This window comes from Acinetobacter sp. LMB-5, assembly GCF_001541635.1.
Classification (GTDB): Bacteria; Pseudomonadota; Gammaproteobacteria; order Pseudomonadales; family Moraxellaceae; genus Acinetobacter; species Acinetobacter pittii.
The window spans coordinates 57,672-115,342 of sequence record NZ_LRDR01000003.1; the positions used below are offsets into that span (position 1 = coordinate 57,672).

Genomic DNA, 57,671 nt, shown 5'->3' on the forward strand with positions numbered 1-57,671 from the left:
GGGAATCGAGCAGCTTGGCTCTGCTGAATATAAAGAATCAATTCGTCAAATGAAACATGCAGATAAAATCATTGAACGTATTTTATTTTTAGAAGGACTACCTAACCTTCAACATTTAGGCAAGCTTTATATTGGTCAACACACAGAAGAAGTTCTGCACTGTGACATTCGTAAAGTAAAAGAGAATATAGAAGCAATTCAAAAAGCGGTTGCTCTAGCTGAAACAGAGCAAGATTATGTCACTCGTGACCTTGTTCAAGAAATTTTAGAAAAAGAAGAAGAATACTGGGACTGGTTAGATACCCAAATTGATCTTATTGGCAATGTTGGTATTGAAAATTATATCCAGAGCCAAATGTAATTTCTCATAAAAAATCCCCTTATACTTAAGGGGATTTTTTTATTACTTCTCTTTTAGTAATTCCGATAGCGTTATTTTCTGTCTATAAAGATGTTGTAAAATTAATATCTGCTGTTGTGCTTGCTCCACTTTGCCATTGTAAGCCAACAATTTTGCGTATTTACGTAAGTTGTATGGAGTTGCTTTATTCTTTACTAAATTTCCCCATTCCACTAAATCATTCTCAGATAAGGTAGTTCTAGGATTAAGTTCAATCCATTTTAAACGCTGCTCAAACTGTGTTAAAACAAAAATTTTACCACTTCCCATAAATTCAGCGTTTGGGCGCTTATTATTAAAAAGCAAATTACTATTCAGAACATAGACATTGTAATCACGCAGAATTGTAATAATGAGCAGCAAGCCTACAACCCATGTTAAACGAAGAAGATGTTTACTGAGGACAATTTCTTTAAGCACAGGAATCTGAGCTTGCACTATACCAAGAAGGAATCCACTGGTAAGCAAGAAATAAGCGTAGCGCTGGGGAAACTCAAACATAGCATGAATAAGTACCGCACATACCATCATAATCGCTATAATTGAGATAGTATTTTTAGCCTGTTGATTTAACCAAATAAACCAAAAAACAAAGTAAGTAATGATTACAGCGCCTAATGGGATACCATTCCAGATGATGATATCCAGTAGCACATTATGAGCACTATTAAACCATACATGCACTGTCCCATATTGGATACTATCAACTACAGCAACGCTAGTTTGACTCCATCCATACCCTAACCATGGCTGTTGAGCTATAGCATGTAATATTTGTATCCACATCCCTATACGCTCATGCCCCGACCCCGCACGCGCGACAAACGAACTTGTTTCAGTAATTTCTGTATTTGTAGAGAATTCAATAAATTGAGTAATATAAGGTAAGATTAGCCCCGCAATTAGAAAAAAAGCTAAGCACCATAAGAAGCCTTGAGTAAATCCAAATCTTTTTTGCTTTTTAAATTGCTTAACCACCCAGTAGATGAATAGGAATGGAAAAACGATCCATGAAGTTCGAGACTGACTCAATGCAATGGTAAATAAAATAATCAATGCTGAAGGCAATAATAACCACAATGTTACTTTATTTTTTTCATATAAATATAAACATCCTAACAACCCAATAATTAAGAATGTCGCCATGTTGTTGGGTTGACCAAAATTACCGTAAGGACGATTACCAATTAGATGAAGTGTATAAATTAAATGTGATTCAATATTCAGCCACTGGAAAATTGCTATAAGACTAGTTAATAGCGATGTAATAATTACTAGTAAGCTAAAACCTGAAAAAATTTGATCTCTCTTTTTTTGATCTAAAGATAGGTTATAGCCAGCCAAGACCATAAACCAAAAACCTAATAAGTAAAATGTACTTAATAAAGCCGTACTTAAATCAAAAACTAAACCAAAGCCCCACTGGACAATAGGAATTAAAGTAAATGGCAGCAACAATAGTTGTGCTCTAGGAATTTTAATATTTTGTTGAATTAGAGCCGCCAATACACATAACCCGGCCCCAAAAGTACTGACTTCACTTGAGAACATCACCCAAGGGCTATAATGAAATGGAGACAACCATGCAAAACTCAACAGGATTGCAGCGAGGAATAGGAAGAATACTTGCATAGTAAAAGGTTAAAGGCCAAAACTTGGGAGAATTATACATGGAAGAGGATGATAAGAATTAAGTCCTATTTATATTCCCTCATCCTATGTCTTACTTTTACTTCCAAGGTCTTAGATCAACAATTTTAACAACCTGAGCAGAGCTCTTATTCATCAACACAACCATATCTATAGCATTCGCTTTTAAAGGAACCCAAGCATCGGCTGATGGATATTTTTTTAGAATTTCTTTTACTTGCTGTTTAGAATTAAATTTTTCAAGCTCATTTAAGTTTTGAACTCTATGCTGTATAAGAGGCTTAATTTGTACTAAATCTACATAAAGTTCTGGCCGTTGAGCAGAAGAAATACCACTAAATATTTCATCAAACATACTTTTATTGCGCTCTTCCTTATTTTTTGGCACTTCAACAGCGGCAAAGCTGGGCTTAAACCAAGAAGGATAACGGAATTGTGGCCGAACTGTTTGAAGATTGGTATTAGCAATTTCATTATTACGTACAAGCTCAAAACGATCAACATTATAGATCACCCAAGCAGGTCGACCTTGAACAATGCTATATAAACCATATCCTAAAGCTAAAATTTGAATTAGGATGATTACTGTTAAATCAAATTTAAGTGTTTTCTTTTCTTCTTTATATACAAAGAAGCTTAAGGTAGGGCCTAATATAACATCTATAGCTATTATCATTATAAAGAGGTGAATAGCTCCTACAGCTTTGGCTAAAGGTTCTGGATACCAAACAAGAAAAAAACAAATGAGAATAATTAAAGCTACTATCATCGAAATAGATAGGTGACTTAAAAAGAATTTAAAGCGCTTAGACATCTTAATACTCTTAACTATTCTGTACTTAATAAAAAAGACCGAAAAAACGGTCTTTTTTTATTTATCTAAAAATTAACGGCAAGCAGCTGGAGCAAATTTTGCTTCTAATGTACCAGCACTTAAACCTTGATCTAATTGTGAATCTGTAGCAGCTTTATGTGTAGCAGATGCACACCCCCAATCAATTGCTCCAGTCTGTCCATTTTTTAATGCAACATCTAATTCTATGCCTGGGTTACCTGCAGCCTGAGCACGAACATAAGGTTTAAGGAAGAGTGTGTTTGCGGCTGCACCAACACCAACTGCTGCTCCGTTATAGATGACTTCAATTTCGCCAGTTTCATCATCAATCTGTACAGAAGTAACATATTTAGAGTTTGCACCACTGCCTGCAGCTTGCGCATTCCAAGTAGCAGCTACCGACTTTAAATCGTTTACTGAAGCAGCATCTGATGCAATCATTTGTTTTGCGCTATCCGCTAAATTTAATCCCTCAGAAATACGTGTACGTACGGTATAATCTGAATAAGCAGGAATTGCGATCGCTGCCAAAATACCAATAATGGCAACTACGATCATGAGTTCAATTAATGTAAAACCTTTTTGTGCATTCATAGCCTTTTCCCCAAAGATTGTATGTATGTTTTTATATAAGCTTTTTCAGCTATTAACTATATCGCAACATCCATGCCAACTTTTATTTTAATTAAAAAACAAATACTTATATTACAATCAACTATTCTTAAACATTAAATCGGTGTAAGTAATTGACAAAAAATGTCATATAAATTTTTATAAAAACACTTCACGTATTAAAAAAAATAAATTACACAATTCAAAGTTCATATTTATTTATGTGAACAAAATCTCTTTAAAAATAAATAAGTAGGTGACATTTTTTGTCAGTCACCTTTAAAAGTAAAATTATGAAATTAGCTAATACTGGAATGTTACAAGGCGAGTTAATTAAGAATAATCGGAGCATTCCCCAATTCATTGGATTGATCAGGCATGTTTTCGTCATAAAACCGCGACATCACTTCCCCAATTTGTTGTACGCCAATCACTACAGCTTGTTGATATTGTTGTTGTTTAAGCTTCTGTACTATTGCTTCACAAATCTGTTGCCAGACTTGATCGTTAGTCGCATTTCTAATACCACGATCAAATATAATTTCTACTGTTCGCTCACATAAATTTAGGTATAACAATACACCACTATTTAATGCAGTATCCCAAACACCTAATTCTGCAAATAATTGCTGTGCTCTTAAACGCGTATTTTGTCTGTAGGCTTGTGATACTGGAATATGGCCTTCAATTACAACCTGTATTTCTCCAACATGGCCATGTTCTGCCTGTTGTACAGCATCGGCAATAGCTTGCTTATCTTGTTTTGAAAAATAACGACTACTAGCAGGTAAATAGCATAGATGTTTAAACCAACGTTTTATGCTTGGCTCTACAGATTCCTCAATTTTTGGTTGAGTAATAATTTGTGTTGTCTCTGATGTTGTTACCATGAGCCTGAAGCACCTCCACCGCCAAAACGGCCTCCGCCGCCACCATAGCCTCCGCCACCTCCGCCGAAGCCTCCTCCACGTCCACCGCCACCAGAACCACTCAGAATGGCCTGTAAAATAAATTGGGCAATTGATGTAATGAGTAAAAAGAAAATACCAAAACCAAGTAGTAAGCTAGTGACTAGCCCTGCTCCATTTACGAATCCTGCTACTGCAGCAGCAACACCAGCTGTAGATGCACTAAGCGGACGACCGACAATAAATGAACCCACAATTCCAGCAACAAGAATAAATAAAGCCATTGTCAGCGTTGTCTGCTTGGCTTGCTGTTCTTCTGCAGCTTGATGCTGACGTTCTTTTAAATCTTGAGCAGCTTGCTGTGCTACTTCTGGGTCAAGATTTAAAATTCTTCCGATTTCATCGATACCTGCACTCAAACCTTGTGCATATTGGGCTTGTTTAAAATAAGGTGTAATTTGGTTTCGAATGATCCGACTTGCCACAATATCTGGCAACACACCTTCTAGGCCATAACCAGTTAGTATTTGTATACGGCGGTCATTTACAGCGACTGCAATGAGTAATCCATTATCACGTTTAGATGATCCCAATTGCCACTTTTCACCAACACGTAACGCATAATCAAAGATATCTTCTTGGCCAGTGGTAGGAACAATCACAATACCAATCTGCGCTTTGCCTTGTTGGTATAAACTTAGAATTTTTTGATTAAGTTGCTGCTTCTCAGCCTCGCTTAAGATATTGGCTTGATCAATAACAGGCTGGTTTAAAGTTGGCAAACCACGAATTGATTCCCCATCAGCCATATCATTAGTAAATTGGACTTGAGGAGCAGGACTTGAAGCAGCTTGCCCCTCTATTTTAGTTGCAGCAGCTTGAGTTTGTTGCTTTTGAACAATTTTGCCAGCAACTATTGCGTCTCCCTCATCGGTAGCAGTTGCAATATTAGTTTCACTCCATGCCGTATTCTGAAAAAGAACACCACAACAAAGCAAAATTAAGGTCGAAATAAAGACCTTAATTTGCTTTGATTGAAGCAATAGAGTATTTCTCATACGGCACTCCTTTGATTTGTAAAATTAATCAAAAGAAACTTTTGGAGCCTGTTGTGCAGATGCTTCTGCAGAGAAATTGGCTTTTGGATGCATACCAATTACTTTTGCTGTTACTGCCTGAGGGAACTGACGCACATATGAGTTATAGTCTTGTACTGTTGTAATATAACGATTACGCGCAACAGCAATACGGTTTTCAGTACCTTCAAGCTGAACTTGTAGTTCTTGGAATTGAGTATTGGCTTTCAAATCTGGGTAATTTTCCGAAACAGCAATGAGTCGAGATAACGCCCCTGTTAATTGACTTTGAGCCTGTTGATATTTTTCAAGTAAAGCTGGGTCTTCTAAAACTTCTTTATCAACTTTTAAACCTGCCACATTAGAACGTGCCTGTGTCACTTCAGTTAATACTTGCTCTTCGTGCTTAGCATAGCCTTTAACGACGTTCACAAGATTTGGTACCAAATCTGAACGACGTTGATATTGGTTCTGTACTTCAGACCACGCTGCTGTTACAGCCTCATCTTTTACTTGTAGAGTGTTATAGCCACATCCCGAAAACAGTAAGGTACTGGCAAGTGTTGTTGCGATCGCAAATTGTTTCAACGTTTTCATCGTCACATTATCCTCAAGTTTTTCTTTATATTTTTAACCTCTTTACCTGATTGTATGATGAATTAGGCATTATTGTGTTGCTTTTATTTTATTGATTTTAAAAAACCGGACTTTTAAATCCGGTTATCTATTAGCTCAATCGCTGATCTTTTTCTTGCTCAAAACTTGCCATTTGATATTCTTCTGCTAAAGAACTTTTCCAATAATTAACCATCCTGCCATAATCTTTTTGACTCGGATGAAAGTCTTTTTTGTAATATGCGAAGTATTCAGGCATTAACTGAACAAGCATCTTAATCAGCAAATATAATCCAAATAAATTACCCCCAATTTTAGGTACGCTATTCCATTTATCTTGCCAAAATAAACGAGTTGTCCCATAAAAAGCGAGACTCGCAAATCCAGTAGTGACGCTACGCATGAGTAGGCGACGGATACGATCATCACCATATATATGTTGATAAACATCAAATGCAACCGAACGGTGTTCAATTTCTTCAATCGCATGCCATACCCAAAGTTTTAGCGCATCTTCATCTAGGGTTTTTAATAACTCTGGATGTTGTAAAACATATCCCCCAAGTAAAGCAGTGAAATGTTCAAATGCACAGGTGAGTGCCAATTGCAGCTTAGGTGGAATTGTTCTTAAATATTTATCGCGCTCATTTAGCCAATTTTGAAAACTGTCCAGATTATAATCATCCGTTCGCCAAGCTTCATTAAACTCACTATGAGCTTTGGAATGCATGGCCTCTTGTCCAATGAAAGCCGCAATTTGTGCTTGTAGCTGAGGATCTGAGACTTTATCACGCACATTACGGACGCTATTTACAAAAAACTGCTCTCCTACAGGAAATGTTGCTGAGAGTGCAGTTAAAAAATGCGACATGAGGGGTGAATTTGCAAAATAGTGCCGCTTAATCGCCTTTGGATTAAATTCAAGACGACGCACTGTAATACCCAACGCTTTTCGACGATTTAAATATGATTTTTCTGCCGTCATACCTGCGATGTTCATATTCAACACCTACTGTATTGAAGAAGGAAGTTTCGAGTATGTCGCGAGCTTTAAACGCTAAAAAGGGCAAAAAAGCTTATTATATTTGCCAAAAACATCAAAGTGACTAATGGTAGACAATAAAAAAAGCCTACTTGAAGTAGGCTTTTTTCAGTTATTTAACAAATTAATTTATTAAACACCAAGATAATCCAAAATGCCTTCGGCAGCTTGACGGCCTTCCCAGATCGCAGTAACGACAAGGTCTGAGCCACGTACCATATCACCACCAGCAAAGATTTTCGGATTTGATGTCTGGAATTTGAATTCTTGCTTTTCAGCTGCGACAACACGGCCTGAACCATCAAGATTGATATTCACATTACCAAACCAGTCTGCTGGGCTTGGGCGGAAACCGAAAGCAAGTAAAACTGCATCAGCTGGTAATACTTCTTCAGAACCTGGGATTGGCTCAGGACTACGGCGGCCACGACTATCTGGTTCACCCATTTGTGTCGTTACTACTTTTACGCCTGTCACTTTGCCGTTTTCACCAACAATTTCGACTGGTTGACGATTGAATAGGAATTTCACACCCTCTTCGTAGGCATTTTTTACTTCACGTGCGGAACCCGGCATATTGCTTTCATCACGACGGTATGCACAAGTTACATCGTGAGCACCTTGGCGTAAAGAAGTACGGTTACAGTCCATAGCGGTATCACCACCACCAAGAACAATAACTTTTTTACCATCTAGGCTAATATATTCACTTGGATCTTTTTCCCAACCTTGGCAACGATTCACGTTAGAGATTAAGAAATCAAGTGCATCATAAACACCATCAAGATCTTCACCTGGGAAACCACCTTTCATGTAGGTATAAGTTCCCATACCCATGAACACAGCATCATATTCTGCAAGTAATTCATCAATCGTGATGTCTTTACCAATTTCAGTATTTAAACGGAATTCGATGCCCATACCTGTGAAGATTTCACGACGGCGTTTCATTACGTCCTTTTCCATTTTAAATTCTGGAATACCGAATGTAAGTAAGCCACCAATTTCAGGACGCTTATCGAATACAACTGGTTTAACGCCACCGCGAGCTAGAATATCCGCACAGCCTAAACCAGCAGGACCCGCACCAATAATTGCAACTTTTTTGTCAGTCCATTTTACGCCTGACATATCTGGACGCCAGCCTAAAGCAAAAGCTGTGTCATTGATATATTTCTCAGCATTACCAATGGTTACTGCACCAAAACCATCATTTAAGGTACAAGCACCTTCACACAAACGGTCTTGTGGGCATACGCGACCACATACCTCAGGTAGTGTGTTGGTTTGATGACAAAGCTCAGCAGCTTGGAAAATTTGGCCTTCAGCGATCAGTTTTAACCAGTTTGGAATGTAGTTATGTACAGGACATTTCCATTCGCAATATGGGTTACCACAGCCTAAACAACGGTGAGTCTGATTAGTGACAGTTTCCGATGTAAAAGGCTTATAAATTTCCACAAATTCTGCTTTGCGGACAGTAATATCTTTTTTCTCTGGATCTTGGCGTGGTACATCCAGAAATTGAAAGTCATTATTTAGGCGTTCTGCCATGTCTCTCTCCGTGGGTAGGCGCGGATTTCCTTGTTGCCCGCACCTGCCTATGTCTTTGCAGTCGTGGAATTATTGTGGGTCAGCTTGTGTTGTTTTCAAAAGCGTTTGCAAGTTAGCAGCTTTTGGTTTCACAAGCCAGAATTTACGGCTGTAGAAATCGAACTCATTGCGGATTTTATAAGCCCAAGCACTACCAGTTTCTTTGATATGCTCATCGATAATACGCAACAAGAACTCTTTATGATCTTCCATAGATTCTGTTGAAATACGATTTAAATCGATCAATTCGTGGTTGTAGTAATCTACGAAGTCATTATCGAGGTCAAGTACATAAGCAAAACCACCAGTCATGCCCGCACCAAAGTTATGGCCTACTTTACCAAGTACAGTCACAACACCACCTGTCATATATTCACAACAGTGATCACCCGCACCTTCGATTACAGCAAATGCGCCAGAGTTACGAACTGCAAAACGCTCACCCGCTGTACCTGCTGCAAAAAGCTTACCGCCAGTTGCACCATACAAACAGGTATTACCAATAATTGCTGTGTTTTGTGTTTGGAAAGGTGAACCTTGTGGTGGGAAAATCGAAATACGACCACCCGCCATACCTTTACCTACATAGTCGTTTGCATCACCTTCAAGACGGATGTGTAAACCACCAGCATTCCAAACACCAAGCGACTGACCAGCTGTACCAGTTAAGTTCATTACAACTGGATGTGCTTCCATACCCAAGTTGCCGTAGCGACGAGCGATTTCACCCGAAACACGAGCACCGATCGAACGGTCACAGTTCACGACGTTGAAGTTGAACTGACCACCAGCACTTGACTCAATTGCAGGAAGCATTTCAGCCACCATTCTCTCAGCCAATACACCTTTATCAAATGGTGCATTACCTTCTACTTGACAGTATTGTGCTTTACCTTCAGCAGAAGGATGAGAAGTTAACAGAGCACTTAAATCAAGGTGAGCATGTTTTTCAGTCTCGCCCGGTAATACTTCAAGCAAATCAACACGACCAATCAAGTCTTTCAATGAAGAAACACCTAGTGCAGCCAACCATTCACGAGTTTCTTCCGCAATAAAGTGGAAGAAGTTGATGAGCATTTCTGGCTCGCCAATGTAGTGCTCTTGACGTAAATGATCTTGTTGAGTTGCAACGCCGGTTGCACAGTTATTTAGGTGACAAATACGGAGGTATTTACAACCTAAAGCGATCATTGGTGTTGAACCAAAGCCGAAACTTTCAGCACCTAAAATTGCTGCCTTGATTACATCAAGACCAGTTTTTAAACCACCATCAGTTTGTACACGCACTTTTCCACGCAAGTCGTTTACACGAAGTGCTTGATGCGCCTCACTCAAACCTAACTCCCATGGAGAACCCGCATGGTGAATTGAAGAAAGTGGAGATGCCGCCGTACCACCGTCATAACCAGAAATGGTAATGAAGTCCGCATATGCTTTAGCAACACCTGCTGCAATTGTTCCTACACCCGGCTCAGATACCAATTTCACAGATACCATTGCTTTCGGGTTAACTTGCTTCAAGTCAAAAATTAACTGAGACAAATCTTCAATTGAGTAAATGTCGTGGTGTGGCGGAGGTGAAATTAGCGTTACACCCGGTACTGAGTAACGTAAACGTGCGATTAAGCCATTTACTTTACCACCCGGTAACTGACCACCCTCACCTGGTTTCGCACCCTGAGCAACTTTAATTTGCAATACTTCAGCAGAAGTTAGGTATGCAGGAGTTACACCAAAACGACCAGATGCGATCTGTTTGATTTTCGAGTTACGAATTGTTCCGTAACGAACAGGATCTTCACCGCCTTCACCAGAGTTTGAACGACCACCAATCGTGTTCATCGCGATTGCAATTGCTTCATGTGCTTCTGGAGAAAGAGCGCCTAAAGACATCCCTGCCGAGTCAAAACGAGGCAAGATATCTTCAACTGATTCAACTTGTTCAACTGGAATTGAGTTCGTTGTTTTTAACTTAAATAAGTCACGAATAGTCGCTACTGGACGATTATTCACCAGCTCAGCATATTCTTTAAAGTCTTCGTATTTACCAGAGCGAACGGCTTTGTGTAATGCGTTAATCACATCTGGGTTAAACGCATGGTATTCTTTATCAAATACGAATTTGAGCAAACCACCCTGATCAATTGGCTTACGATTTGACCAAGCTGTCGCTGCTAATTTTTTCTGGTCTTTTTCAAGATCAGCAAATGTTGCACCCTGAATACGACTTGGAACACCTAAGAAACATTGATCTACCACTTCTGATGATAAACCTACTGCTTCAAATAGCTGACCGCCACGATAAGAAGCAACTGTAGAGATACCCATTTTTGAAAGAACTTTTAATAAGCCTTTCTCAATACCTTTACGGAAGTTTGCTTGAGCATGGATTGGGTCACCTAAAAGCTCACCTTTAGCGATCAAGTCATTGATCACGTCATATGCAAGATATGGGTAAACAGCCGTTGCACCAAAACCAAGTAATACTGCAAATTGATGCGGATCACGTGCAAAACCAGTTTCAACCATGATGTTTGCATCAGTACGCAGACCAGTTTTGATGAGGTAATGATGTACCGCACCTGTTGCAAGTGCTGCGTTTGCTGGCAGTAAACCTTGACGGATATTCTTATCTGTTAAAACAATTAAAGTTTTGCCATCACGAACCGCTTGCGCCGCTTCTTCACAAATACGCGTGATCGCAGCTTGCAAGCCTTCTTCTTCAGCATAGTTTAAATTGATATCAACTGCTTCATAACCCGGACGCTCGATGCTACGGATTTGCTGCATTTTTGAATTTGACAATACAGGGCTAGAGATGATGATACGGTCAGCATGCTCAGGGCCTTGCTCAAATACATTCTGCTCACGACCTAGACAGGTTTCAAGCGACATTACAATTGACTCACGTAGCGGGTCAATTGGCGGGTTCGTAACTTGAGCGAACTGTTGACGGAAGTAATCTGTTACGTGGCGTACTTGACGAGACAATACAGCCATTGGCGTATCATCACCCATAGAACCAACAGCTTCTTGTCCACTTTCAGCAATAGGACGCAGCAATTGATCACGCTCTTCAAATGTCACCATAAACATTTTTTGAGCTGCTTTTAAAGCATCACCAGTTAAGCCTTTATCGACTAATTGTTCTTCAAGTTCTGGGTTTGCATTTAAACGAATCGCATGATCACGTAACCACTCACGGTACGGACGCATGTTTTTCAAATGTGTACTAACATCTTTAGTATCAAGTACTTTGCCTGTTAAGGTATCAACTACCAAAATTTGGCCAGGACCTACACGACCTTTAGAAACTACGTCTTCAGGCTCATAACCCCAAACACCGATTTCAGATGCCAAGGTAATGTAATCATTTTTGGTAATTACCCAACGCGCAGGACGCAAACCGTTACGGTCAAGCATACAGATCGCATGACGACCATCTTGAATAACAAGACCAGCTGGGCCATCCCAAGCTTCCATGTGTTTAGAGTTGAACTCATAGAATGCGCGTAAGTCTGCATCTAAAGTTTCTACGTTTTGCCAAGCTGGTGGTACGAGCATACGTAAGGCACGGAATAAATCCATACCACCACCGACTAAGATCTCAAGCATGTTATCTAAGCTTGAAGAGTCCGAACCCGTACGGTTAACGATTGGGTTAAGCTCAGTAAGACCTGGTAATAATGGGTTTTCAAATTTAGGAGTACGCGCCAACGCCCAGTTACGGTTTGCTGTAATTGTGTTGATTTCACCATTATGAGCAAGGTAACGGAATGGTTGAGCCAACGGCCAACGCGGTAATGTATTAGTAGAGAAACGTTGGTGGAATACCACGATATGTGATTTTAAACGCTCATCTGCTAAGTCTGTATAGAACTCAGCAATTGCAGCCGGCATCATCAAGCCTTTATAGCTGATTACTGTCGAACAAAGCGTAGTCACATAGAATAACGGATCATTTTGTAATTGTTGTTCTGCACGACGACGCGCCAAGAATAATTTACGGTTAAATTCAACTTCAGTTACACCCATTGGACAGTTCACAATGACCTGTTCAAAAGCTGGTAAAGATTGAAGCGCAATTTCACCTAATGCATCGTTATTTGTAGGGACAACACGCCAAGCCAGTACACGTAGGCCATCTGACTCGATTTCTTTCGTTAAAATATTTTTAGAATGTTGCGCTAATGCCGGATCAGTATTTAAAAATACAGTACCCACAGCAAAAATTTCACTCAGTGTAATATCACTCAGTTTTTTTGCTTCATCACGGAAAAATTGCTTTGGCATCGCCAATAATAAGCCGCAACCATCTCCCGTCTTGCCATCTGCGGCAATACCACCACGGTGCGTCATGCAACTTAAACTGTGAATCGCGGTTTCAACTAGATGATGACTTGATTCACCCTTCATATGGGCAATCAGTCCAAAACCACAGTTATCCTTAAACTCATCAGGTTGATATAAACCTTGAGCGGGAGCTACAGTATTAGGCGATGGCATGTGCATAGCGTACCCTTCTTTCAATAAGGCTCTTTCGAGCGTCAAACAAACAACTTCTTTTTGCGATAGTGCCTACGGACGACAGTTAGCTCAATGTTTCACAAAAAAAATTTTTGGGCTGATAAGCCAATATACGCTGTTCCATTTTTACGTACACTGGTTTTTGCTAGAAAAATGTTTTGACTTATTTCGCACTCTTTTAAAGCAGTTCGACCCCTCGACTCTGCATAGAATTTACTCTTTAGAGCGCTAAAATAGTTTACAGCACATTAATAAGCACAAGAATAAAGCAAAAACTATGCCAATGTTATTTTTTGCAATTAAGTATTTATAATTATTGAAAATAGATCGATTTTATTCGCGTTATCATTTTAATAAATGACTAAATATGCACCACAGGTGATCAAAAAATATATATACCTATTATTATTGCACCATATTTGTGCGATACATCCTTATAATTAATTACCTCTTGTGCCCTCATTTGTTGCATTTTTTGCTGTAGGGTCTGCTGTATGATTCTGTTGAGCCTTTTTAGCCACATCAACTGCCGAATTAGACTGATGTACATCCACAACATTCCCCTCAGCATCTCGACGAATAATCGTTGTACGAGTTGTAGAGTTTGTTGCTGGAGCCGCTACTTTAGGTTGTGTAGCCACGCCACCCCCTATGAGTAAGGACTCATCAATTTTAGGCAGAGCAGCTGGACGTAACCGCACTTCATAAGTTTGGCTAATGCCACCTTTCATTTCATCCGCACCTAAATCATTAACTAATGGCGCATAAGTCGAAAATTGTTGCGGCTGAGGTTTAATTGATTCAGGTAAATCAAGATTAAGTTGGGTTAACTGCTGAATTGCATCTTCAGAACGTTTAAATACACCATATGTCAAAACATATTGTTCAGATTGCTTATCTCCGCTTAAACGGAAGTAGATAAATTTATTCCGTTCTGGACGATTTTTTAAAAAGTTTTTAATAATATCTTCATCAGACGCACGGAAAAGCTCAAGCGTCCATTGTTTCTTATTTTCATTAATAAATTTTGTACCACGGAACTCTGCCTCATGCTGACCAGAAGCAACTGTACGGGTTGTTAAATCAAGAGGTCTAACTTCATCAGCTAAAGCCCCTAAATTAGCCGTTGTTGCTACCTTCTCTGGCTGAATTTGCACTGGGGCATCTGAATCAGCTGATTTTTCAACTTCAACCAGCTTTTTACTATCGGTCATTACCCAAAAAATAAAAGCGAGCAACAAGCAGACGATACCACCCACCAACCAGATATATTGTTGAACATTCTGCCAAAGTGTACGTGATACAGTCATGTGTTACCTTAATTTATTATCCGTGTTGATTTGCCAAAATAGCTTGTTTCATGAGTTCAACATCAAAGTCTTTAGTAATTACTGCTTGCCCAAGTTGCTTTAACAGCACTAAACGTAATTGACCATTGAGAACTTTTTTATCATGCGCCATATATCCAAGGAATTCATCCAATGGAATTTTTGGACATGATATCGGCAAATTAGCGCGTTGAATAATTTTTTTTGTACGCTCTACATCATCGCTTGAAATCCAACCTAAACGTTGTGATAAATCAGCCGCCATCACCATGCCTGTCGCTACTGCTTCACCATGCAACCAAGTGCCATAGCCAAGATAAGATTCAATCGCATGACCGAAAGTATGACCCAAGTTGAGTAAAGCTCGTTCGCCTTGCTCTTTTTCATCGTTAGCAACAATACGCGCTTTATGAGCACATGAACGATAAACAGCTTCTGCTAAAAGTTCAGCATCTCGCCCAATTAACCCATCCATATTCTGCTCTAACCAAACAAGAAAATCAGCGTCACCTAATAAAGCATATTTAATGACTTCTGATAATCCGGCAGATAACTCTCGATCTGGTAAAGTATCAAGTTGAGCCATATCAGCCAAAACAACTTGAGGTTGCTGAAATGCGCCCAACATGTTCTTACCAAGAGGATGATTAATCCCCGTTTTACCACCCACACTTGAGTCTACTTGTGAAAGAAGTGTAGTCGGAACCTGAACAAAATAAACACCACGTTGGAAACATGCTGACGCAAAACCAGCCATATCCCCAATAACACCACCACCCAAAGCTAAAACCGTACAATCACGATTAAAACCAGCTTCAAGTAAAGCATCAAAAATTAAATTTAGATGTTGAATATCTTTATATTTCTCACCATCTGGCAAAATACAAGTCGCTACAGTTTTACCCAAACTTTTTAAAGCTTCTTGATAATGAGATAAATATAAAGGAGCGACCGTTTCGTTACTCACGATCATGACCTGTTGACCATGAATATAAGGCTCAAGCAACTGCTTAGGATCAAGTTGACTGCCAATAAAAATAGGATAACGGCGTTCGCCTAATTCAACATGTAAAGTTTGCATGAGTTTATAAAACCACAAGTAAGTTTGGCTATTTTAGCGGGTTGGACAAAATAAGTTGCAAAATCTTTTGAGCAAGATCACGAGCAGCACCCTGATTGGTTTCAATCGTGTAATGCGCAACTTCACGATATAAAGGATCACGTATTTTTAACAAATCACGTAATTTTTGTTCAGGGTTTTCAACTTGTAATAGAGGTCTATTTTTATCGCGGTAAGTTCGTTGTAATTGTAGTTCTACAGGAGTGTAAAGATAAACAACAATACCACGTTGCTTTAGAAATTCGCGATTGGGGGCTTGAGTAATTGCACCTCCACCTGTCGCCAACACTAAGGCTTTACGGGAAGTCAACTCATTTAACACTACTGTTTCACGAGTACGAAATCCAAGCTCCCCTTCTTTCTCAAAAATCCAGGGAATAGTGGCACCTGTTTTGCGTTCAATTTCATGATCACTATCTAAAAATTCACGCCCTAATAGTTCGGCTAAATGACGTCCAACGGTTGTTTTTCCTGCCCCCATGGGCCCTACCAAATAAATATTTGGCAGGGTTTCAAACGCTTTGCTTGGCAAGGCGCCACCTATTTCAATTGCTTTCATTAAAAAATATATTAATGATTTCTCACCAAAGTGTCATTAACAATTCGTGGCGTAACGAAAATCAGTAACTCTTGCTTATCATCAGATTTCACATCTTTTCTAAATAAACGCCCAATTACTGGAATGTCTCCAAAGAAAGGAACCTTGGTTTGTGAGTTAGAAGTCGTCTGCTCAAACACCCCTCCTAAAATGACTGTCTCACCATTATGGACGAGTACATTGGTATTAATATTATTTTTATTTAAAATTAATTCACCATTAGGTGCTTCGCCAGCTACAGAATCCTTTGAAATATCCAATTTCATTTGAATTTTACCATCAGGTGTAATGCTCGGAGTAACATCTAAGCTTAGGAGCGCATCTTTAAATGAAGTAGTTGCTGTGGAACCCGCACCAGAAGTAGTCGTCATCAGATAAGGAACTTGCTGGCCAGTAGCGACTTTTGCAGATTGCTTATCTGCGGTCATGACTTTAGGTGTGGAAATAACTTCACCATAGCCATCGGCTTGCAATGCAGAAAGTTCGAGATCAAGCATAAAATCAGACATACTAATCAAGCCAAAGGCAATACTTCCAGCTGGATTAGAAACCCCTAAATCGACATTTAAATTATCTGGACGTTCAATCGTATATTTATAACCACCGGTAGTATCATCTTTTTTGGGCTCGCGTAAATTCCATAAGGTTGTTTCGCTACCACCAACTAATAAATTATTATTGTTGGTAATCCCTTGCGATAATATTCCCCATTTGACGCCAAGCTCTTTGGTAAAAGAAGTAGAGGCTCTTACAATACGCGCCTCAACCATAACCTGCTTCACTTGTACATCAAGTAAATCAATCATTTTACGGATTTTATCAATGTTTTGAGCTGTATCATTAATAATTAAAGTATTAGTCCGTGTATCAGCCACAGCACTACCGCGTGAACTTAGCAAGCTCTCCAACGCAAGAGAATCCGAGTTTGCAGTACGATTCGCAACTGCCCCCTTCCCGTCACGAGAATCCTCGATTAACTTAAGTAAATCGATGGCTTTGGCATAACTCAAATGAATATAATCGGTTTGGATTGGTGCTAACTTAATCGTTTGCGCTAAAGCTTTTGCTTCATCATCTTCGGCTTTAATCAACTCTGCAACTGGAGCAACCCAAATAACATTACCATTTCTACGTTTATCCAGATTTTTAGTTTTTAAAATAATATCAAGTGCCTGATCCCACGGAACATCTTTTAACCGCAAAGTAATATTACCCTGAACACTATCGGCAGCCACCATATTAATACCAGTGAAATCTGCAAGTAACTGTAGAACCCTACGAACTTCAATATCCTGAAAATCAAGAGAAAGCTTATTACCAGAATAATTAGATGGTTTAGATGAAGTGTTTACACTTTTATCTTGAGGACGTTTTAGACTAATTGTTAATTTATTTTCCGCCTGATAAGCCATATATTCATAGCTACCAGTAGATTGAATCGTAATAATACCATTGCCTTTATCATTATATGATTCAATGGTCGAAACAGGCGTTGCAAAATCATTTACATTTAAGCGTTTAGCTAAATGAGTAGGAATTTTAGAACCTAAAGTTCTTACTACAACTTTGCTACCTTGTTGCTGCACATCAACAGGAGTGTTACTTCCCAATAGGTCAATAACGATAAGACCTTCCCCTTGACTACCGCGTTGGAAGCCGATATTTGAAACGCCTTGGGGGTGTGCCGCACTTATTGCTACAGGTTTAGCTACAGCTTGCGCAGAATTAATCTTTAAAATAAAAGTGTTGCCTTCAATACGAGTTGTAAAAGCACCTGCCTCTTTCAAATTTACAGTTAAACGTGAACGCTGATCATCAGAGCTTATATCGACCGAACTCGCTTCATTCGTTCCAATCGCTACTTTTGATTGGGTTAAATTCAGCTGCGCTTTATTAAAATCTAAAACCAAACGTGAAGGATTTTCAAGTTGATATGCTTGCGGTTGTGGCGGCAAGCCATTAAACATAACTCGAATTTCTGTACCTTGGCCCGCTATTTGCGTCGGTACAATATTGGTCATGCTGACCTGTGCAGATGCAACTTGCGTAATTGCAATCGCTATAGCCCCCATCGAAAACTGACGGAATACGTGATTCATTGTCTAACCATCCCCAATAAATAATCTTTAAAAATAATTTTTTCTTTGTTATTCCCTAAATTTTAGGGCGCAGGTCCAATTAACACTAAGGTTCTTGGTCTCTCCACATAACCTTCTCGCCCATCAGGGACAATCTCCACCAAATCAATCTGAGTAGGACCAATATGGGTAATCCGACCTTGATTCATCCCGATATAGTTCCCTACCTGCACTCGCTCAATTTGTTGATCAGGTGTTTGGATCAGAGCCATGACTTGCCCACGGCTGTTACGCATACTTCCTTTCATATTTAAGGACTCTAATGCATAGCTTTCGAGTGGCTGTGGTGCTCGTGAGAAATTCGGATATACTCGTTTCCCCGCCATAATTTTGAGCTCAGCAGCAAGTGAGCTTGGTAAAAATGGGCTCTTTAACTGATGGGCTGCATAATTAAACTGTGGTACAGGCGTAAAAACAGGCGCGGGTTCTATGGCTTGTGGTGGCTGATTACGTATATCGGCCATTTGCTGATTTACGGCGTCGATTCTAGAGTCGCATCCAGCTAAAGCTAAACATGCCAAAATAGAAAGAGAAAATTGTTTAAGTTTCATCGTAATTCCTCTATTTCGGCTGTGTGTTAGCAGTAGAAGAATCAGGTGCTACCGAGGAAGCCGAAGCATTTTTTTCCTGATGTTCAGGATTTTCTACAGCACCCATATAGCGATAAGTTTTTGCTTTGATAGAATAATTAAGCACAGGAATATCTGATTTACCATCCTTAACAGGAGCAGCTTCAACAATAAAATCATGCATCGTCACAATACGTGGTAATGCCGCAATACTGCTAACAAAAGCACCGAAAGCGTGATAATCCCCAGTTGCTTCGATCGTAATAGGCTGTTCAATAAAAATTTCCTGCTTCACTTCATCTTCTAAGCGGATATTTTTAAACTTCAGACCAGAATTCACCCCCGTTAAGTTAATATCTTCAACTAAACTTGGAATTTCGGTTTCTTTTGGCAATTGTTCTAACTGCTGATTGAAGTTGGCTTGCATCTCTTGAAGTTGAAGCTGGTATTGCTGCAAGTTGCGTAATTTTGAGTCTTTTTCTCGAAACTCATTTAATAAATTACTTTCTTGTGCTTGAGCATTATCAATTGCTTGTAGCTTTGGTTGAATAGCAACAAAATACCCCAAAGCCAATACAGCAAAGAAAATAAAAATCCAACACGTAATTTTCACAGATAATGGCCAGCTGCCATAACTGTTCATATCGAGCGTGTTAAATTGCTGAAGAAATTTTTCTAAGGTGATCTTTTTTTTCTTAGATGGAGCTTGTTCTAAAGATAGCTCATGAAGTTCATCAGGACTCATTTTACCACCTCCTTATCCGTACCTACAGAAGTATTGGCGGTATCATCTGTTGTAGTCACCCCCATTTCCCCTACATCAACAGTAACAACAAAACTGCCATAGCTATCTTCAACTCTAGGAAGCAAAGAACTGACAGCTTTATCTTTTTTCTCTTCGGTCGCCAAGAAAGAGCTCATAAAAGCGTTGCGATACCATGGTGATGCTTCGAGATTACGTAATAATTCTGCAACTGTATTTGGACTTTCCGCTTTACCTTCAATCGTAAATTTATCTCCGGTTCGGCTGAATTTAGTCAAATACATGGCTGCCGGAGTCACACGTACTAATTCATCCACCAAACGCACAACGACCGGACGTTGGCTTTGCAAACCTTGAATGAGCTTCATGCGCTCAATAATTGCGTCCCGCTGTTCTTGCAAGCCATTTAAGGTTTTAAGTTGTTGATCTAGATTCTGGTTTGTACTGATAATGAGCTGATTTGCTTGTTCTTGATCATTTAATTTTTGATTCAAATAAAACCACCCTGCAAATACAGTGGTTATCCCCAAAACAACGACCCCAAAACATAAAATAATAAATTGTTTTTTACGCTGCTCCCTAAGCCCATCACGCCAAGGGAGTAAATTAATTGTTGCCATTAATCAAAACTCCTTAAAGCCAAGCCACATGCCACCATTAATGAAGAAGCATCATTTTCAATTTTTTGAACGTCGACTTGAGGAGAGAAACCCATTTGTAAAAACGGGTTGGCAATAGTGACTCGGTAACCGAGTTTCTGCTGCAACAATTTAGCAAGCCCTGGAATGTTGGCATTGCCACCCGCTAGCAAAATATGGTCAATTTCATTGAATTGGGATGAAGAGAAGAAAAATTGTAGAGATCTAGCAGCTTGCTGAACTACAGCATCTAAAAATGGTTCTAAGATTTCGATGTCATAATCATCTGGCAAAGAACGTTCTTTTTTAGCGCGTCCCGCTTCTTCTAATGACAAACCGTAACGGCTTTGAATTTCCAAAGTAAGCTGTTTACCGCCAAAGACTTGTTCACGGGTATAAATGATTTTGCCATTTTGCATAACCGATAATGTGGTCATGGTATGGCCAATATCTAAAATACCAATGGTATTTGCACCCATGGGTAAGCTATCAGCAAACACACTAAAAGCACGCTCGACAGCATAGCTTTCAACATCAGCAAGCTTAGGCGTTAAATCAACCAGTTCCAGTACTTCTACGCGTGTTTCAACATTTTCTGTTCGTGTTGCGACTAAAAGTACATTCACACGATTTGGATTCGGCAGTCGATCTGGTAAAACCTCAAAATCAAGGCTCACCTCATCTAAAGGGAACGGTATATATTGCTCCGCATCTAACCGAATCTGAACTTCACGTTCATCATCGTTCATATCTGCATCCATTTCGATGGTTTTATGAATAACCGTCGATGTTGGAACAGCAATTGCAGCGTTAGTGGTGTGGGGATTTGCTAAATTCATCGCCCGTTCCAAAGCTTCTGCAACTGCTTCTGGATTCAAGATATTTTTTTCAACTACACTGTTCTCAGGTAAAGGCGTTAAAGCATAGCTTTCTACCCAATATTTACCGTTCTTAACAGAGAGCTCTAACAACTTAACAGAAGTCGAACTAATATCGACACCCATTAACCCCTTATTCGGTTTACGATATAACCTGAGCACACTATTGTCCTATTATTTTTTTATCCCCAAAAAAAATTACAAACCAATAATCTAGGTCTTTATTTTTACACGGATACAATATCTCATCTAACAATCCGCATGTCTAAAGGCTATACTGACCACAATTAGTTTGTATTCGATCTTATTAAAGCTTACTTATCATGAAAAAGCTATCCAGTTTGGGCTTCGTGCGTCCAATTTTTTTGATCATTATTATTATCTTAGTCTCACTTCCGATGGGCTTTTATGGCATGTATCTCTATATCGCCCCATCGCTTCCAGAAATGAGTTCACTAAAAAAAGCTCCCCTCTTAAAACCATTACAGGTCTACACTTCAGACAATCAACTGATTGCCGAGTACGGTGGTAAGCTTTCTATTCCGGTTGAATACAAACAAATTCCCCCTGCTTTTATTCATGCATTTTTAGCAGCAGAAGACTCTTCTTTCTTTGAACATAGCGGGATCAGTTTTAAGGGTTTAGGTCGTGCTTTGAGCGAAAGCGTGACGGGTTCGGATGTGCAAACTGGTGGTTCAACAATCACCATGCAAGTTGCAAAGAACTATTATTTGAGTCCAGAAAGAACTCTAAAACGTAAAATAACCGAAATCTTTTTGGCTCGAAAAATTGAGCAAAATTTGTCTAAAGAAGAAATTCTCAGTCTCTATGTGAATAAAATCTTCTTAGGGAAAAATGCGTATGGTATCGCGGCAGCAGCTAAAATTTATTATAACAAAAGCATTAATGAGCTCAGCATTGCTCAAATGGCAATGATTGCAGGTTTGCCAAAAGCACCTTCTAAATATAACCCTGTAGTTAATCCAGAACGCGCTCTCGAACGACGCAACTGGATTTTAGGCCGTATGTTACAGCTGGGTTATATTTCTCAAGCAGAATATCAAAAAGGTGTAGCAGAACCGATTAACCTAAACATGCCCAATCGGGATTTAAATAATATTCATCCCTATGCTGGTGAAATGGTTCGTTCAGAACTTGTAAAGCATTTTGGTGAACAAGCCATTGATTCTGGCTATAAAGTCTACACAACAATTAATGCTAAACGCCAAGCTATTGCAGAAAAAGCTGTGCAAGATGGCCTTGAAGCTTATGACCGTCGTCATGGCTGGCGTGGTGCAGAAGCACATGACAAACCATTAAGTGAATTTAAAGCATATGCCAACACTTATCCTGCACAAGTTACTAAGGTAAATAGCAGCTCTTTTGAAGCATTAATGCAAGATGGCTCAACTGTTACTGTTCAGTGGTCAGGCATGTCATGGGCACGCCCCTATCGCAATGCAAATAGCATAGGTGGCGCTCCTTCACGTGCATCTCAAATTGTTAAAGTTAAAGATATTGTTCGTTTACGCCCAAATGACAATAAAACAGCTTGGTCTTTAGTTCAGGTTCCAAAAGTTCAAGGTCAACTCATTGCAATTAACCCGAATGATGGGTCAATTGAAGCAATTGTAGGTGGCTACAACTTCTACCAATCAAAATTTAACCGTGCCTTACAAGGCTGGCGTCAACCGGGTTCTACAATCAAGCCATTCCTCTATGCTTTAGCATTAGAAAGAGGTATGACACCTTATAGTATGGTGAATGATAGCCCAATTACGATTGGCAAATGGACACCGCGAAACTCTGATGGGCGTTACTTAGGTATGATCCCATTACGTCGTGCTTTATATTTGTCTCGTAATACCGTATCAGTAAGACTTCTACAAACAGTAGGGATTGAACGTACTCGCCAATTATTTATGGATTTCGGTTTACAAGAAGATCAAATTCCTCGCAACTACACCATTGCTTTAGGTACTCCTCAAGTATTACCAATTCAAATGGCAACTGGTTATGCAACGTTTGCAAACGGCGGTTACCGTGTTCAACCACATTTCATTCAACGTATTGAAGATGCTTACGGCAAAGTCATTTATGAAGCCAAACCAGAATACGCGTGTATTCCATGTATTAATGCACCTGACACAACGGATGATGAGCAAAAACCTAAAACGACTGATGATGAAGTCATTGAAGTTACGAATAAAGACATAGAACAGAAAGAAAACGCAGCTAAACAGCTTAATCTTAAACAGACTGACAAAAACAACAGTCAATATCGCCAAGCTCAACGTATTTTAAAATCAAGCTCTGCTTATGATATGGCGAACATCTTACGTGATGTAATTGAGCATGGTACAGGTCGTGCTGCACTTAAAATTGGCCGTAGTGATTTAGGTGGTAAAACAGGTACTACGAATGATGCAAAAGATGCATGGTTTGCAGGTTTCAACGGCAAGTTAGTGACCGTAGCATGGGTTGGATTTGACCAACCGACCACGCTTGGCCGTCGTGAATATGGTGGTATTGCTGCATTGCCGATCTGGATTAACTTTATGGGTCAAGCATTGCAAGGTACGCCAGCAGCTTGGGTCCGTTTAGATAAAGATGCTAAAGGTCCTATTTCACGTGACCAACAAGAAACCGTTACTGAAGTAGCTGATAAGAAAACTTATCGTGCGGCTCCGCCACTAGCACGTCCGCTCTATCGACCAGCACCGCCACAACCAAAATTAAGCAATGACAATGACTTTTCCGATTTACCAGGTGAAGAAATTGTTATTCCGTCAAAAGCTGCGCCTCCTGCCATGAGACCTTCACAGGAGTCCGCTCCTAAGCGAGAAAAAGATGAATTAGAAAATCTGATTAATCAGATTGAATAATAGAAAAAGCCATCGTTAGATGGCTTTTTTATTGCGCTTCTGAAAGACATAAATTTGAAAAGATGCAGTTATTTCTAATTGTGACTGCTGCTCTAACTGCGAACGGCGCTCAGGAGAGGCTTTATAAGCATAAGGTGTCATAGCAATCAGATTTTTTAGAGCCTGTTTATCAAGCACAAAAGGCGCATCAATAATTTGCTCTTGCTTTAATTCAAACAAATCTTGTAGTTGCTCTACAAACTTTTCTGGTGTGTGAGGATTAACTTGCTCAAATAAAGCCTCACGCATGGCATACAAATGTTCAGAAGCAGGCGTAACAACAATTAAATGACCCTCATCTTTTAAGACACGCGCAATTTCTGCTTGCGGAATTGGGCTAAATAAACTGGTGCAAGCATCCATACTCCTATCCAATACAGGTAAAGTTGCTCCTGTTCCCACCACCCAAGTTACTTCAGTGTTGAGCTTTGCCGCACGTTGTACCGCGTTTTTTGCAATATCAACACCAACACACTGTTCAACAACTTGCTGCATAGCACTTGTATAGTAGCCCTCACCACATCCGATATCGAGTATTGCTTTTACATCTAGTTGCTTTAATAAATCGACTACTGCCTGCTGTAATGGTTGATAGTAACCACTTTGTAAAAAAGCTCGTCGCGCATCGACTGACTCGGGCGTATCCCCTGGGTTTTTACTATGTTTATGTTGCACCACATGTAAATTGACATAGCCTTGTTTAGCTACATCATAACTATGTCCTTGCTCACATCGCCAAGTTCGTTCAGTTAAATTTAGGGGCTGACGGCACACAGGGCACATTAAAATTTGCTTAGCCACTTTTAATTATTCTCTTGTTCTTTCTGTTGTAAATAAGCTTTTGCGTGCAGCCCAATAAAGGTACGGCCTGCATTTGTTCCATTAATCCATTCATCGACCTGAAACAAATCAAACAGACCTACCTTGACTAAAGTTGGAATTGCGATCTTTAGCTCTTCCTCAATTTGTCCTCTTTGCCCAGCATTATATAATTCAATATTGTGCAACATTGTCGCTACAGTTCCTGTTTGCACCTGACTTCCATCTTTAAGTACAACTTGAGGTAATACTTCGCCCTCTCCAACTACTTTTTGATTAATCACAGATAATTGGTCTAGACCAGCAACTTTTGTCATTCACCTCTCCAATAAAAAAAGCCAGTAGAACTGGCTTTATATTGACACTAAAATAAGATCTATCGCAATTTTAAAGTCATTAGACCTAAAACTACTAATATAATTGTAATAATCCAAAAACGGATTACAACTTGCGTTTCTTTCCAGCCCTGCTTTTCATAGTGATGATGTAGCGGTGCCATTAAGAACACACGTTTATTACGCATACGCAAGGAGCCGATTTGTAAGAATACAGATACTGCCTCCATTACAAATACACCACCCATAATTGCAAATACGATTTCTTGACGAACCATAACTGCAATTGTTCCAAGCATCGCACCTAAAGCTAAAGCACCGACATCACCCATAAATACTTGAGCAGGATGCGCGTTATACCAAAGGAATGCCAAACCTGCACCAATCATAGCAGAACAGATTACTACGAGTTCAGAGGTATATTTCACATATGGAATATGTAAATAGTTAGCGAAACGGATGTCACCAGACAAGTAAGCAAATACGCCTAAACCTGTAGCCACCATAACAACTGGCATGATTGCCAAGCCATCTAAACCATCTGTTAAGTTAACAGCGTTAGAAGCACCATTAATCACCAGATAGGTAAATACAATAAATGCCAAACCTAAAGGAACAATTGAGAGTGGAATTGAAAGATTCTTAAAGAATGGAATCAATAAATCCAGCATATTGGCGGTATGTTCTGCATTGGACTGTTGAGTTGCGATTAAATATAACGCAATACCAGCACCCAGCGATGCAACAGAAGTCCAGAAAAACTTCTTACGTGCAGGTAAACCTGCATTGTCTTTATAGCGAATTTTAATCCAGTCATCTGCCCAGCCTACAGCACCGAATACAACCATTACACCAAGCACAATCCAGACATAAGGGTTAGATAAATCAGCCCATAGTAAAGTACTAATACCAATTGAAAGCAGAATTAAAATTCCGCCCATCGTTGGTGTACCCATTTTTTTAGCATGATTTTCAGGAGCAAACGAACTTACTGCCTGACCGTATTTTAACGCTTGTAATTTACGAATCATGATCGGTCCAAGGACCAGACCAATGGTCAGTGAAGTTAATACACTGAGTAAAGAACGTAATGTTAAATAACGAACGACCTGAAACGAGCTGTGATAGCCCGCAAGTTGTTCAAACAACCATAACAGCATTTAAAGTTTCTCCATCAAATCAGCCATCAACGTTTCCATATGAGTAAAGCGAGAACCTTTAAACAGGAAACTCATGGACTGGGGTTGATGTGTTTGGATTAGATTGATTAAAAATGGAAGCGCCTCAGCTTGTGTCTGAAATGCTTTCACTTTATTAGAATGAGAGTCTGCACCCTCGAGAGCAGCTGGAGCGAACTGTCCAACTGCAATAATATGATCTAAAGAAAGTTCGGCAAGATCACGGCCTAAATCATGATGCTCTTGCCAACTGCTATCACCTAACTCACCAATATCCCCCATGACCATTACTTTTACGCCTTGTTGCTGCAACAACACTTGTGCAGCAGCGCGCATAGAAGTCGGATTGGCATTGTAGGTATCATCAATAAATAAGTAAGGTGACTTTTGAATAAAGTTAAGACGACCTTTCGCTCCTTGAGCTTGCTCTAAACCTTGGACAATATCTTCTAGTCCAATACCAATTGCTAAAGCAAAAGCTACAGCTGCGGTCGCATTTTGAACATTATGCTCACCCGCAAAAGGAAGCTTAACTCCACTACTACCTTGTGGTGTATGAAGGATAAAATTCGTTGATTGAGGCAATAACTCCACATCTGTTGCATAGACATCGCCTCCTACACCAAATGTAGAAATACGATGAGCTTTCGCAGCATCAAGAATTTCGGCAGTGAAGTCATCTTGTTGCGGCACAATTGCAACACCATTTGGTAAAATATGACGATAAATTTCTGATTTTGCGCGGCAAATACCTTCACGGCCACCAAATTCGCCTAAATGAGCTGTACCAATATTTAATATGCCCGCAACATGAGGCTGAACGAGTTTTGATGTGTAATCAATCTCGCCTTGATGGCTTGCACCCAACTCCATCACCGCATATTGATGTTCCTTGCGAAGCTCTAGCAACATCATTGGTACACCAAGGTCATTATTTAAATTCCCTCGGGTGATTAGTGTCGGCGCTAAGCGCGACAATATACTTCCCAGCATTTCTTTGGTTGTAGTTTTACCACTACTTCCCGTTAAGGCAATCACCTTTAATTGTGAGTTTTGCTCACGGCGATAAGCGCCGAGTTGCCCTAAAGCCAATCGGGTGTCAGCAACAACGAGTTGTGCAATATCTACATCTAGCGGACGTTCAACAATAGCTATTTGACAACCATTTGCAGCAACTTGCGCAACGAAATCATGCGCATCGAAACGCTCACCTTTTAGTGCTAAAAAGGCATCCCCAGTTTCCGCATGACGCGAGTCCGTCAAAATACGTTTAATTTCAGTTTGAGGGATTTGATCTTTATGCCAGTAGCCCTGTGTTGCCTGTTGTAATTGTTGAGCTGTCCACGGTTCCAAAGGCACGGTACTGGTGGTTGAAGTATGCATAATTTGTCCTATTGTGCAGGGTAAGCAGCGTCTACAGTGTGATGTTGTGCATCAATCGCAGAACGCACTTCAACAACATCATCAAACCAGTGACGTACGCCATTAATTTCTTGATAATTTTCATGTCCTTTACCGGCAATCACAACAATATCACCAGCCTGAGCCTGCTGTGCAACAAATTTAATTGCTTCACGGCGGTCATGAATTTCATGCATACGGTGCCCTGAAAAATCGATTCCTTGCTTCATGTCAGCAAAAATTTGTTCAGGGTCTTCTGTTCTTGGGTTATCCGACGTCAAAATAACTGGATTTGCGCCGTTTAAAGCTGCTTGAGTCATTAATGGGCGCTTACCGCGATCACGGTCCCCGCCACACCCAAATACAGCCCAAAGTTGATTCGAAACATGACGTTTTAATGTTTTAAGCACTTGAATTAATGCATCTGGTGTATGCGCATAATCAACAACAAATAAACGCTCACCATCACGAATAACTTGCATTCGACCTGGAGCACCAATCAGCTCAGGAACGAAAGCTACTAGCGCTTTTAAATCAAAACCTGCTTGCTCAGTAGCAATAAGAGCTGCAACCAAGTTTTCGACATTAAAATGCCCTAACAATGGACTTTGCACAGCAAAAGAACCTTGCGGGCTCACTAAATTAAATGTCGCCCCCGCTAAACTGTAACTCAGGTCAGTAATATAATAATCAGCAGTATTTTGAGTAAGTGAATACGTTAAAATTTTCGGTTGAGCAGGATTTTGCTTTGCTGCATTAATCATGAGAGCTGCATGCTCATCATCTAAATTAATAACGGCTACTTTTAAAGAGCTAAAACGGAATAAAAGAGCCTTCGCTTCTGCATAAGCCTCTAAAGTGCCGTGGTAATCCAGATGGTCACGACTCAAATTGCTATAAACGGCAATCTCAATTGCACAACCATTTAAACGACCTTGTTCCAAACCATGTGAACTTGCCTCTAAAGAAGCAAAAGTCGCACCTTGTTTTGCATAATCATGCAATGCATTTTGCAATTGTAAAGCATCAAGCGTAGTGTGAGTTGATGGTGTTAAGTCTGGCAAAATACCATTGCCTGTAGTGCCCATCACAGCACAGCGCTGTTGTTGCGAGCTAATTAATTCAGCCACTAGACGCGAAATTGTGGTTTTACCATTTGTACCGGTCACTGCAATAATACGCACTGGTACTACGGGATCTATACGCTGTAAATAACGTTCTTGCCATTCACCCATACGTTGACGCACATCAGAACACACCCACTCATTTGCTACGCCCAACTCAGTCTCGCTAATAATGGCAAGTGCACCATTAGCTAAAGCTGACTCAGCAAAAGCGCGTGTTTTTTCAGGTTGGCTATAACTGGTCAAAGCGATAAAGATCTGGCCTGACGCAACCTTACGACTGTCTACACTAAAGCCTTGAAAAGGCTGTTTAGACCACTGTGCATCGATCTCGACTGGATTAATTTCTTGGAAAGAAACAGACATAGCTTACCTGCGAATAGGATTTTCTGGAGTATCAAGGGGCTTATCAAGCGGCACATTCATTAAGCGCAATGATTCTTGCATAATACGTGCAAAAACAGGGGCCGCAACCAAACCACCGTAATAACGGCCTTGTGGATTTTCAACAACTACAATAACCGCTAAACGAGGATCACTAATCGGAGCTACACCTGCAAATAAAGCACGGTATTCATTATTTGAATAACCTTTACGGTCTGCACGAAGTTTATGAGCCGTACCTGTTTTACCACCAACGCGATAACCCGGAATATTAGCTTGCTTTGCAGTACCGCCTGGCATCGTCACCTGCTCAAGCATAAGTAAAACCTGATCAGCAATTTTTGGAGCAAGAACTTGCTCACCTTTAGGTGCTTGATCGAGCTTATGCAAGCTTAGAGGCATTTTTACCCCATGGTTTGCAAGCATTGCATAGCCTTGCGCCAACTGAAGAATAGTTGCATTTAGACCATAACCGTAAGCCATGGTACCAATTTGGGAAGAGTTTAACTTGCTTACAGGAAGTACTAAACCAGAGCTTTCACCAGGGAACTTCACAGCAGAACGCTTACCAAAGCCAGCACGGTTAAAGAAGCTTGGTAATGTTTCCTTAGGAAGTGACAACGCAATTTTTGCCGAACCCACGTTTGATGACTTAATAATTACGCCACTAACAGTCAAAGCACCATAGTTATGCGTATCACGAATGGTATGCCAGCCTAAACGCATTGAACCTGGCGAAGTGTTGACAATCGTATTTGGGGTGTATTGTCCAGTTTCGAGTGCAGCAGAAACTGTAAAAGGCTTCATAGTAGAACCCGGCTCGAACATATCAATCGCACCGCGGTTACGCATGGCATCTTTATTAGATAAACCGTTTTTATCATTCGGGTTATAAGATGGCCAACTGGTCATAGCCAGAATTTCGCCTGTTTTAACATCTACAGCAATTGCTGTCGCCGAACGGGCGTTATTTGCAACACCAGCAGCAGTCAACTCACGGTACATAATATATTGCAAACGAGAGTCGATACTTAAAGTGATGTTTTCGCCTGGCTCACCTTCACGAATAACCTCAGAAACTTTTAAGCGGTTACCACGTTTATCACGAATAATTTTTTGTTCGCCATCTACCCCAGACAGTTGTTTATTCAACTGCATTTCCAAGCCTTCAATCCCTTGGCCTTCACTATTGGTTAAACCAATAATCTGAGCATTTGGCTGCGGTTGAGGATAATAACGTTTATATGTTTTCTCAGCATAAACGCCTTGGAAGTTACCCTTTGTAATGAGATCTGCCTGCTGTGGCGGCACTTCTTTTTTCAAAACCAAATAACGAGAACGTGGACGCGCATTCATCTGTTTTTTTAGATCTGCACGGTCTAAACCAACCACATCCGCTAACTCATCAAGGTTTAGGTTTTTATCTGGTAATTGTCGTTTTAACTTACGATTATTTGGATCTTTTTTTAATTCCGCTGTAATTTCGTCATATAAATGCTTGGTATCAAAGTAATCACGTGGATCAATGACAATTTTCATAATAGGCGTACTAATGGCCAAAGGCACACCATGACGGTCGCTAATAACCCCACGCATTGCCTCAATACGTTCCGTACGCAAAATATTGGCATTGGCCTTGTTTTGTAAAAAGTCTTTATTAATCACTTGTACATAAAATGCACGTGCAATTAATACAACAAAACAGAGCAGTACTGTTGCCCAGAGCAGATAAAACCGCCACATATCGAAGGCAAGAGTTGGTTTTTCCGAAATAGACTGCTGTTTTTTCCGTGTTTGCTTTGTTCGCTTATCTACCATACAGCAAGGCCTTACTTATTTTGCTCTGAGGTCATCGGTAAAGAAATTACCACCGTTTCTGCAGCAGGTGGCGAAAACATGCGTAGTTGGGTTACAGCACGCGTACCAATCTGTGCTGTTGCACCGAAGGTTTGTTGCTCAATAAGCAAACGCCCCCATTCAGCATTGAGATCATCACGTTCACGCATATAAGAGCTGAGCTCTCTATAATCATGACGATATTCAAATACTTGAAATACCACCATCATGGCACTGATAAAAACAAGCGCCACTAATACGGTGTATGCCACAACTTTTTTCACCACTTTATTTTCGGTGATTTCAATTTCATCACTGCTTTTCATTACGCGCCTTTTTGTTCCAAGCGTTCAGCAACCCGAAGCCATGCACTACGTGAACGTGGGTTCGCTTTTACTTCTTCTTCACTCGCACGAACCCGTGAAATTTTCTTTAACTTTCTTGTATCTACCTGTTGCTGAGGCATTCCCCAGCCAATATCTTCTGCCAAAGTCGATTCTTTTTGAATAAATTGTTTGATTAAACGATCTTCAAGAGAATGAAAGCTAATCACAGACAAACGCCCTTTTGGTTTTAGTAAGTCTACAGCTTGTGGTAAAAATACTTCAATATCATCTAGTTCTTTATTAATAGCAATACGAATTGCCTGAAATGTGCGTGTTGCTGGATGCTTATGTTTTTCCCACTTTGGATGAGCTGTTTTAACAAGTTCTGCCAATTGGGCTGTCGTGTCTAGTTTTCCAGCTTGTTTAATCGCTTTTGCAATACGTCGACTATAACGTTCTTCGCCATATTGATAAATAATATTTGCTAATTGTTCTTCTTCAATTTCAAGTAACCACTCAGCTGCGGTTAATCCCTTAGAATTATCCATTCGCATGTCTAGAGGACCATCCTGCATAAAACTGAAACCACGTTCAGCTTGGTCGAGTTGAGGGGATGACACCCCTAAGTCAGCCATAATGCCATCAACACTCATCACACCAATTTCCTGCATTTTTTCTTTAATATCAGCAAAACTGGCATGAATAATGGTAAATCTCGGGTCTTCTTGCGCCAAAGCAGCTGCAACTTCCAAAGCTTGAGGGTCTTTATCAAATGCATATACTCGTGCATTTTCATCAAGTTTCGAGAGCAATAAACGTGTATGCCCACCTCGTCCGAAGGTTGCATCGATATACACCCCTGTTGTGCGATCTGCCAATAAGCTCTCAACGGTCTCAAAAAGTAAGACAGAAATATGCGACATAGGTGTTAAATCATTGCGTAAAAATGTAACTGCACATTATCACCTTGTTTATGACCAACGCCAAACGGCTTTTTGTAGGAAAATATTAATTTTTCATAGATAAAACCGTTTTGTTAGCATTTTTTAAGCAAAAAAAGAAAGCAAGCTTACTTTTTTAAGTTTGCTTGCTTTCTTTATGAATATTTAACTTCTAAGTTTTCTTTTTGGACTATTGTTTTTAGATCATTTTATTTACTGCTTGCCATCATAAATTTGATCAAAAATAGCACCGTTTGCAAAGTGAGTTTTCTGAGCTTTAGCCCAGCCACCGAACACATCATTAATGGTAAATAATTTAATTTTTGGAAATTGCGCTGCATATTTCGCAGCCACTTGAGCATTACGCGGTCGGAAATAATGTTTAGCAGCTAATTCTTGACCTAAAGGTGAATATAAAAAGTTCAGATAACCTTTTGCCAAGGTCCGGTTTCCATCTTTATCTACGGTTTTATCTACAATCGCGACAGATGGTTCAGCCAAAATTGAAATTGATGGATAAACAATTTGATATTTATCCTTATCAGGTCCTTTCGTCGCCAACAAAGCTTCATTTTCCCAAGACAACAAAACATCACCAATGCCACGTTCGGCAAATGTCGTAAGTGAACCACGGGCTCCCGAATCTAGAACTTTCACATTGTGATAAAGCTTTTTCACCAACTCTCGAGCCTTAGCATCATTTCCACCCGGCTGTTTTAAAGCATATCCCCACGCAGAGAGATAAATCCAACGCGGTGCACCACCTGTTTTAGGGTTAGGGGTGATAATTTCCACACCTGGTTTTGTTAAATCATTCCAGTCGCGTATATTTTTCGGGTTACCTTTTCGTACTAGAAACACGACAGTTGACGTATAGGGGGCAGAATTATTTGGGAATTCTTTTTGCCAGTTCGGCTGAATAAACCCAGCTTTCACAATCTCATCAATATCATTCGCTAATGCTAACGTTACTACATCAGCTTCAAGTCCTGTGGCTACCGCGCGGGCTTGTTTGCCAGATCCACCATGTGACTGTTTGAATTCAACGTCTTGCCCTGTTCGCTGTTTCCAAAATTTACCAAATGCTTGGTTATATTCTTGATAGAACTCTCGAGTCGGATCATAAGAAACATTTAAAAAAGAGGTCGCTGCTTGAGCCGCTGTTGTCGCTATTCCCACATATAAAGCGACAGCTATTATTGATATTTTTTTCATTTACAAAATCCATCATTCGTTTTAGTTTAACTATATTTTTAATTTTATTTTTTACAATCAATTACTTATATTTATATCTTTTTTATTAATCTTTTTTAGATATATAGCTTAGAATGTCTAAGTTATTTCATTTTTGAAAAATTTTGTAATTATTCTTACAACTTATTTTAGACCTTCACTTTATCTACACATTAATTTGTTAAATAATGAAGCGTAAAGGATACATAGGGTCTACATTTGAGTCGACCAGTTTAAAATATAGGTAAATTTTGTAAAAAGTGTGACACAGTTCCACTTTTTTATTAATATTTATGTTTAAATCGTAGCATTACCGTAATTTTACATTTTGTTAAACTCAAAAAATAGATGAAATGTAATGAACAGAGGGGATGATTAACAATGAAAATTCATTATGGAAAAGCTTTAAGCTTAAGTTTGGTGCTGAGTTTGGCATCACAGTTTTCTGCAGCAGCAGTACTTAAAGATACTCCAAGCAAAACTGGTTCAGAGAAACAGACTTCGCTTATTGAAAAAGCTTTAGATCAGCAGAAACGTAACCCTATTGTGTTACCTTCTACAAATGATGAGCTTAAAGTTCTAAATACGATTCGCGTTACACCAACTCAAAATTTTCTTGCTGCACAACACGAACGTTTTTCACGTTTTGTTCAGGCAATCTTTCAGCCCCATGCTTCTTAAAATCTGAAACACCCCCTCTTCGTTTCAGTTTTAGCCCAGCCTGACGTTAAATAAAACGTCAGAATACTGGGCTTTTTCGTTATAATAGTTTCAATTTTTATTTTGACCCTTTATCTATGAAAGTTCGTACTCGTATTGCCCCTTCCCCTACCGGTTTTCCTCATGTTGGCACAGCCTACATTGCTTTATTTAACATGTGTTTTGCGAAACAACATGGCGGAGAATTTATTTTAAGGATTGAAGATACAGACCAACTTCGTTCTACACCAGAGTCTGAAAAAATGATTTTGGATTCATTACGTTGGTTAGGTTTGAATTGGTCTGAAGGTCCAGATGTAGGTGGCCCACATGCACCATATCGCCAATCTGAACGTATGGGAATTTATAAGCAATACGCATTAGAACTTGTTGAAAAAGGTCATGCTTTTTACTGTTTCGCAACAGCAGAAGAACTTGACCAAATGCGTGCTGAACAACAAGCACGTGGCGAAACACCAAAATATGACGGCCGCGGTTTAAAACTTTCTCAAGAAGAAGTGACTCGACGTCTTGAAGCGGGTGAACCTCATGTCATTCGTATGAAAGTGCCTGAAGAAGGTGTTTGTAAATTTAATGACTTGCTACGTGGTGAGGTTGAAATTCCTTGGGCTCAAGTCGATATGCAAGTCCTTCTTAAAACAGATGGTTTACCAACTTACCACTTAGCTAACGTTGTTGATGACCATTTAATGGAAATCACTCATGTATTGCGTGGTGAAGAATGGCTTCCTTCTGCACCAAAGCATCAGTTGCTTTACCAATATTTTGGTTGGGAAATGCCAACTCTTTGCCACATGCCACTGTTACGTAACCCAGATAAATCAAAACTATCTAAACGTAAAAATCCAACATCAATTAACTACTACCGCGATATCGGTGTATTACCAGAAGCCTTACTCAACTATTTAGGCCGTATGGGTTGGTCAATGCCAGATGAAAGAGAAGTTTTCACATTACAAGACATGATGGATAACTTTGACATTCAACGTGTATCACTAGGCGGACCAATTTTTGACGTTGAAAAATTGAACTGGTTAAATGGTCAATGGATCAAAGGTTTAACACCTGGCCAATTATTAGACCGTTTATTAACATGGAAAAGTGACCGCAGCACTTTAGAAGACATTGCTGCCGCTATTCAACCACGTATTAATTTACTTTCAGAAGCTGTGAATTGGGCTGGTTTCTATTTTAACCATATGCCACAAATTACTGCTGAAATGTTTGAAAGTAAAAAATTGACTCAAGAGCAAGTTCGTCAAAGTTTACAATTTGCAATTTGGCGTCTTGAAGGTCAGTTTACTTGGAATAATGACACCGTTAGCCAAACCCTAATAGATCTTGCGAATCAGATGGGCATTAAACTACGTGATTTCATGCCAGCGTTCTTTATCGCAATTGCCGGTTCAACGAGTTCAACACCAGTGATGCAATCAATGGTTACGCTTGGGCCTGATTTAACTTTCGCTCGTTTACGTCATGCCCTAGAAATTGTAGGCGGACCAAGCAAGAAAGAAGTTAAAAATTGGGAAAAACTCAATGAGAGCTTAAAATTGCCGAAAAATGACGCAACTAGCGAAGTTTAATTCATTTTTTTGTTGACGTGTGAGCGCATTCACCCTAAGATTGCGCTCACACAAACTGGGGTCATAGCTCAGTTGGTAGAGCGCTACAATGGCATTGTAGAGGTCAGCGGTTCGATCCCGCTTGACTCCACCACGCTCCTTTGTGTTTGCCTCATCAAGTCCCTATCGTCTAGAGGCCTAGGACATCGCCCTTTCACGGCGGTAACCGGGGTTCGAATCCCCGTAGGGACGCCATATTCTGCTTTAAAAATTATTAAAAGACTCTATCGTCACCTTACTGTTTATTCTTTATCTCTTTCTAGATTGCACATTTGTCTATTTTATCTAAAATAGCGTCTTTCTTAATTCTCTCAATGTGTAATATGCAGCCATCTGACAAACAACTAGATGCTCATCAGCATCAGAACAGTACTGCACCTTTAAAAAGAGCCATGAGTACGCGCCATCTTGTGATGCTATCACTGGGCGGAGCGATCGGAACTGGTCTATTTTTAGGTTCAGGGGAAGTCATTTCACAAACTGGAGCTATTGGCGCAATTATTGCCTATATTCTTGGTGGCGCGATCGCTTACATGGTCATGCTCTGCCTAGGAGAACTCGCTGTACACATGCCTGTTTCAGGTTCTTTTGGTGCCTATGCCAAAAAATATATCAGTCCAAGTACTGGCTATATGATTTCTTGGATGTACTGGCTCACCTGGACTGCAACGCTTGGAACCGAATTCACTGCCGCAGCCCTACTCATGCAAGAATGGTTTCCACAGATTTCCATGTGGATTTGGACAATTATTTTTGCAGTTACTATTTTTGGCTTAAATATTAGTTCAACGCGTATTTTTGCTGAGTCTGAGTTTTGGCTGGCTCTTGTTAAAGTCGTTACTGTCATTGCCTTTATTGTGCTCGGCCTATTAGCAATTTTTGGTTTAATTCCATTCCATGGTGCCCAAACTGCTCCACTATTTAGCAATCTTACGGCTCAAGGCTGGTTCCCTCATGGTTTAATTCCTATTTTTACGACCATGTTAATTGTTAACTTTGCATTCTCAGGAACTGAATTAATTGGTGTAGCAGCTGGCGAAACAAAAGATCCAGCTCAAAATGTACCAAAAGCGATTAATGCCGCGATCTGGCGCCTCCTTATTTTCTTTGTGGGTACCATCATTGTTATTAGCGCTTTACTTCCTTTCCAACTTGCAGGTTTAGGCGGTGACGGTGTAAGTAGCAGTCCTTTTGTGACGGTATTTAATTATATTGGCATTCCATATGCGGATGACATTATTAGGTTTGTAATCATCACAGCTCTGCTTTCAGCAGCCAATTCTGGCCTATATGCAGCTTCACGTATGATGTGGTCTCTGTCAGAACAAAAATTACTACCTAGTGTGTTTGCGACTTTATCAAAAAGTGGAACGCCAATCGTAGCTCTAGTTGTAACTATGTTCGGTGCAATTCCAGGTTTATTATCAGAGCAATTTGCACCTGAGACTATTTTTAAGAATCTGCTGGGTGTAGCTGCTTTTACTATGGTCATCGTATGGATGAGCATTTGTTTAAGTCAGTTCAATTTCCGCCGCCAATGGTATAAATCAGGTCATACAGTTAAAGACTTACAATATGCTGCGCCTTTATTCCCTATTGTGCCAATTTTAGGTTTTGTTTTCTGTTTCATTACTTGCTTGAGTATGGCAGCAGACCCTGAAATGCGCGCTGGTTTTGTAGGCTGTCTTATTTTTACAGCTTTATGTTATGTCAGTTATTTTATTTTTTATCGTAATAAAGACTAAACCAGTCGTTATTCAATTAAAGTGTAGCAAAAAGCTACACTTTTTTTTGCCTATATACTGGTTTTAAACAACATACCGTTGTAGATTAAAATTTGTATTAAAAACAAAATCTTGTATAGAATGAAAATTATATTTATCCACGGGATGAATCAACAAAACTACACAGCACATCGCTTGAAAGAGCATTGGTTAAAAGTATTCAAGCTCGGCCTGAAACAAATGCCTTGCAAAGTTAATGTCCGCGATCTTCATATTCACATGCCATTTTATGGCGACTTAATGACCAAATACCAATTAAGCAACCAATTAGACCTTAACACGTTATTACCTAAATCATTTTTTAATAATTATTTCCCTATTAACGTACACCCAAGTAATCCTCCTACTAGAGAGCACACTCCATTTGTTCCATTGTTACGTCCCTCAACCGATCAAGCTGATAAAAGCTTCTCAGAACGGCTTTATCTGACTTCTCAATTAGTTAAAGATCGTGTACTGAAAGAACTAGTTGTTTTATTAAATAACTTTCCTAAACTGCATGAAAGTTTGATTCAACAATTCCTCATCGAAACCTATATGTATCTATCTAACCCAGAGTTTATGGAGGAAGTACATCAAAGAATTTTAAAGAAAATGCGAGAAGACGAAGATTACATTGTGGTTGGACACTCTCTCGGTTCAGTTATTGCTTTCCAATTATTATCAGATCCATCTTATCAATTCTCAGTTAAGCGTTTTATTACCCTAGCTTCCCCTTTAGCTTTTCGCGTGATTCAAAGTAAGCTCCCGAATCCAATTTCCAGACCGCCATGTATTTACGGTGATTGGTTTAATTTTTACTCTCAGGATGATTTTTTGACTGCATTTCCATTGTGCGAAGCCCCATTTAATTTTGAACCTGCCATTATTAATCAGAAAATTTATACTTTCGCCAACCAGCCGCATGAGATTTTAGGGTATCTACAACATCCGTCGGTCATAAAGGCAATTATTGAACCTTTTCAGAAAAATGAAGGCTAAATGTATATATTTTCTACAATTTGAGTTATTTTTAATCGCTTGACTGTTTTTTTTAATATTTCTTCAGAAAACTATTTGACACTTTTATTAAATCGACCTAATATACGCCCACCTCTGAAACGTCCCTATCGTCTAGAGGCCTAGGACATCGCCCTTTCACGGCGGTAACCGGGGTTCGAATCCCCGTAGGGACGCCACTAAATTCGAGGAAAAGCAAAGATTAATTATCTTTGCCGAGAATTTAGGCAAGCAGTTTACTGCGCGCAGGTAACTAGCCTCATATAAGTCCCTATCGTCTAGAGGCCTAGGACATCGCCCTTTCACGGCGGTAACCGGGGTTCGAATCCCCGTAGGGACGCCAAATTCTAAAAAGCCACTGCATAACGTCAGTGGCTTTTTTCTTGCCTAAAAAAATAAAAAGCCAATCAATGATTAGCTTTTCATATGTTCTATCAACCCGCAATTCCTACTTGTACTTCAAGGCGACCTGACTGCACTCGTAGTCCTCTAATTTCAAACTGATCTACGAGCTGCTGCACAAGCTCGCGACTTTCTCTCAAAATATTCAAGCCTGGTAAAATACTAAAATCAGTCAAACTTAAAAGCTTTTCAACCATCCATGAACGGTTGTTAATAAAGTCAATAAATCCTGCTTGCTCTAGGTCAATAAACCACATGCGATGCCCATCGCGTTGGATTCCGGGAATATCGCCAATCAAGTGATTAATGAGTGATGGAATAGGCAACATATTTACGACTTCGAAACCAACTCGACCAATACGGCGCACAGCCCAATTTGACAAGGTGCCGCCATGTCGAATCTGAACATCAAGACTTTCATCCATTTGTCGCAAGCGTAAGAATTTTTCCTGCCCAATACGACATTCCAATACTTTAAAATCTAAACTCAAACGATACATGAAGCGATGATAATGCCCATCGATCTCGACTTGGAAACTGTCATTGCCGCACTTGATTTTAATATCATCAATTTCTGAGCGATCAATGCGCTTACGAATTTGATTATTTAATAACATTTCGGGTAAGTACAACGTTAAGGTACTTTTGCCCAAAAAAGTTCGCGCCATAATCAACGCGACTTGGCGTGCTGTTTCACTGGTTTCAGACACCATATCTCTTACCGTGCCTGCTGCCAGATTTGTCATTCCGACAACTCCACGTCGTGTATGAGTAGTTACTTGATCGAGCGCGTCCAAAGCAGCATCAGCAACCTCTGCAATATTACGTGTCGTGTCGCTAGCAAACCCAACTGCATCTTGGGCATGTTGCAATGTCTTATGCAGTAATCGACGAGATAATGACGGTTTAGCGGTATCTGGGGTAGCTAAAACCGATGCTGTCGTTGTAGGCTGCGACTTATTGTCATCTTGTTGACCCAAGTCCCTCTCTCCTTTTTATATTTATCCCACATCCTATTCGAGTATTTAAGCTCATTTATTGTGCTAATCACACTTCATTTTTCTGTAGATTAGCATGCTCTACAATATTATTTTAATTTTTATGTGTACGGATAAATCATCTGTTTTTTATATTTCTTTGTTTATTCATAAGTAATTTTTCTGCTAACTCAACGCATTTCATCGATATCTTACAAATTTTTTTCTTTCTGCACATTTCCGTTAGAATAGATTCAAACTAAATGTGGAGTTCCCATGCAATATCGTTGCCCTAAATGTCAAAGTGTTAAAATTATGCCTGTGAGCCAAGGCGTGAACAGCGCAAAACCTGTCGTTCCTAAAAGTCTGGTTATCTTGATTCCTGCAATTTTTGTGCTTTTACTGTTAGTAGTCATTAGCATCTTTATGTGGATTTTTGGCAATGGTGCAGGTAGTTCTCTTCAAATCGCAACAGTAGTTGCATTTGTGGTTACTGTAGGGGCAGGTTTTATGTTCTGGCGTGATTTGCCTGATTTTAAACTGTCTATGCAAGCATTTATGCAGTCACAAAAACACTGGAAATGCCGTGACTGCAATAACGAATGGGAAATTTAAAAAAACTGTTCACATCAGCTTAATGCTGATGTGAATGTGCATTGTCTGCATCATCATGTTTGTGCGAAGCATGCTGAGCAATATGCTGACAATTGATCTCGGCATCGTCCTCAATTTGCAATGTCACTTCACCAATACCATGTTCATGAGAAAGCATTTCAACAGCATCTTGATAGAGCTTGGTACGATCAGCTTCAGGAGCAAATAAGTGCACGGTTAAATGGATATTTTTAGAAGTAATCGCCCACACTTTGAGTTGGTGAATACTCTCAACACCATTTAAAGAAAGTAAATCTGCACGTAGCTTCTCAATATCGACCTCTTCGGGTACACCTTCGAGCAAAATGTTAATACTTTGCTTAAGTAAAACCCATGTTCTTGGCAGCACCCAAAATCCAATCAGTACAGCAATAAGCGTGTCAATCCAGTACCAATTAGTGAAGTAAATAATAATTGCACCAATAATAACGCCTACCGAACCTAGTGCATCACTCAATACTTCTAAATAAGCACCTTTCACATTTAGGCTGTTATTGGCACTCGACATCAGGATTTTCATTGAGATAAGGTTAATTACCAAACCAATAGTCGCTACAACCAGCATACCCACACTTTGAATTTCAGGTGGCTTAGAGAATCGGATATAGGCTTCATATAAAATATAAATTGCCACCACGAACAGCATGAGTGCATTAAATAAAGCAGCCAGAATTTCAAAGCGTTGATAACCAAAAGTACGCTTATTATCAGCGGGACGTTTTGAAATCTGAATTGCGACCAGAGCAATTGCCAAAGCAGCTGCATCTGTAAACATATGCGCAGCGTCAGAGAGCAACGCCAGACTTTGTGTGATTAAACCTGCAATAACCTCAACAATTAAAAATGTCGTAGTAAGCGCCAAGGCAATCGTTAATTTCTTGGCATTACCTTCAGTCACTACAGCATGACTATGGTCATGACCATGTTGTCCACCCATTTTGCGGACTCCTTATTATTTATCTTTATGGTGAGGTAAAAGTAACCATGAATTCATGTTTACCTTTACCTGTTTCAAATACTTTTCTGACTCAAACTTTTTCATCAAAAAAGATATCTCAAATCGATGACATTATGAATGCTCAACTTTATTCGTCTTGCTTTCATTCATCCATCGATAAATGACTGGTAATAAAACCAGCGTTAGTATCGTAGATGAAATAATGCCACCGATTACTACCGTTGCCAAAGGTCGTTGTACCTCTGCACCAGTTCCAGTTGCTAAAGCCATTGGAATAAAACCAAGTGAAGCAACAAATGCCGTCATTAATACAGGGCGTAGTCGCAGTACAGCACCTTTCCAAGTAGCTGCATGAACATCTAGGGTTGCTCTTAGCTCTTTAATGAATGTGAGCATGACCAAACCATTCAATACCGCAACACCTGATAAAGCGATAAACCCGACTCCAGCAGACATAGAAAGCGGAATATCTCTCAGCCACAGAGCGACTAATCCACCGGATAAAGCAAAAGGAACCCCGCTAAATACAAGTAAACTATCTTTAAAGTTACTAAATACTGCCATTAGCAACACAAAGATCATGATGAGTGCCATCGGTACAACGATTTGCATTCTTGCAGTGGCAGAAGCTAGGTTCTCAAATTGCCCTCCATAACCTAACCAATAACCGCTAGGTAGCTTTTGCTGCGCCAGTTTGCTTTGCATCTCTTGTACAAAAGACCCAAGGTCACGATCACGCACATTTGCCGTCACAATCACTCGGCGCTTACCATTTTCACGGCTCACTTGAGCAAGCCCCAGAATATTCTCGACCTTAGCAACGTCTTGTAACTGGATCAGACCGCCGTTTGGTAAGCGAATCGGTAATTGTGCTAGCTGCTGAGGCGTACGCATGTTTTCCTGCAAACGAATCACGAAATCGAAACGTCTATCACCCTGTAAAATTTGCCCTACGCTTTGTCCTCCAATACTTGCAGCGACAATATCCTGAATAGACTTGACTGATAATCCATATTGCGCAGCCAGAGCATGATCAACATCGACATTGAGTAATGGCAAACCATCAGTCTGTTCAACTTTGACTTCACTGGCACCTGGAATGCTACGTAGCTGTTGGGCTATTTTTTCTGCTTCCTGATTGAGGACTTGCATATCATCCCCAAAAACTTTCACCCCGATATCACTACGGACACCTGAAATGAGTTCATTAAAACGTAGTTCGATGGGTTGCGAGAATTCACTGTTATTACCAGGAATCTGATTCACGAATTGCAGCATTCTGGTACGCAATTCATCTATCGTTTCTTTAGGGTTTGGCCATTGATCGTGTGGTTTTAATAGAACAATACCATCGGAAATATTAGGAGGCATGACATCGGTAGCAACCTCGGCTGTTCCTGTTCTTGCAAAAATGGCTTTAATTTCAGGGAAAGCTTTGAGTAACTGCTTTTCTACATTCTCTTGAATCTTAAGTGATTCTTCTATGCCTGTGCTCGGTGCACGCATGAGTTGTAGTGCAAAATCACCCTCACTGAGTTGAGGCGCGAACTCACTCCCCACTCTTGTTGCAATAGCACTTGTTAGAATCAAGATACTGACAGCCGCTGTGACAACAACATATCGAAAGGCATATGCTTTATCGAGTAAGTCTGCATAACCTTTTTTCAGCGTCATCATCCAGCGGCTTTCTTTTTCCTTCACTTCACCCGTAACAAACAGAGCTACTGCTGCCGGAACAAAGGTCACAGATAAAATAATTGCTCCCAATAATGCTAGGACAACGGTCATTGCCATAGGATGAAACATCTTTGCTTCAACGCCTGCTAAAGCAAAAATTGGTAGGTACACGACCATAATGATGATCTGACCAAATATTAATGGTCGGCGTGCCTGTTTAGCCGCTAGAAAGACCTCAGTGAAACGTTCGGAACGTGTTAATAAGCGACCTTTTAAATGCTGCGCTTCAGCTAAACGCCGAATACAGTTTTCAACAATAACAACGGCCCCATCAACAATGATCCCGAAGTCCAAAGCGCCCAGACTCATCAGGTTGGCACTGATTTTTTGTTCCGCCATACCTGTTAAGGTAAAAAGCATTGCCAATGGGATAATACAAGCAGTGATTAAAGCGGCGCGAAAGTTTCCTAAAAAAATAAAAAGGATAACGATGACTAAAATCGCCCCTTCAATCAAATTTTTAGCTACTGTTTTAATCGCTTTATCTACGAGGCTACTACGATCATAGACTGTTTCAATCACAACGCCCTGAGGGAGCGATCTTTGAATTTCCTGAACTTTATCGTCAATCGCCTTAGCAATAGTTTTACTGTTTTCACCCATCATCATCATGGCGATACCTAAAACAGTTTCCTGTCCATTATAGGTAGCACCACCTGTACGCAAATCATGACCAATCGATACTGACGCTACATCGGCAACCCGTATAGGTAAACCGCTTTTCGTGGCGACCGTAACATTCTGAATGTCTTGTATCGATGTCAGCATACCCGGAACACGAACTGTGAGTTGCTGTCCATTCTCTTCAATAAATCCAGCGCCGCGGTTTTCATTGTTATTTTGAAGCGCATCCTGTAAGTCGGTGAGTGGAATTTGCAACTGTTGTAACCGCGTCAGATCTGGAGAGACCACATAGGTTTTGTTATATCCACCAATGCTATTAACCTCGGCTACCCCTTGTACACGTTGTAACTGGGGCCGAATAATCCAGTCTTGAATTTCACGCAGGTCCATCGCGCTATAAGCTGAACCATCTGCTTTTTTAGCATTTGGCTCTGCTTTTACCACCCATTGATAAATCTCGCCGAGTCCAGTCGAAATTGGAGACATTTGCGGATCAATGCTATCTGGTAAAGCACTCTTAGCTTCTTGTAAACGTTGGTTAATCAGCTGTCTTGCCCAGTAAATGTCAGTACCATCTTTAAAGATAATCGTGACCTGAGAAAGACCATATCTGGAAATTGAACGAGTCTGCTCCAGATTTGGAATACCAGACATGGCATTTTCAATCGGATAAGTAATCCTTTGCTCAACTTCCGGCGCAGTAAAGCCATTAGCCTGACTATTGATTTGTACCTGTACATTGGTGATATCAGGCACGGCATCAATTGAAAGTTTTTGGTAGCTATAAATTCCGACACCAATCCAAGCAATGACAAACATCATGACCCAAATGGCGTTGTTAATTGAAAACTGAATAATTCGATCAAACAAACCTTCAGCCTTTGGCAAATCAGGTTTATTAATGTCCATGCTCAGCCTCCCCTTTTTCAAGTTCGGACTTGAGCAAGAAACTACCTTGAGTCACATATTGCTGCTTTTCGGTAATTCCGGATTTAACCTCTACCCATTGTGCATCTGAAGAATAATTGCCTAACTCAACGGCAACAGGAGCAAAATGAATTTTATCTTTCTCCTGTTTTGCAATAAAGACGACATTCTTTCCATCAATCTGTTGTATCGCTGTCTTGTTAACCCGTAATACAGTCGCTGCATTATTTTGTTTCAGTAACACATTGACCATTAAGTTAGGGCGTAATTCTTTTGAAGGTGTCAGTACCTTGGCACGAACCTGTAAACGACCAGTTTGAGTATCTGCTTCTGAAGTTAGGCTTTGTACCTGCGCTTTGAAAATATTGTTCGCTTGCAACGATTTAAATTCAATTTCCTGATTAGGCTGAATATTGGTATTTGCACTTGGTAGCACAAATTCGACCCATAACTGATCTAGGCGATCAATAACAAATAATTGTTTTTCAGTACCAATTTGCTCACCAATGACAATATCTTTATTACTGATTACACCACTTAAAGGTGCAGTTAAAACATATCGGCCTTTACTTGAGCGATTCGCTCCCAAAGCAGATAAACGGCTATTTGCGGCCTGCACCTGAATCTGTGCCTGACGATATGCATTGTAAGCGCGCTGGTAATCTTGACGTGCTGAAACACCCTGTTCCCACAATTGTTTTTCACGTTGATAATCTTGCTGCGCTAATGTCAGTGCTTCTTGTGCCATGCTTAAGTTAGCTTGTTGATCAACCAAATCCGGCACAAATAAAGTCGCAAGTGCCTGACCCTTTTCAACTTGTTGTCCCAGTGCAACATTTACGCTGTCTACTCGTGCAGAAAACGTAGAAGAGACATGTGCTTGCTGGTCTGTATTTACAACAAGTTTGGCAGGATAAGAGAGGCTCTGTTCAACTTCTCCACGTCCTACTTGCTCTAACTTCACTCCATATTCAACCAGTTGCTTAGAAGTGAGGTTTAAACTTCCTTCCTCTTTTTCAGATTCCTCATGACCAGCTTCACCCTCTGCATGCTCTTCTTCACCTTCATCAGTATTAGGCTGCTTTTTTCCAGAGAAAAATAACCAAGCACTTAAAACAAGGCAGACGATCAGCAATAAAAGAGCAATAAGCCATTGGTTTTTCATTTTTTTAACTGACATTACTCTGCCCCTCCAACTGTCGGCAACTTATAGGTGTCTTGCCATAAATTTTGATTAATTTGATTTAATGCATCTCCAGACATCACCATATTTGGATCGATCCCGAGAGCTAAACTTTCTGCCTCAATTGCTTTTTGCCAAGCAGATTTAAGCAGTTGAACTTTTTTCAAGCGTTGTTCTTGTAATTGCAAGGTAGATTGCTGGACATCAGTAATTGCAAATTTACCGACTTTAAAGCCAAGCAACATTTTCTCTTGTACTGTCTCTGATAAAGGGATTTGCTGCTCATTCATTAAATTATATTGCTGCTTTAAACCCGCTAACTCGTACTGTAGAGTACGGATGGAATTCTGGCTTTGCTTTTTATAAAAGCTCTGCTGCTGGTCAATTAAATCGAGTTTGCTTTGAGCAACTTTGAGGGCATATTGCTGGCGATTAAAAATGTTTAAAGGAACTGCTATACCTACTCGAATCTGATTTTCGGTACTGCTCGTTTCTGCGGTTTTACTACGAACCACGCCCATATTTACAGTAGGGGTAGGCCGATTTTTTGCCTTTAAATAATTAATTTCAGAATTTTGTTGTATTGCTTGAAGCCGCAGGGACTGTTCTAACAAATTCTGTTTTAGATATTGATCGATATCACCTTCATTTTTTAAAGGCCACACACTTTTTATATCTGGACGTAACGTGAAGTTATCTTCTGTCTCACCCCATAAGTTAGCCAATTTTCTTTTAGCACTACTCAGTGATAATTCAACTTCCTGATATAAACGCTGATTTTCAACATGCGTCATGAGAGTTCGATCTAAATCAACCTGAGCAATACTGCCTGCCTGAAAGCGTAAGCGGGTAGCATCAAGAAGATTTTTACTCGTTCTTAACTGGGCTTTAGCAACTTCATGTTCAAGCTCTAAAATAGATACTTGTGACCATAAATATTTTACCGCTAGCTTCAGTTGAGCCTCATATAAAACTTGATTTAACTCAACTTGATTTTGCTGAACACTTGCCAGTTTTTTTGCTGCAGAACGTACACCAAAAATATCTAGCTTTTGCGAGATCCCAAGTTCTAATTCCTGATCTTTTCCAGATTTAAAACCCGTTTGCTGTACAGAAACCGTCGGATTTTCCCATAGCTGGCTCTGTTTGATATTGCTCTCGGCGATATCTTGTTGAGTTTGCCAAATTCCTGTTTGAGTCTGAAACTGCTTAACCTGATCGAGCACCTGTTCAAACGTTAAAACATTCTGTACCTGCTGCGATTGAGTATTCTCAGCAAGATTCTGATTTGAACTAGCAGCAGTTGTTACAACGCTAGTTGAAAGCGCAACTGCAACAACTAATGATTTAAGTACACAAGACGTACTCAGACTAACGAAACTTTTTTCGTATAAAAAAATAGACATAAAATAACCCTATGAAATAAATAATATTTCTGGTGGGCTAATTTTCGGCTACCCCACCTATAGCAGGGTTAAAACAGGAGGCGGGTCTTGTTTAGAGATATGAGGGGACTTATAAGAATTGGACCAATAATATTGTTGTTTTGGCTCAGATGACTGTATTAACGGTGAAACAAGTTTTTCTTGTGCTTCTACAATCACAACATGAAAACATGAAGGTAAATGATCATGATGATCGGACAAGTTTAAGGGAGCTTTATGAGTCCCCGCGATATCTGTCTTTTCCGTATGGCTATGCTGTGAAGCTTCATAACTCAACGCTGCATGATGACCAAAATGATGTAATGCCTTTTCCTGATTTTCATGGGCGCAAAATGCCGCTGCCACATTCCATAAACTTTGGAATATAAGCAAACAGAATAAGACGGACATGAAAAGTGCAGAACGTGGCAACAGCACACCATTAAACTAAGAAGTTGAACAAAGCCACTATAGCAGGCAGTGGGCATGTAATAAAATTACATCTAATAAGTAGCAGTATAGAAGCGATTCTAATCTCGCTTGAGTAAAGATAAGAATAAATCATTAAGAATCTCTATCTTTACTCATAGGAAACTAATTATTAAGTAATTAGTTTCCTACAAAATAAAAATTATTTACGCTTACAAGTTAAATGAGGGTTCTTACTTTCTTCAGCTTTAGCTTTTGTTTCTTGCTGAGACTTAATATTCTTTTCGAGAAATATTAACCCTCCATCAGCATGAGCCAAACTTGTTGAAAGAAGTAAAACCATCAAAACCGATTTTGTATTTAGTTTAATAGACATAATAATCACCAGATCTAAATATTCCGAATTTATTTAAGGACTTAACCCAGAAATAGAATTAATTTTTCGCATGCCTGAGTTAATCAATTTAGGACAAATCTTCTGAGTCACTAAGAAGCATGCGGATATACTTTCATTTCATTTTTAGAACCAACTAAACAATGAAGGGAGGACACCGTGTAGACGCAACTCATCAAAAAGTTGGACTAAGGCCGCAACCCAGATAAACCACACCACCTGCGTCAAAAAAATACGGAAATGCTTCGGCGAAACCTGATAGAACTCAGGCTCTTTAAAATTTTTGAAACTTGGTAAAAAGCGTGGAATTGTCTTTATATAATCTGAATATGCAGTTCCATATTTTTCACTTAGAAATGCTTCTTCTTGGCGTATAACAAAATGGTAGTAACAGAGAAAATAAAGCGTGAATACTATTGGAAAGATAAACGTCTCTGTAATCAACATGATCCCGACTCCACCCAGATAACTAAACAGATAGAGTGGATTTCTACATAAAGAATAGGGACCGTCTGTCACCAACTTGGCATTCTTAAATCCGGAAATGTAAAGACTGCACCATATTCTTCCCATTACTCCGCTGCCCACAAAAAACCATCCAAAGAACCATAAAATATGTTCCACGAATGCCGCTTGAAAATGCCATTTACTAAAACTTAAAGCAAGAATAATAGCTAAAACAAGCCCAATCACGCGGGAGCTCACAGTCCTAACACGGGGGGTAAATAAAATATTCATTTCCATAAACCTCCATCACTGTAAATCATCAGAGATAAGATAACCGATTCATTAAAATGATATTTTTGTGTTCCGGAAAAATTTGACAGAACCTTATATCCCGCCTTGTCATTAACATAAAGACGTGAATGTTTAAGCGAGTAATCTACATAGAAGATTGCTGCGCTTTGTTTGCACATATAATTAAGCATAAAATAACCCTTTGAAATAAATAAATTTCTGGTGGGTTATTTTTCGGCTACCCCACCTATAGCAGGGTTAAGACAGGAGGGGGATTTAAAGAGCCAAGATACGGGGACTGATAAGAATTAGACCAGTAATAGATTTGTGAAAGCTCATGTACACGCACAAAAGGTTCTTGAGCTTGTTGTGCATTTTCAGTCATCACTACATGAAAACATGAAGGTAAATGATCGTGATGATCTTGCCAGCTTAATGGAGCATTCTCAGAATTTTCTACAATACCAACATGTTCAGTCTGCCTATGGTCTGAAGATTGATATACATTTAAATCTGCATGATGACCGAAATGTTGTAATGCCTTTTCCTGATTTTTATGCACGCAAAATGCCGCTGCCACATTCCATAAGCTTTGGAATATAAGCAAACTAAACAAGACGGACATAAAAACTGTAGAACGTGGCAACGGTACACCATGACAGTAAATTGCACAAAGTCACTATAGCAAGCGATAGCAATGTAATAAAATTACAAAATGATTTTTGGTTAATTTATCGCTGTTTTAAAAAAGTTTTTTCTTTAGAAAAATTAATTTCCTGTTTGAGTTCCCACAATGTATAAACTATTTTCTACCCTACTTGTTGTCGTCTGTTTAAATTTGAGTGCTTGTGCCACGACATTACTTTCAGAAGCCTTACCTAACGAAACCACAAGAACCGAGAAAATCATTTTAGCAAAAGATCAAATCATTGCTTTAGGACAAGCTGTTCAAAACCAGCAAGAACAAGGGATCATCTTTGTAGGCAAAGACTATAGTTATTTAATGACCGAGGGAAGCGCTGAGCTATCAAAACTTCTTCATGCAATCCCAGCTGATCAGCGAAGTCTGACCAATCCGTCCCCACTGGTACTGACCATGGATGACCCAAATCATTTTCATGGTGTTTTACAAATACGCTATAACACGCGTATGGTTGATTTAAATGACTCGCAAAAAGACTTATTAAAATCTCTCGGCTTTAGACAAAATTTCAATACCATTTACAATCAGCAAACGGCACCTTACCCCTATATCAATATTTTCTTTAAAGGCCAGCTTTATCAATCACAGGAAGCTAAAAAGATCCAGAAAACCTTAGCGCAACCCTATCCGATTATCCTACAACAGGAAAATAAAATTACCAAAAAACATCCTTTGAAAAAGGCGACCCGTATGGTGCTCTATCCATTTGCCATGACCTTCGACGTGATTACGGTCGTTCCGTCACTGATGTGGGCTGATTTACGAGGCGAATTTAATAATTAATATTTCCAAATCCTTAAATAAAAAACCAGCCCTTAGGCTGGTTTTTAAATAAAAATCAACTAGCAATATATTATTCCAAATAACTTATTTATCTAACCTAGGATTTATTGCTGTTTTTGCAGATCAGAAGAGAAACGAATTACAACATCATCTACAACTTTATTAAATGCTTGATTGATCGACATTGGCTGCACATTCTCAATAGGCGCTTTTTTATTTCCAACGGTTGTTAAAATCATATGTGGGTAACGTTGAGAAGTTTCTTTACCTTGAGCATCAACATAATTAAATTTAAACTCATATTTATCAGCAATCGCATTACCAACAGCCCCAAAAGTCAAACCAGTTAAAACTCCTTTACCTGCAGCTTCACCCAAATCGGCCACATTATTCGCAGTTAAATGTAATTGTGCCTGCTTCTCGCCATTCGACTGAGTTGTTGGAGAAAATACGCCCGTTGCTCTTAAACTACGCTCAACTGCAGATTGTAGTTCTTTACCTGCTTTTGGAATAACCTCTCCATTCCTCTGAAACTCAGTAGTTAAAACCACTGGAATAGGTTGAGCTGGTCTTTTAATTTCCGAATAAGTGACAGACTTATAAGCAGGATCAACATACGATTTTACTGAAAGACATCCAGTAAGTTGTGTAGCTACAGCTACCCCTAAAGCAATAGTATAAAGTTTAATTTTTTTCATGATTTTCCAAAGAGGTATATTTACCTTTTAATAAATTGAGGCATAATATTAATCTTAATAAATTAAAAATATAAGTATAAATTCAATCACTTTAGAGATTTTTAATTTCTCATTTCTTAATATTTTTGAATAGGAAATAAAAAACCAGCCTTTAGGCTGGTTTTTTAAATTAACAGAGATTATCCGCTAATTTTTTTGTATTTAGTACGTTTTTGAACAGCGTCTTCACCTAAACGTGACTGACGGTATGCTTCATATTCTGCATAGTTACCTGTGTAGAATTCTGGCTGTTCATTTTCAAATGACAAGATGTGTGTCGCGATACGGTCAAGGAACCAACGGTCATGCGATACCACCATTACTGTACCTGGGAACACAAGAATTGCATCCTCAAGCGCACGTAAAGTTTCAATATCCAAGTCGTTTGATGGCTCATCCAGTAAGATAACGTTTGCACCTTGCTGTAAAATTTTCGCAAGTTGTAAACGGTTACGCTCACCACCAGACAATTCGCCTACGCGTTTTTGCTGGTCTTGGCCTTTAAAGTTAAAGCGGCCAATATAAGCACGTGAAGCAATTTCATAATCGCCCACTTTCAAAATATCTAAACCACCAGACACTTCTTCCCAAACAGTTTTGTTATTGTCTAGAGTGTCACGAATCTGACCCACGTAAGCCACTTTAACTGACTCACCTAAAGTCACAGTACCTGTATCAGGTTGCTGTTCGCCAGTCATCATACGGAATAAAGTCGTTTTACCCGCACCATTTGGACCAACGATACCTACAATTGCTGTTGGAGGTACAGTAAACGATAAGTTTTCGTACAATACGCGGCCGTCAAATGATTTGCTGATACCTTCCACTTCCACAACTTTATTACCCAAACGAGGGCCAGGTGGAATGTAGATTTCAGACGTTTCATTACGTTGCTGGAATTCTTTAGAGTTAAGCTCTTCAAAACGTTCCATACGCGCTTTGTTTTTCTTTTGCTGACCTTTCGCATTTGAACGAACCCATTCAAGTTCTTTTTTCAATGCTTTAGCAAAAGATTCTTCTTGTTTCTGCTCTTGTTCTAAACGAGCATTTTTTTGCTCTAACCAAGAAGAGTAGTTACCTTGGTAAGGAATACCATGTCCGCGGTCAAGCTCCAAGATCCACTCGGCAACGTTATCCAAGAAATAACGGTCATGCGTAATCGCAACGATTGTGCCAGGGAAATCTTTCAAGAAGCGCTCTAACCAAGAAACAGATTCTGCATCCAAATGGTTCGTCGGTTCGTCAAGAAGCAACATGTCTGGCTTTGAAAGCAATAAACGGCAAAGTGCTACACGACGGCGTTCACCACCTGAAAGCTTAGTTACGTCTGCATCCCAAGCTGGAAGGTTCAAGGCATCTGCCGCGATTTCAAGCTGGTTATTTAAGTTATGTGCATCCCAAGCATGGATAATTGATTCTAATTTTTCCTGCTCTTTTGCAAGTGCATCAAAATCTGCATCCGGATCTGCATATTCTGCAAAAACCTGATCAAGGCGCTCTAATGCATCTAAAGCTTCACGCACGCCATCTTCAACGTTACCACGAACGTCTTTAGTCGGATCAAGAGGTGGTTCTTGCTCTAAATAGCCGATTTTAATTCCAGGTTGTGCACGAGCTTCACCAGAGAAATCTTTATCTACGCCAGCCATAATACGAAGCAAGGTAGATTTACCTGCACCGTTCAAACCGAGCACACCAATTTTGGCACCCGGGAAAAATGATAAAGAGATGTCTTTCAAGATTTCGCGCTTTGGCGGAACCATCTTAGACACTCGGTTCATCGTATAAATATATTGGGCCACGCAGGACTCCTCAATTGAAAAACCAATACATCGCATAAGCGATAAATAATCGCGCGTATTATACGCTGAAAACCCCAACAACTTGAAGTTATGATTTCCATCGTACGGATTTATCAAACAATTTTCTTTTTCAATAAGTTGCAAAATGTTTATGGATAAGATTTATACAGCTTTTCAGCGTATATTTTTCTATCTTTATTCCTAAAATTAGAAAACAAACCAGAATTTCTGCAATTTTGTACATAAATTTTAGGCTAGACTCGCTCAATATTTAACTCACGAAGATGAAGTAATCATGACTTATAAAGATGAAACCTTAGCAATTCACGCTGGCTATTCACCCGAAGCGACAACAAAAGCGGTTGCGGTCCCTATTTATCAAACAACTTCGTATGCATTTGATAATACACAACACGGCGCCGACCTTTTCGATTTAAAAGTTCAGGGCAATATTTATACCCGCATTATGAACCCGACCACTGCTGTGCTTGAGCATCGCCTTGCTGCACTCGAAGGAGGAATTGGTGCTTTAGCCTTGGCTTCTGGAATGGCAGCGATTACCTATGCTGTCCAAACGATTACAGAAGCGGGAGACAACATTGCCTCCGTCTCAACTTTATATGGCGGAACTTATAATTTATTTGCCCACACCTTACCAAAACAAGGTATTGAAGTTCGCTTTTTTGATTATCAACAGCCTGAAAGCTTACGTAACTTAATTGATGATAAGACTAAACTTGTTTTTGTTGAATCAATTGGGAATCCACTCGGAAATATTATCGATTTAGAAGCAATTTCAAAAATTGCACATGAATATGGCGTACCTGTCATCGTCGATAATACGGTTGCCACCCCTGCCTTATTAAAACCATTTCAATATGGTGCCGATATCGTCATCCATTCGCTTACTAAATATATTGGTGGTCATGGCAATAGTATTGGTGGTGCAGTTATCGATAGCGGTAAATTTCCTTGGGGTAAATATCCAGAGCGTTTTAAAGTTTTGAACACGCCAGACCCAAGTTATCATGGTGTTAATTATGTTGAGGCATTAGGCGAGGCTGCCTATATAGCACGAGCTCGCGTTGTACCATTGCGTAATACAGGTGCTGCAATTAGCCCGCTCAGTGTCTTCTTGATTTTACAAGGCCTCGAAACTCTAAATCTCCGCATGGAGCGTCATACTGAAAATGCGCAAAAAATTGCGGAATATTTACAGACTCATCCGAAAGTAAAATGGGTGAATTACGCAGGTTTAAAAGATCATCCGCAGCACCAGCTTGCTCAAAAATATGTAAAAGGTAAACCTTCTGCAATTTTATCTTTTGGTGTTCAAGATGGCCGTGAAGGAGGTACTCGTTTCATCGATGCACTTCAGCTATTTACTCGTCTTGTGAATATTGGTGATGCGAAAAGTTTGGCTTGCCACCCTGCAACTACGACTCACCGTCAGCTCAATGAACAAGAGCTTAAATCTGCTGGTGTAAGTGAAGATATGGTTCGTCTTTCCATTGGAATTGAGCATATTGATGACTTAATTGCCGATTTAGAACAAGCACTTTCATCTGTATAACTTTTAAACTATTTATCAAGCCTCTGGAAATAGAGGCTTTTTTTATGGCTATATTAAATTCAATTTAAATCTATATTCACTTGAAACAGCTAATTGATCTATTCATACAAAATAGTTAATTTAAGATGAAAGATAAGAAATAAATCTAGCCCGATAGGTGCTAGGACTAACACCTACACTATTTTTAAATCGAGTTCGAAAAGTGACAGGAGAATTAAAACCACAGCATAAGGCAATTTCTTCAATCGACTGTGAAGAAGTTTCAAGTAATTCCTGAGCTCGTTGTATGCGCATGGTGAGCAACCACTGTAATGGTGTAGTTCCAATCTGTTCACGGAAACGTCGGGCAAATGTTCTTGGGCTCATATTTGCTTTACAAGCAAGTAATTTAATATCAATCTCGTCATCCAGATGAGTGTTCATCCACTCCAATAGCGTCGCTAAGCTATCACGTGTCTCTGGTATTTCATATTGGATAAACTGCGCTTGTCCTCCATCACGATTTAATGGAGCGACAGCAAGCTTTGCAGCCTGAGCAGCCACACTTTGTCCATAATCCCGACGCACAAGATGTAAACACATATCCAGTCCAGATGAAGCCCCAGCTGAAGTTATAAGACGCTCTTCATCAACGAACAATACTTTGGGATCGACCTTAATCTTGGGATATCGAGTAGCCAGCTCCTCTGCAAGCATCCAATGGGTAGTGGCCCGATATCCATCAAGAAGGCCCGTTTCTGCTAAAACAAACGCTCCCGAACAAATTGAAGCAATTCTTGCTCCTTTTTGCCACGCTTTAAGAATTGCAGTTTTTACTTTTGGATTAAGGGGCTGTTTAGGATCTTTAATACCAGGAATAATAATGGTGTCTGCATCAATAATATGATCAAGCCCCAAATGTGCCTGAAGCGTAAACGCTCCTGTATTTACATACTCAGCTTCGCCACAAACTTTTACACAATAGCCCATTTCACCATTTAATAACCGTACAAAACCAAAGACTTCGCATGGAATACCCAAATCAAATGGAATGAAATCATGTAAAGCTAAAATGGCTACCGTATGCATTGGTGAGAGCTCAATTAAAAACTTTTCCTATTTTGGCAGAAATCAAATTGGCAGTAAATGAACGGTTATTGTCATTTCTGCCACTTATAATAAAAGTCTAATACCTGACAGAATGATTTAGAAAAGTTTTTTATGTCAAAACCAAGAATGGAATCACTATTCTTTCAGTTCAGCTTGTCTATTTTCAAAATATAGAATGAATAGCTATCTAACCCCATTCTTATTAATGACAAATTAAATCTTCAAATGGGCTAAATATGGATCAATAAATATGGTTAATCCAAAAGCACTCAATATTAATCAATTTCAAAAATTGAAATTTTTTTCATTATTAGAGACAGTTTCTCTGCTGTTATTGGTTGTTGTTGCAGTGCCTTTAAAATATTTCAATGGATGGGATACAGGTGTTCATTTTATGGGGCCTATCCACGGACTTACATTTTTTACTTATATATGGTTCGCGGTACAAATGTTAGCAGAGAGCAAATGGACACCATTAGAACTATTAAGATTAGTGGTAGTTACCCTTATTCCGTTCGGCGTTTACTTTAATCTATCATTTATAAAAAATAAAATGACTAATTTAGACGAAGCTCAATCATCATGATCGAGCTTTTTACGACATTAAACCCATGGCTTAAAGCTATACATATAGTATCAATGACCATTTTTATAAGTGGCGTTCTTGCTGCTTCGTTTTCATTTAAAATAGATCTGGATATTACTGAAAATATCCATATTCCTGTTTGGGCTCAGCGTGAGTATCGATGGGATCAAATTATGACGACCCCAGCGCTCTTTATTACTTTTGCCTCGGGTTTAATCATAGCAATTCATGGTCAATGGTTCAGCTCTAAGTGGCTACCTGCAAAAATTGTATTCGTACTTATTTTGGCAGGTATTCATGGATTCCAAGCTAAGCTTTTACGGCAGATTGCAAATGGTATAAATGTAAGAAAAAAACAAGCAACTTTGATTATCCTCATCTGTACTATTTCAATCATCGTTCTTGCCATTATTAAGCCATAACATTACTGTTCATTCTTTAAGCAGCAAAAATCTATTAAACAATTATCATATTATTCAGAAGATTAGAGTAAATAAAATAATATCTCAATCTACATTTTAGAGTTTTTACTCTAAATAAATTGTTAAATTTCATATATTTACAGGCTAGACAATTTTTAAACATCTATTAAGATAAAGACAATATTTATGAGTTCATCTGGATGAATCTACGGTTGTAAAAAATAAAAATTACATACCGGAATAAATAGTCCCTGCCCCTACTTAGGTAAAATGCTGTGAATAAAAAATTAGAAGCTCTGTTCCAGGAAAAGGTACAAGATAAAGTCATTTTAGTGACAGGCGCCTCGAGTGGAATCGGATTAACGATTTCAAACAAACTTGCTGATGCTGGTGCCCATGTTTTACTGGTTGCCCGTACTCAAGAAACTTTGGAAGAAGTAAAAGCAGATATCGAAAAACGTGGTGGTAAGGCATCAATTTTCCCATGTGATCTCAACGATATGGAAATGATTGACCAAGTTTCTAAAGAAATTTTAGCAACTGTGGATCACATTGATATTTTAATTAATAACGCAGGTCGCTCTATTCGCCGTGCTGTACATGAGTCTTA

Annotated in this window: 51 protein-coding genes and 4 tRNA genes (2 of these 55 cut by a window edge); 16 read left to right on the plus strand and 39 right to left on the minus strand. The window is 39.5% G+C overall.

What is annotated here, in order from left to right:
- Positions 1 to 361 carry the 3' portion of a heteropolymeric bacterioferritin subunit Bfr gene (bfr, locus tag AW165_RS03675; RefSeq protein ID WP_005067113.1) on the plus strand. Its footprint begins 104 nt before the window's first position, so only the last 361 of its 465 coding nucleotides appear in the window; the start codon falls outside the window, past its left edge; its stop codon occupies positions 359 to 361.
- A 42-nt stretch (positions 362 to 403) separates the two neighbouring features.
- On the opposite strand, the gene AW165_RS03680 is transcribed toward bfr, so the two are convergent.
- The 17 genes from AW165_RS03680 to AW165_RS03760 all read right to left on the minus strand — a co-directional run bounded on the left by AW165_RS03680 (position 404) and on the right by AW165_RS03760 (position 21,452).
- A complete protein-coding gene (locus tag AW165_RS03680) occupies positions 404 to 2,032 on the minus strand; it encodes a PglL family O-oligosaccharyltransferase (protein ID WP_060464983.1) in 1,629 nt (542 codons plus the stop codon).
- A 97-nt stretch (positions 2,033 to 2,129) separates the two neighbouring features.
- A complete protein-coding gene (gene tfpZ, locus AW165_RS03685; protein ID WP_060464984.1) occupies positions 2,130 to 2,864 on the minus strand; it encodes a TfpX/TfpZ family type IV pilin accessory protein in 735 nt (244 codons plus the stop codon).
- Between the two features lie 72 nt (positions 2,865 to 2,936).
- On the minus strand, positions 2,937 to 3,479 hold the full coding sequence (locus AW165_RS03690; RefSeq protein WP_060464985.1) for a pilin: 543 nt from the start codon (positions 3,477 to 3,479) through the stop codon (positions 2,937 to 2,939).
- 347 nt (positions 3,480 to 3,826) lie between these two features.
- The gene (locus AW165_RS03695; RefSeq protein ID WP_060464986.1) at positions 3,827 to 4,387 is read right to left on the minus strand and encodes a TPM domain-containing protein; all 561 of its coding nucleotides are present in this window, start codon (positions 4,385 to 4,387) and stop codon (positions 3,827 to 3,829) included.
- On the minus strand, positions 4,381 to 5,463 hold the full coding sequence (locus AW165_RS03700; protein WP_060464987.1) for a TPM domain-containing protein: 1,083 nt from the start codon (positions 5,461 to 5,463) through the stop codon (positions 4,381 to 4,383). Before AW165_RS03700 ends, AW165_RS03695 begins: the two co-directional genes overlap by 7 nt.
- Positions 5,464 to 5,487: 24 nt before the next feature.
- A complete protein-coding gene (locus tag AW165_RS03705) occupies positions 5,488 to 6,078 on the minus strand; it encodes a LemA family protein (protein ID WP_002117090.1) in 591 nt (196 codons plus the stop codon).
- Between the two features lie 130 nt (positions 6,079 to 6,208).
- Entirely contained in the window at positions 6,209 to 7,096 is an 888-nt protein-coding gene (locus AW165_RS03710) for a metal-dependent hydrolase (RefSeq protein WP_060464988.1), read from the minus strand.
- 174 nt (positions 7,097 to 7,270) lie between these two features.
- The gene (locus AW165_RS03715; protein WP_002117101.1) at positions 7,271 to 8,692 is read right to left on the minus strand and encodes a glutamate synthase subunit beta; all 1,422 of its coding nucleotides are present in this window, start codon (positions 8,690 to 8,692) and stop codon (positions 7,271 to 7,273) included.
- A 69-nt stretch (positions 8,693 to 8,761) separates the two neighbouring features.
- Positions 8,762 to 13,237: a glutamate synthase large subunit gene (gene gltB, locus AW165_RS03720; RefSeq protein ID WP_171254238.1), complete on the minus strand. Its 4,476-nt coding sequence runs from the start codon at positions 13,235 to 13,237 to the stop codon at positions 8,762 to 8,764.
- 461 nt (positions 13,238 to 13,698) lie between these two features.
- Entirely contained in the window at positions 13,699 to 14,568 is an 870-nt protein-coding gene (locus tag AW165_RS03725; RefSeq protein WP_060464990.1) for a hypothetical protein, read from the minus strand.
- A gap of 16 nt (positions 14,569 to 14,584) precedes the next feature.
- Positions 14,585 to 15,667, minus strand: a complete 1,083-nt coding sequence (gene aroB, locus AW165_RS03730) for a 3-dehydroquinate synthase (RefSeq protein ID WP_044103315.1) — start codon at positions 15,665 to 15,667, stop codon at positions 14,585 to 14,587.
- Between the two features lie 28 nt (positions 15,668 to 15,695).
- Entirely contained in the window at positions 15,696 to 16,265 is a 570-nt protein-coding gene (gene aroK, locus AW165_RS03735) for a shikimate kinase AroK (protein WP_060464991.1), read from the minus strand.
- Between the two features lie 11 nt (positions 16,266 to 16,276).
- Positions 16,277 to 18,403 carry a type IV pilus secretin PilQ gene (gene pilQ / locus AW165_RS03740; RefSeq protein WP_060464992.1) on the minus strand — a complete coding sequence of 709 codons (2,127 nt, stop codon included), beginning with the start codon at positions 18,401 to 18,403 and terminating at the stop codon, positions 16,277 to 16,279.
- A 62-nt stretch (positions 18,404 to 18,465) separates the two neighbouring features.
- On the minus strand, positions 18,466 to 18,993 hold the full coding sequence (locus AW165_RS03745) for a pilus assembly protein PilP (RefSeq protein ID WP_002116864.1): 528 nt from the start codon (positions 18,991 to 18,993) through the stop codon (positions 18,466 to 18,468).
- 10 nt (positions 18,994 to 19,003) lie between these two features.
- Positions 19,004 to 19,756, minus strand: coding sequence for a type 4a pilus biogenesis protein PilO (locus tag AW165_RS03750; RefSeq protein ID WP_060464993.1), 753 nt, complete (start codon positions 19,754 to 19,756; stop codon positions 19,004 to 19,006).
- On the minus strand, positions 19,753 to 20,394 hold the full coding sequence (locus AW165_RS03755) for a PilN domain-containing protein (RefSeq protein WP_060464994.1): 642 nt from the start codon (positions 20,392 to 20,394) through the stop codon (positions 19,753 to 19,755). The genes AW165_RS03750 and AW165_RS03755 overlap by 4 nt, the downstream gene beginning before the upstream one ends.
- A complete protein-coding gene (locus tag AW165_RS03760) occupies positions 20,394 to 21,452 on the minus strand; it encodes a pilus assembly protein PilM (RefSeq protein WP_005067078.1) in 1,059 nt (352 codons plus the stop codon). Before AW165_RS03760 ends, AW165_RS03755 begins: the two co-directional genes overlap by 1 nt.
- Positions 21,453 to 21,613: 161 nt before the next feature.
- Here AW165_RS03760 and ponA point away from each other — a divergent pair, with 161 nt between their 5' ends.
- Positions 21,614 to 24,175: a penicillin-binding protein PBP1a gene (gene ponA, locus AW165_RS03765; protein ID WP_060464995.1), complete on the plus strand. Its 2,562-nt coding sequence runs from the start codon at positions 21,614 to 21,616 to the stop codon at positions 24,173 to 24,175.
- A gap of 15 nt (positions 24,176 to 24,190) precedes the next feature.
- Here ponA and AW165_RS03770 read toward each other — a convergent pair whose 3' ends face one another.
- From AW165_RS03770 to AW165_RS03810, 9 genes are all read right to left on the minus strand, one after another.
- Complete coding sequence (locus AW165_RS03770; protein WP_081410530.1) at positions 24,191 to 25,015, minus strand: putative RNA methyltransferase; 825 nt, start codon at positions 25,013 to 25,015, stop codon at positions 24,191 to 24,193.
- A 2-nt stretch (positions 25,016 to 25,017) separates the two neighbouring features.
- Complete coding sequence (locus AW165_RS03775) at positions 25,018 to 25,350, minus strand: hypothetical protein (RefSeq protein WP_060464996.1); 333 nt, start codon at positions 25,348 to 25,350, stop codon at positions 25,018 to 25,020.
- A 59-nt stretch (positions 25,351 to 25,409) separates the two neighbouring features.
- On the minus strand, positions 25,410 to 26,528 hold the full coding sequence (gene mraY, locus AW165_RS03780; RefSeq protein ID WP_002116751.1) for a phospho-N-acetylmuramoyl-pentapeptide-transferase: 1,119 nt from the start codon (positions 26,526 to 26,528) through the stop codon (positions 25,410 to 25,412).
- Positions 26,529 to 27,929, minus strand: coding sequence for a UDP-N-acetylmuramoyl-tripeptide--D-alanyl-D-alanine ligase (locus AW165_RS03785; protein ID WP_060464997.1), 1,401 nt, complete (start codon positions 27,927 to 27,929; stop codon positions 26,529 to 26,531).
- Between the two features lie 8 nt (positions 27,930 to 27,937).
- A complete protein-coding gene (locus AW165_RS03790; RefSeq protein WP_060464998.1) occupies positions 27,938 to 29,437 on the minus strand; it encodes a UDP-N-acetylmuramoyl-L-alanyl-D-glutamate--2,6-diaminopimelate ligase in 1,500 nt (499 codons plus the stop codon).
- 3 nt (positions 29,438 to 29,440) lie between these two features.
- On the minus strand, positions 29,441 to 31,273 hold the full coding sequence (gene ftsI / locus AW165_RS03795) for a penicillin-binding protein PBP3 (RefSeq protein WP_002117016.1): 1,833 nt from the start codon (positions 31,271 to 31,273) through the stop codon (positions 29,441 to 29,443).
- A gap of 11 nt (positions 31,274 to 31,284) precedes the next feature.
- On the minus strand, positions 31,285 to 31,617 hold the full coding sequence (gene ftsL, locus AW165_RS03800; RefSeq protein WP_060464999.1) for a cell division protein FtsL: 333 nt from the start codon (positions 31,615 to 31,617) through the stop codon (positions 31,285 to 31,287).
- Entirely contained in the window at positions 31,617 to 32,540 is a 924-nt protein-coding gene (gene rsmH / locus AW165_RS03805; protein WP_060465000.1) for a 16S rRNA (cytosine(1402)-N(4))-methyltransferase RsmH, read from the minus strand. The genes ftsL and rsmH overlap by 1 nt, the downstream gene beginning before the upstream one ends.
- Before the next feature lie 231 nt (positions 32,541 to 32,771).
- Complete coding sequence (locus tag AW165_RS03810) at positions 32,772 to 33,773, minus strand: sulfate ABC transporter substrate-binding protein (protein ID WP_032004899.1); 1,002 nt, start codon at positions 33,771 to 33,773, stop codon at positions 32,772 to 32,774.
- A gap of 399 nt (positions 33,774 to 34,172) precedes the next feature.
- On the opposite strand from AW165_RS03810, the gene AW165_RS03815 reads away from it, so the two are divergent.
- The 8 genes from AW165_RS03815 to AW165_RS03850 all read left to right on the plus strand — a co-directional run bounded on the left by AW165_RS03815 (position 34,173) and on the right by AW165_RS03850 (position 39,262).
- Positions 34,173 to 34,472 (plus strand): hypothetical protein, encoded by a 300-nt coding sequence (locus AW165_RS03815; protein WP_002116889.1) that lies wholly within the window; start codon positions 34,173 to 34,175, stop codon positions 34,470 to 34,472.
- A gap of 116 nt (positions 34,473 to 34,588) precedes the next feature.
- The gene (gene gltX / locus AW165_RS03820) at positions 34,589 to 36,097 is read left to right on the plus strand and encodes a glutamate--tRNA ligase (protein WP_060465001.1); all 1,509 of its coding nucleotides are present in this window, start codon (positions 34,589 to 34,591) and stop codon (positions 36,095 to 36,097) included.
- 57 nt (positions 36,098 to 36,154) lie between these two features.
- Positions 36,155 to 36,230 (plus strand) — tRNA-Ala (locus AW165_RS03825).
- Positions 36,231 to 36,255: 25 nt separating this feature from the next.
- Positions 36,256 to 36,331, plus strand: a tRNA-Glu gene (locus AW165_RS03830).
- A gap of 128 nt (positions 36,332 to 36,459) precedes the next feature.
- Positions 36,460 to 37,881: an amino acid permease gene (locus AW165_RS03835; protein WP_060465002.1), complete on the plus strand. Its 1,422-nt coding sequence runs from the start codon at positions 36,460 to 36,462 to the stop codon at positions 37,879 to 37,881.
- Between the two features lie 120 nt (positions 37,882 to 38,001).
- Positions 38,002 to 38,901 carry a hypothetical protein gene (locus tag AW165_RS03840; protein WP_081410531.1) on the plus strand — a complete coding sequence of 300 codons (900 nt, stop codon included), beginning with the start codon at positions 38,002 to 38,004 and terminating at the stop codon, positions 38,899 to 38,901.
- A gap of 121 nt (positions 38,902 to 39,022) precedes the next feature.
- Positions 39,023 to 39,098, plus strand: a tRNA-Glu gene (locus AW165_RS03845).
- Between the two features lie 88 nt (positions 39,099 to 39,186).
- Positions 39,187 to 39,262, plus strand: a tRNA-Glu gene (locus tag AW165_RS03850).
- 91 nt (positions 39,263 to 39,353) lie between these two features.
- Here the strand turns inward: AW165_RS03850 and AW165_RS03855 are convergent.
- Entirely contained in the window at positions 39,354 to 40,301 is a 948-nt protein-coding gene (locus tag AW165_RS03855) for a hypothetical protein (RefSeq protein ID WP_002116860.1), read from the minus strand.
- Between the two features lie 273 nt (positions 40,302 to 40,574).
- On the opposite strand from AW165_RS03855, the gene AW165_RS03860 reads away from it, so the two are divergent.
- A complete protein-coding gene (locus AW165_RS03860) occupies positions 40,575 to 40,913 on the plus strand; it encodes a hypothetical protein (RefSeq protein ID WP_002117013.1) in 339 nt (112 codons plus the stop codon).
- A gap of 19 nt (positions 40,914 to 40,932) precedes the next feature.
- Here AW165_RS03860 and AW165_RS03865 read toward each other — a convergent pair whose 3' ends face one another.
- The 9 genes from AW165_RS03865 to AW165_RS03900 all read right to left on the minus strand — a co-directional run bounded on the left by AW165_RS03865 (position 40,933) and on the right by AW165_RS03900 (position 50,012).
- Positions 40,933 to 41,889 (minus strand): cation diffusion facilitator family transporter, encoded by a 957-nt coding sequence (locus tag AW165_RS03865; RefSeq protein ID WP_005067046.1) that lies wholly within the window; start codon positions 41,887 to 41,889, stop codon positions 40,933 to 40,935.
- A gap of 132 nt (positions 41,890 to 42,021) precedes the next feature.
- Positions 42,022 to 45,180, minus strand: a complete 3,159-nt coding sequence (locus AW165_RS03870) for an efflux RND transporter permease subunit (RefSeq protein WP_060465004.1) — start codon at positions 45,178 to 45,180, stop codon at positions 42,022 to 42,024.
- Entirely contained in the window at positions 45,170 to 46,378 is a 1,209-nt protein-coding gene (locus AW165_RS03875) for an efflux RND transporter periplasmic adaptor subunit (RefSeq protein WP_060465005.1), read from the minus strand. Before AW165_RS03875 ends, AW165_RS03870 begins: the two co-directional genes overlap by 11 nt.
- Positions 46,378 to 47,787 carry a TolC family protein gene (locus tag AW165_RS03880; RefSeq protein ID WP_060465006.1) on the minus strand — a complete coding sequence of 470 codons (1,410 nt, stop codon included), beginning with the start codon at positions 47,785 to 47,787 and terminating at the stop codon, positions 46,378 to 46,380. Before AW165_RS03880 ends, AW165_RS03875 begins: the two co-directional genes overlap by 1 nt.
- A gap of 57 nt (positions 47,788 to 47,844) precedes the next feature.
- Entirely contained in the window at positions 47,845 to 48,237 is a 393-nt protein-coding gene (locus tag AW165_RS03885; protein WP_333725059.1) for a cation efflux protein, CzcI-like, read from the minus strand.
- Positions 48,238 to 48,436: 199 nt separating this feature from the next.
- Positions 48,437 to 48,610 (minus strand): hypothetical protein, encoded by a 174-nt coding sequence (locus AW165_RS19015; protein WP_005067037.1) that lies wholly within the window; start codon positions 48,608 to 48,610, stop codon positions 48,437 to 48,439.
- A gap of 144 nt (positions 48,611 to 48,754) precedes the next feature.
- Complete coding sequence (locus AW165_RS03890) at positions 48,755 to 49,372, minus strand: methyltransferase family protein (RefSeq protein WP_081410532.1); 618 nt, start codon at positions 49,370 to 49,372, stop codon at positions 48,755 to 48,757.
- Positions 49,363 to 49,557 (minus strand): hypothetical protein, encoded by a 195-nt coding sequence (locus AW165_RS03895; RefSeq protein ID WP_060465008.1) that lies wholly within the window; start codon positions 49,555 to 49,557, stop codon positions 49,363 to 49,365. The genes AW165_RS03890 and AW165_RS03895 overlap by 10 nt, the downstream gene beginning before the upstream one ends.
- A gap of 56 nt (positions 49,558 to 49,613) precedes the next feature.
- Positions 49,614 to 50,012: a cation efflux protein, CzcI-like gene (locus AW165_RS03900; protein ID WP_212823824.1), complete on the minus strand. Its 399-nt coding sequence runs from the start codon at positions 50,010 to 50,012 to the stop codon at positions 49,614 to 49,616.
- 147 nt (positions 50,013 to 50,159) lie between these two features.
- Between AW165_RS03900 and AW165_RS03905 the strand changes: the two genes are divergently transcribed.
- Positions 50,160 to 50,852 (plus strand): hypothetical protein, encoded by a 693-nt coding sequence (locus tag AW165_RS03905; protein ID WP_060465010.1) that lies wholly within the window; start codon positions 50,160 to 50,162, stop codon positions 50,850 to 50,852.
- Positions 50,853 to 50,956: 104 nt separating this feature from the next.
- Here AW165_RS03905 and AW165_RS03910 read toward each other — a convergent pair whose 3' ends face one another.
- Together AW165_RS03910 and ettA are read right to left on the minus strand one after the other, a co-directional pair.
- Positions 50,957 to 51,550, minus strand: coding sequence for a hypothetical protein (locus AW165_RS03910; protein WP_060465011.1), 594 nt, complete (start codon positions 51,548 to 51,550; stop codon positions 50,957 to 50,959).
- A gap of 179 nt (positions 51,551 to 51,729) precedes the next feature.
- Positions 51,730 to 53,391, minus strand: coding sequence for an energy-dependent translational throttle protein EttA (gene ettA, locus AW165_RS03915; protein WP_005067029.1), 1,662 nt, complete (start codon positions 53,389 to 53,391; stop codon positions 51,730 to 51,732).
- Positions 53,392 to 53,686: 295 nt separating this feature from the next.
- Between ettA and AW165_RS03920 the strand changes: the two genes are divergently transcribed.
- Positions 53,687 to 54,964, plus strand: a complete 1,278-nt coding sequence (locus AW165_RS03920; RefSeq protein ID WP_060465012.1) for an O-acetylhomoserine aminocarboxypropyltransferase/cysteine synthase family protein — start codon at positions 53,687 to 53,689, stop codon at positions 54,962 to 54,964.
- A gap of 120 nt (positions 54,965 to 55,084) precedes the next feature.
- On the opposite strand, the gene AW165_RS03925 is transcribed toward AW165_RS03920, so the two are convergent.
- Positions 55,085 to 56,032: a GlxA family transcriptional regulator gene (locus AW165_RS03925; RefSeq protein WP_060465013.1), complete on the minus strand. Its 948-nt coding sequence runs from the start codon at positions 56,030 to 56,032 to the stop codon at positions 55,085 to 55,087.
- A 271-nt stretch (positions 56,033 to 56,303) separates the two neighbouring features.
- Between AW165_RS03925 and AW165_RS03930 the strand changes: the two genes are divergently transcribed.
- From AW165_RS03930 to AW165_RS03940, 3 genes are all read left to right on the plus strand, one after another.
- On the plus strand, positions 56,304 to 56,639 hold the full coding sequence (locus tag AW165_RS03930; protein WP_046813429.1) for a DUF3817 domain-containing protein: 336 nt from the start codon (positions 56,304 to 56,306) through the stop codon (positions 56,637 to 56,639).
- Positions 56,636 to 57,061: a CopD family protein gene (locus AW165_RS03935; RefSeq protein WP_017386424.1), complete on the plus strand. Its 426-nt coding sequence runs from the start codon at positions 56,636 to 56,638 to the stop codon at positions 57,059 to 57,061. The genes AW165_RS03930 and AW165_RS03935 overlap by 4 nt, the downstream gene beginning before the upstream one ends.
- A gap of 275 nt (positions 57,062 to 57,336) precedes the next feature.
- A protein-coding gene (locus AW165_RS03940) for an SDR family NAD(P)-dependent oxidoreductase (protein WP_002116932.1) crosses the window boundary here: on the plus strand, positions 57,337 to 57,671 show its 5' portion. The gene runs 556 nt beyond the window's last position; only the first 335 of its 891 coding nucleotides appear in the window; its start codon is at positions 57,337 to 57,339; its stop codon lies beyond the right edge, outside the window.

Coding starts and splice junctions, on each gene's coding strand:
- AW165_RS03705 (WP_002117090.1), bottom strand. CDS start 6,078: ATGAAAACGTTGAAACAATTTGCGATCGCAACAACACTTGCCAGTACC.
- AW165_RS03775 (WP_060464996.1), bottom strand. CDS start 25,350: ATGACAAAAGTTGCTGGTCTAGACCAATTATCTGTGATTAATCAAAAA.
- ftsI (WP_002117016.1), bottom strand. CDS start 31,273: ATGGTAGATAAGCGAACAAAGCAAACACGGAAAAAACAGCAGTCTATT.
- gltX (WP_060465001.1), top strand. CDS start 34,589: ATGAAAGTTCGTACTCGTATTGCCCCTTCCCCTACCGGTTTTCCTCAT.
- tfpZ (WP_060464984.1), bottom strand. CDS start 2,864: ATGTCTAAGCGCTTTAAATTCTTTTTAAGTCACCTATCTATTTCGATG.
- AW165_RS03725 (WP_060464990.1), bottom strand. CDS start 14,568: ATGACTGTATCACGTACACTTTGGCAGAATGTTCAACAATATATCTGG.
- ponA (WP_060464995.1), top strand. CDS start 21,614: ATGAAAAAGCTATCCAGTTTGGGCTTCGTGCGTCCAATTTTTTTGATC.
- AW165_RS03745 (WP_002116864.1), bottom strand. CDS start 18,993: ATGAAACTTAAACAATTTTCTCTTTCTATTTTGGCATGTTTAGCTTTA.
- aroK (WP_060464991.1), bottom strand. CDS start 16,265: ATGAAAGCAATTGAAATAGGTGGCGCCTTGCCAAGCAAAGCGTTTGAA.
- AW165_RS03870 (WP_060465004.1), bottom strand. CDS start 45,180: ATGGACATTAATAAACCTGATTTGCCAAAGGCTGAAGGTTTGTTTGAT.
- AW165_RS03930 (WP_046813429.1), top strand. CDS start 56,304: ATGGTTAATCCAAAAGCACTCAATATTAATCAATTTCAAAAATTGAAA.
- AW165_RS03810 (WP_032004899.1), bottom strand. CDS start 33,773: ATGAAAAAAATATCAATAATAGCTGTCGCTTTATATGTGGGAATAGCG.
- AW165_RS03925 (WP_060465013.1), bottom strand. CDS start 56,032: ATGCATACGGTAGCCATTTTAGCTTTACATGATTTCATTCCATTTGAT.
- AW165_RS03815 (WP_002116889.1), top strand. CDS start 34,173: ATGAAAATTCATTATGGAAAAGCTTTAAGCTTAAGTTTGGTGCTGAGT.
- AW165_RS03785 (WP_060464997.1), bottom strand. CDS start 27,929: ATGCATACTTCAACCACCAGTACCGTGCCTTTGGAACCGTGGACAGCT.
- AW165_RS03880 (WP_060465006.1), bottom strand. CDS start 47,787: ATGTCTATTTTTTTATACGAAAAAAGTTTCGTTAGTCTGAGTACGTCT.
- ftsL (WP_060464999.1), bottom strand. CDS start 31,617: ATGAAAAGCAGTGATGAAATTGAAATCACCGAAAATAAAGTGGTGAAA.
- pilQ (WP_060464992.1), bottom strand. CDS start 18,403: ATGAATCACGTATTCCGTCAGTTTTCGATGGGGGCTATAGCGATTGCA.
- AW165_RS03710 (WP_060464988.1), bottom strand. CDS start 7,096: ATGAACATCGCAGGTATGACGGCAGAAAAATCATATTTAAATCGTCGA.
- AW165_RS03715 (WP_002117101.1), bottom strand. CDS start 8,692: ATGGCAGAACGCCTAAATAATGACTTTCAATTTCTGGATGTACCACGC.
- AW165_RS03790 (WP_060464998.1), bottom strand. CDS start 29,437: ATGTCTGTTTCTTTCCAAGAAATTAATCCAGTCGAGATCGATGCACAG.
- AW165_RS03690 (WP_060464985.1), bottom strand. CDS start 3,479: ATGAATGCACAAAAAGGTTTTACATTAATTGAACTCATGATCGTAGTT.
- AW165_RS03680 (WP_060464983.1), bottom strand. CDS start 2,032: ATGCAAGTATTCTTCCTATTCCTCGCTGCAATCCTGTTGAGTTTTGCA.
- AW165_RS03750 (WP_060464993.1), bottom strand. CDS start 19,756: ATGAGTCCTGATGAACTTCATGAGCTATCTTTAGAACAAGCTCCATCT.
- gltB (WP_171254238.1), bottom strand. CDS start 13,237: ATGCCATCGCCTAATACTGTAGCTCCCGCTCAAGGTTTATATCAACCT.
- AW165_RS03920 (WP_060465012.1), top strand. CDS start 53,687: ATGACTTATAAAGATGAAACCTTAGCAATTCACGCTGGCTATTCACCC.
- rsmH (WP_060465000.1), bottom strand. CDS start 32,540: ATGTCGCATATTTCTGTCTTACTTTTTGAGACCGTTGAGAGCTTATTG.
- mraY (WP_002116751.1), bottom strand. CDS start 26,528: ATGCTGTTATGGTTGTTTGAACAACTTGCGGGCTATCACAGCTCGTTT.
- AW165_RS03840 (WP_081410531.1), top strand. CDS start 38,002: ATGAAAATTATATTTATCCACGGGATGAATCAACAAAACTACACAGCA.
- AW165_RS03755 (WP_060464994.1), bottom strand. CDS start 20,394: ATGGCAACAATTAATTTACTCCCTTGGCGTGATGGGCTTAGGGAGCAG.
- AW165_RS03895 (WP_060465008.1), bottom strand. CDS start 49,557: ATGCTTAATTATATGTGCAAACAAAGCGCAGCAATCTTCTATGTAGAT.
- AW165_RS19015 (WP_005067037.1), bottom strand. CDS start 48,610: ATGTCTATTAAACTAAATACAAAATCGGTTTTGATGGTTTTACTTCTT.
- AW165_RS03860 (WP_002117013.1), top strand. CDS start 40,575: ATGCAATATCGTTGCCCTAAATGTCAAAGTGTTAAAATTATGCCTGTG.
- AW165_RS03905 (WP_060465010.1), top strand. CDS start 50,160: ATGTATAAACTATTTTCTACCCTACTTGTTGTCGTCTGTTTAAATTTG.
- aroB (WP_044103315.1), bottom strand. CDS start 15,667: ATGCAAACTTTACATGTTGAATTAGGCGAACGCCGTTATCCTATTTTT.
- AW165_RS03910 (WP_060465011.1), bottom strand. CDS start 51,550: ATGAAAAAAATTAAACTTTATACTATTGCTTTAGGGGTAGCTGTAGCT.
- AW165_RS03875 (WP_060465005.1), bottom strand. CDS start 46,378: ATGTCAGTTAAAAAAATGAAAAACCAATGGCTTATTGCTCTTTTATTG.
- AW165_RS03865 (WP_005067046.1), bottom strand. CDS start 41,889: ATGGGTGGACAACATGGTCATGACCATAGTCATGCTGTAGTGACTGAA.
- AW165_RS03935 (WP_017386424.1), top strand. CDS start 56,636: ATGATCGAGCTTTTTACGACATTAAACCCATGGCTTAAAGCTATACAT.
- AW165_RS03700 (WP_060464987.1), bottom strand. CDS start 5,463: ATGAGAAATACTCTATTGCTTCAATCAAAGCAAATTAAGGTCTTTATT.
- AW165_RS03835 (WP_060465002.1), top strand. CDS start 36,460: ATGCAGCCATCTGACAAACAACTAGATGCTCATCAGCATCAGAACAGT.
- AW165_RS03695 (WP_060464986.1), bottom strand. CDS start 4,387: ATGGTAACAACATCAGAGACAACACAAATTATTACTCAACCAAAAATT.
- AW165_RS03890 (WP_081410532.1), bottom strand. CDS start 49,372: ATGGAAATGAATATTTTATTTACCCCCCGTGTTAGGACTGTGAGCTCC.